Origin of the sequence: Kitasatospora sp. NPDC101176 (assembly GCF_044768035.1) — a bacterium.
Lineage (GTDB): Bacteria > Actinomycetota > Actinomycetes > Streptomycetales > Streptomycetaceae > Kitasatospora.
In genome coordinates, this window is the sequence record NZ_JBIWPA010000005.1 from 1 (window position 1) to 43,557 (window position 43,557).

Here is a 43,557-nt window from a genome sequence, read left to right on the forward strand (position 1 = left end):
ATGATGCGGGACGCGAAGATCACGCAGATCTACGAGGGCACCAACCAGGTCCAGCGCATCGTCATGGCCCGCAACCTGCCGTAACGCACCCCCCCCCGAGGCGCACCGGACGGCCGGTCGGGCTCCGGCCGGCCGTTCGGGGCCGATGCTATGTTCCGGGCATGAGCGAGAAGGAAGAACAGGACCTGCCCATGAACGACGGGCCCGCCAAGCCGGCGATGCGTGAGGCACTCGTCGCCGCGGCCTTCGAGCTCTTCCTGGAACGCGGCTTCGAGCAGACCACCGTGGACGACATCGTCTCGCTCGCCGGGGTCGGCCGCCGCTCCTTCTTCCGCTACTTCCCGGCCAAGGAGGACGTGGTCTTCCCGGACCACGAGCGCAGCCTCGCCGAGATGACGGAGTTCCTGGAGTCCGGCTCCGGCGAGGAGGACCCGGTCAAGCACGCCTGCGACGCCGCCCGCCTCGTCCTGCGGATGTACGCCGAGCAGCCCTCCTTCTCCGTCCAGCGCTACCGCCTCACCCGCAAGGTGCCCGGCCTGCGGGCGTACGAGCTGTCGGTGGTCTGGCGCTACGAGCACACCCTCGCGGCCTACCTGCGGGACCGCTTCGCCGACCGGCCGGACGGGCCGCTGCGCGCCGACGTGATCGCCGCCGCCGTGGTCGCCGCGCACAACCACGCCCTGCGCACCTGGCTGCGCTCGGGCGGGGAGAGCGACTGGGTGGGCGAGGTGGACGCGGCGATGGCCTTCGTCACCGGCACCTGGAACGACCGGCCCGCGGAGGCCGGCCCGGACGGCGCCGCCCGCGACGGTTCCGACGGTTCCGCGGCGGACGACGTGGTGGTGCTGGTCGCCAGCCGCCGGGCGCCGCTGTGGCGGATGGTCCAGGGCATCGAGAGCGCGCTCGGCGACGTCCGCCGGGTCTGAGCGCGGGGCGCTCCGGGGTCGCCCGGGCACCGGTCCTCGTCAAGGTCCCGTGACGGGAAACCCCCTTCGGGGGACGGCAGATGAACAGCTGTCGATTCGGCGGAACCCGGAGCCCGCGGTGCGCGATAACGGGTGCGAGGACCGGAGGGCCGGACGCCCGCCGGGGCCGAGAACCCGAGCCCGAGAACCGAGGACCGCCACCCATGCCGATCCGTGCCTACGGCGTGCTCGCCGCCACCGCCGTCGACCGGCGCCGCGAGGGCGCCACCGACACCCCGCACTACCAGATCCACCTGCGAGACCAGCACGGCACCGACTACCGCGCCGCCGTCAACGTCCTCTCCCAGCAGGCCCCCGCCGACCTGCGCTACCTGGTCTTCGAGGACTTCCGGCACCCCGTCACCGCCCTCCTCCCACCGGCCGGCAGCGGCTGGAACCCGCTCCCGTCCCGCCCCGGCACGGCGAGCCTGGACTACGTCCGCAGCCGCCTCTTCGACCCCGCGACGATGCGCGTCCTGCCGCCCGACCTCCCCGGCCCCGACAACGACCTCGCCGACCTGCTCGACCGCCAGGTCCACCGCGCGATCGCCGACCCAGCGGCCGCGCTCTACGTCTTCGGGCAGCGCTTCGGCCCCGAACCCGCGGTCCCGGACAAGGTGTTCGGCTTCCTGCCCGGCAACGGCGTGCACGACGTGCACATGAACCAGGGCAACGGCGGCCGCTTCAAGGCCGACGACGGCGTCTACCAGGACGGCGCCCTGCTCATCCACCTGCCCGCCGAGCGGCGGTGGTGCGCCGTCTTCCTCGCCTTCCAGTCCCAGTCCTGGCACACCGACGACCACACCGGGCACACCGTCCCGGCATCCGTCCCGCACCCCGGCAGCCACCGCCAGGCCAGCGGCCGGCCGTAGCGCGCGTCCGGCGGACCGCGGGGGCGCCGGGGCGGCGGGCCGCACCGCCGACGCCGCGTTCCCCCGGACCGGACCCCGCATCGGACCCCGGAGCGGCGGTGGACCCGGGCCGGACGACCCGCCCGGCCTCGGACAGGGCCACCCCCGCGCCCGCCGCCCCCGCCGCGCGGCCGGTTCGCCGCCGGCGCCGTGATGACGGGCGTCTTCGCGGCCGGGAACCCCGTCCCGGGCGGCCACGCGGCGCTCCCGGCGCCCTGGTCGCCGTCCCGGCCCGCTGATCCGCCGCACCAACGCGAAATGCGGGCCAGGATTTCTCCTGACCCGCATCTTCGGTGTCCGAGGGGGGACTTGAACCCCCACGCCCGATAAAGGGCACTAGCACCTCAAGCTAGCGCGTCTGCCATTCCGCCACCCGGACCGGGTGTCGCCCTCGCGGCTTCCGATCTCTCGTCCGTCGCGCTGACAGATGTAACTGTAGCAAAGATCGGCTTGAGCTCCCAAAACGGCCCCGGGCGGGGGAGCGGGGCTGGTGGCGGGGGCAAGGGGGTGCCTGTGGCGGGGGCGTGACCAGGGGGTTTCGGGGCCGTGCGGGGGGTGGATCCGGCCGGGGGGCTGGGAGAGGATGGGCGGACGTGCTCGTACGTCCCGGGTGCAGGTCCCGGGGTGGCGCGCTGGTGTGCCGGTGCGGGCCAGAGACGAGGAGTGACCGTGAGCGAGCGGAGCGAGTCGGCGGCGCCGAAGGTGACGGCTGAGTCGGAGGTCGCCGGGATCTGTCGCGATCTGATCCGGATCGACACCAGCAACTACGGGGACGGCTCCGGCCCGGGCGAGCGGAAGGCGGCCGAGTACGTGGCCGAGCAGCTCGCCGAGTTCGGGCTGGAACCGCAGATCTTCGAGTCGGCCAAGGGGCGGGCCTCGACGGTGGTGCGGATCGAGGGCGAGGACCGCTCCCGCCCGGGCCTGCTGATCCACGGCCACACCGACGTGGTGCCGGCCAACGCCGCGGACTGGACGTACGACCCGTTCGGCGGGGAGATCGCGGACGGCTGCGTCTGGGGCCGCGGCGCGGTGGACATGAAGGACATGGACGCGATGACCCTCGCGGTGGTCCGCGACCGGCTGCGCACCGGGCGCAAGCCCCCGCGGGACCTGGTGCTGGCCTTCGTCGCGGACGAGGAGGCCGGTGGCACCTACGGCGCGCGGTTCCTGGTGGACAAGCACCCGGAGCTGTTCGAGGGCGTGACCGAGGGCATCGGCGAGGTCGGCGGCTTCTCCTTCACGGTCAACGACCAGGTGCGGCTCTACCTGGTGGAGACGGCCGAGAAGGGCATGCACTGGATGCGTCTGACGGTCGAGGGCCGGGCCGGGCACGGTTCGATGGAGAACGACGACAACGCGATCACCGAGCTGTGCGAGGCGGTCGCCCGGCTCGGGCGGCACAAGTTCCCGCTGCGGATCACCAAGACCGTGCGGGCCTTCCTGGACGAGCTGTCGGACGCACTCGGGGTCGAGCTGGACCCGGAGAACATGGACGAGACGCTGCGGGTGCTCGGCGGCATCGCCAAGATGATCGGCACCACGCTGCGCAACACCGCCCAGCCGACCATGCTCGGCGCCGGGTACAAGGTGAACGTGATCCCCGGCCAGGCCACCGCGCACGTGGACGGCCGCTTCCTGCCCGGCTACGAGGAGGAGTTCCTGGCCGAGCTGGACAGCGTGCTGGGCCCGCGCGTGAAGCGGGAGAGCCTGCACTCGGACCGGGCGATCGAGACGAGCTTCGACGGCGCGCTGGTGGAGGCGATGCAGACGGCGCTGCGGGCCGAGGACCCGATCGCCCGCGCGGTGCCGTACTGCCTGTCGGGCGGGACGGACGCCAAGTCGTTCCAGGACCTCGGCATCCGCTGCTTCGGTTTCGCGCCGCTGCAGCTGCCGCCGGAGCTGGACTTCGCCGGGATGTTCCACGGCGTGGACGAGCGGGTGCCGGTGGACGGCCTGAAGTTCGGCGTCCGGGTGCTGGACCGGTTCCTCGACGCCTGCTGAGCGGCTGCCCCCGGCCGGCCGGGGGTGGTGGACGGCCCGTTCCCGGGGTGCCGGGGGCGGGCCGTCCGCATTGTCCGAGCTCATGATTGTGGGATGGACGCAGGAGATCGACAGGAACGATTCTGCAAGGGAATTCCGGTCGATTGACTGTGCGAGCATTCACCGTTGCGAGTGAATGGCAAATCTGTTCCGTACCCCGTTTGCCACACCGTCGTTCATCCCTGTGCAGCCCGCCGAACGGGTTGCGTTGTCCACACAGGAGGAATGATGAAGGTCAAGAAGATCGCCGCCGTCGCCGCCGCCACCGGTGGCCTGGTGATCGCCGCCGCCGGTGTCGCGTCCGCTCACGGCGGTGCCGCCGCCGAGGGCGTGGCCGCCGGCTCCCCGGGTGTCGTCGCCGGCAACCAGATCCAGATCCCGGTGCACATCCCGGTCAACCTGTGCGGCAACACCGTCAGCGTGATCGGCGTGCTGAACCCGGCGTTCGGCAACCACTGCGCCAACTTCTAGTCGCGCTCCGAGCCGCCGAGGCTCGTCGAGCACGACCCATCCGGCCCCCGGGGGCGGCGGACGCGCCGCCCCCGGGGGCCGTTCGCGCGCCGGGGCCGGGCGGGTGCGGGTCCGCCCGTTCGGGCGAACCCGTCCGGGTGAACCGGGTTTGGGCGCCGAATGGGGTTCTATCACTCGATCGGGTGAAGCTGGTTCGTTCGGCTCAACCTCGCCGTTCTCCTCTCGTTAACTCCTGTGCAGTCGAAGACCTTGCCGGATATCCGGATATACCGAAATTCCGACTTTCCGACGATGTTTGCGCCAAGGTCATCGCGTCGTTCTCGATACGCTCGATACGTCAGGGGAAAAGATGAGGAATGTAGCCAAGAAGGGGATCCTCACGGCCGTGGCCACCGGCAGTGTCCTGGCCTCGACCGCCGGCTACGCCTACGCGGGCGCCGAGGCCCAGGGGGGTGCCGCCGGCTCTCCCGGCGTCGCCTCCGGCAACTCGGTGCAGGTGCCGGTCGAGGTGCCGATCAACGCCTGCGGAAACACCGTGGACGTGATCGGCGCGCTCAACCCGTCCTACGGCAACCGCTGCGCCAACATCAGCGGCCACCACGACGCCGCCCAGCCCGGCGGCGCCGGCTCTGGCCGGGGCTCCTCCGCCTCGGGCGCGTCCGCCTCCGGGGCCGCCGCCCACTCGCCCGGCGTGGCCTCCGGCAACAGCATCCAGGCCCCCGTGCACGTCCCGGTCAACGCCTGCGGCAACTCCGTCGACGTGGTCGGCGCCGCCAACCCCGCCTTCGGCAACGAGTGCGGCTCGGTCGCGCAGCACTCCCCGGCACCGAAGCCCAAGCCGAAGCCGACCGACGACTGCCCCGAGGAGCACGGCCCGTCCACCCCGCCGAGCACCCCGCCCTCGACTCCGCCGCAGACCGGTGGCGAGACCACCCCGGGCGGCTCGCGCAACGGCGGCCCCTCCGGCGGCACCGTCACCCCGTCGACCCCGGCCGCCGCGCCGGTGGGCAACGGCGCCGGCCCGAGCGGCCAGGCCGTCCCGGCCGCGGACCGCACTGCCTCCCCGGCGGCCGCCGCCCCCGGCACCGCCACGGGCGGCCAGCTGGCCTCCACCGGCGCCGGTGACGTCGAACTGCTCGGTGCCGCCGGGCTCGCCCTGCTGCTCGGCGGCGGCGTGCTCTACCGCCGCGCCCGCGCCGGCGCCCGCTGAGCCACCCGCTCGACCGCCCCGCCGGGCCCGGCGGACCGCACCCGCCGGGCCCGCACGCAGGACACCGCGCGCCCGCGGCCACCGGACCACCGGTGGCCGCGGGCGCGGGCGTTCAGCGTGCGGACGTCACGGCGTCACCAGCTCCGGACCTGCCGGATGATCCGCCGCCGCAGCCGCACCGTCCGGCTGCCGTCGGGGAACAACCGCAACCGGTCGAGTTCCCAGTGCCCGTACTCGGCGTGCTCGGTGAGTAGCTGGCGCGCGGCGTTGCGCGTGGTGCCGCGCGGCATGCGCAGCGACTGGTACTCGTACTCCGGCTGCCGGACCGGCTTCGGTGGGGTCAAGACGCTCCTCCTGGGGATCACCTGCACGCAAGCCTACGACCTGCCCCGGACAGCCGGCGGGGTATTTCCGGCCGACCTCCCGGCCGGGCCGGACCCCGCTCGACTGACAGGGCATCAGTTCCGTTGTTCCTGGGGACGGGATACCCCCGATCCCGGCGCGTGAAGCGGCACTCGAACGGCCTCGCCGGCCCCGCCGCACGCCCTCTGCGCCGCTGGTGCGCGGGGACAGAACCGCCTGGATCGGACATCAGGGGGGAAGTTGCGGTGAAATCGAGGGTGTAGGTGACAACCGCTGTGCGTACCGGCGCCGCGGGGAGATAGCGTCTGCACCATGTCTGATGCCGCGCAGCCCACCATTGCCGAGGTACGCGCCGCCGCCGAGGCGGTCAAGGCCGCCATCGACCGTCATCTGGAAGCGGTGTCAAGCCCCAGCGCAGCGGATGATCCCGCTGTGTCCGCCGCCTACGAGCAGCTCGCGACGGCGGCCATCGCGTACGACCAACTCCTCTACGAGGTCTACGACGAGGTCACCCCCTTCGAGATCCCCGGGGACGAGGGCCCGGGCGGCTACCACGGCCCCGAACAGCCCGAGGCGATCAGCGTGCTGATCCGCCGCGACTACCACATCGCCGACCCCAAGCGGCTGCGCGCCCAGGCCGAGCGGCTCGACGAGTCGCTGACCCCGGGCGGCGGCGGCAGCGGCGGGATGAACGCCGCGATCGGCGTGCTGTTCGGCGAGTACGAGCCGGACGAGATCGCCGCCCGCAGCGAGGAGTTCGGGCTGGAGGAGGCGGACTCGACGCTCTGGGTCGCGGCCGCGGAGCCGACCGAACCGGGGGAGTGGCTGCCGGAGCCCTTCGAGCACGCCGACCCGCAGCTGCTGATCTGCCGGTTCGACGTGAGCGAGGTCTACGACGACGAGGACCTCGACGACTGAGCGGCCGGACAACGGCGGGCGGGCCCACGGTGCGTGGACCCGCCCGCCGCGCGTTCCGGGGGCACCCGGGGGCGGGGCGCCCCGCACTCCGCTGCGCCCACCCCCGGTGCCCCCGGGCCGCTCAGTACTCCGCGGCGGCGTTCTCGGCGAGGATCGCCCGCAGCCGGGTGGTGCGCGGCTGCGCCGGGCGCTCGGCGACGGCCTGCACGAGCGCCGGGCCCGCGGCGTGCACCACGGACAGGTGCCGCTCGCCGCGGCCGAAGGCGGTGTAGACCCACTGCCGGGTGAGCACCGGCGCGGCGTCCTCCGGGATCACCACGACCGCTCCCGGCCAGCGGCGGCCGAGCGCCTGGTGGACGGTCAGTGCCCAGCCGTGCCGCAGCCGGCCGGCCTCGGCGGGCGGCACCGTCCGGTGCGAGCCGTCCGCGTACTCCAGGTGCAGGCCGGTGGCGTCGCCGTCCAGCACCCGGGCCGGGCGGCTGAGGCCGGGGGCGGGCGAGTCGACCACGCGGTCGCCCGGGTCGAAGCCGCCGAACCGGCCGGGGCCCGGGTTGAGCCGGGCCTTGGCGGCGGCGTTCAGCGCCCGGGTGCCGGCCGGCCCGCCGTGGCCGGGGGTGAGCAGCACGACCTGCTCGGCGGGGATGCCGAGGGCGCGCGGGATGGAGTCGGTGAGCAGCTGGACGGCGCGGTGGACGGCCTCGCCGCCGTCCTTGGCGGTCAGGATGACCACCTCCTTGTCCGGCGCCTCGACCGGCTGGAGCTCGCCGATGCCGACGCCGGAGACCAGTTCGCCGATCGGGCCGAAGTCCGGGGTGCGGGAGGCGACCGCCGGGCAGGCCTTGGCGGCCAGCAGGTCCGCGAAGAACCGGCCGGGGCCGGCGGACCACAGCTGGCCCGGGTCGCCGCTGAGCACCAGTCGGGTGCCGTCGGCGAGCGACTCCAGGACGGTGGCGGCCAGTTCGACGTCCAGCAGCGGGGCGTCGAGGACGACCAGGACGTCCAGGGCGAGCGTGCCGTCCGGGGAGCGGCCGGGGCCGGCGGTGCCGGAGAGCAGCTCGCCGAGGGTGACCACGGGCGCGGGCGGTTCGGTGCTCCCGTCGGCGAGCGCGGCGAGGGAGTCCCGGCCCTGGTCGGTCCAGGTGGCGGCCCAGGCCCGCAGGCCGAGCCCGCGGGCGGCGGCCAGCAGGGCGGCGGGTTCGGCCCGGGCGGCCTCGCCGCCGGTGTGCAGCACCAGCGCGCTGTCGGCGACGGCCCGGATCAGTGCGGTCGCGGAGGAGGAGGGCGCGGCCTCGGCGGCGGCGGCCCACGCGGCCGGGCCGGGGGCGGCGGGGGTGACGGCCGGCCCCGCGGTGCCCTCCTCGGCGGTGCCCTCGGAGCCTTCGGAGCCTTCGGAGGTTTCGGAGCCCTCGGAGCCCTCGGGGCCCGCGCCCCCTTCCGCGCCCTCGGCGTCGGCCGCCCCGGCGGCCCCGTCCGCGTCGGCCGGGCCTGCGTCGTCCTCGGCGCCGGGCTTCGCGTCCTCGCCCGGCACGAAGGTGGACATCAGCCGGACCAGCCCGTCCGCGAGGCTCTCCTCGGCCAGCGCCAGCCGCTCCAGGGCGAGCAGCGTCCGGGTCGGCGGCTCCTCGTCCTCGTCGCCGCCCGCCGCGTGCGCCCCGGGGCCGGTCAGCTCCTCCTGGAACGCCATCGCGCGCCCGTCCAGCACGGCGGCCTGGATCGCCTCGGCCGAGTCGGGCAGCCGGTGGCGCTCGAGCCCGGCCGCGACCTCGGCGATCTCCACCGCGGAGTGGCCGCGCAGCGCGGACTGCTCCAGCAGCCAGGGCACCAGCGCCTGGGCGCGGCGAGGGTCCCCGGGGCCGGCAGCCGGGCCGAGCAGGCCGCGGGCGAAGCCGTCCGCGTGCTCGGGGCGGACGCCGGGCAGGGCCAGTACCGACCACGGGTCGCTGCGCAGCTGTTCGGCGGCGCCGTCGCCGAACTCGGCCACGGCGGCGGCCGCGAGGTCGGTCGGGGCGCCGCCGGCGGCCAGCACCCCGGCGGTGTCCTGCAGGGCCTGCGCGCGCTGCCGGTCGGGCTGTGCGGACGGCCCCGCGGGGGCCGGCGACGGTGCGGCGGCGGGCGGGGCGTCCTCGCCCCCGGGTGCGGTGGCCTGCGGCCCGACGCTGCGGATGCGCTGGGCCAGCTCGGCGATCGCGGCGGCCCGGTCCGGGCCCTCCGCGGCCGTCGGGCCGGCCGGGCCGCCCGCGTCGCCCGACCGTCCCGTGGTCTCCTCCGGAGCGCCGTTCTCCGTGTCACTCATCGTCCGCTCCAAAGGTCACTCCACTGCGTGTTCTGCTCGACGAGGGCTAGAGCTCGCTCCACCCCTGGTCCGGGTAGCGGTGCACCGGTGACGAGATGTCGTCCAGCGCACCACGGATCTCACCCGGAAGCGTAAGGGCCTCCACCGACAGCGCCGCCTGCAGCTGTGCCACGGTCCGGGCCCCGATCAGCGCGCTGGCCACCCCGGGACGGTCCCGGACCCAGGCGAGGGCGACCGCGAGCGGGCTGCTGGCGAGCCCGTCCGCGGCGGTGGCGACGGCGTCGACGATCCGCCGCGAGCGCTCGCCGAGGTAGGGCTGGACGAATCCGGACAGGTAGGGCGACGCGCCGCGGGAGTCCTGCGGCACGCCGTGCCGGTACTTGCCGGTGAGCACCCCGCGCCCGAGGGGCGAGGCGGCGAGCAGCCCGACCCCGGCGTCCAGCGCGGCGGGCAGCGCCTCGCGCTCGATGCCGCGCTGCAGCAGCGAGTACTCCAGCTGCGCCCCGGCCAGCGGGGTCCGGCCGTGCCGGGCGTGCTGCCAGGTGGCGGCCTTGGCGAGCTGCCAGCCGCTGAAGTCGCAGACGCCGACGTACCGCGCGCGTCCCGAGGTGACGGCGATGTCGAGGGCGCCGAGGGTCTCCTCGGTGGGGGTCGAGGGATCGAAGGAGTGCACCTGCCAGAGGTCGACGTAGTCGGTGCCGAGCCGGTGCAGCGAGGCGTCCAGCGCGGCGAGCAGGTGCCCGCGGGAGCCGTCGAAGCGGCGGGCGGACTCGGGGACGCTGCCGGCCTTGGTGGCGATGACGAGGTCGGAGCGGGGGACGAGGTTGTCGGTGAGCCGGGAGATCAGGTACTCGGCCCCGCCGTCGGCGTACACGTCGGCGGTGTCGAGCAGGGTGCCGCCGGCGTCGACGAACTCCTTGAGCTGTTCCGCGGCCTCGTGCTCGTCGGTGTCGCGGCCCCAGGTCATGGTGCCGAGGCCGAGCCGGGAGACCCGCAGACCGGTACGGCCGAGGTGACGCTGTTCCATCGGACGGGCCCTCCACTGGCCGTGGCACCGGGAGCGCCGGTAGCCCTGTGAACGCGCAGGTGGGGAGAGCGGTCCCCACGTCGGCTGAGCGTAGCGGCCGGTGCACGGCCTGGGGTGCAGACCCGCAGAACGATCACCGCCGCCGGTGCTCGCGGGGAGGGCCCGCGGTGTGACCCAGACCACCACTACCGGCCAGTAGCATGACCGGCGCGTGCACGGTTACCCTCGCCACCAACCCCTACCGACTGGAAGGTCCGCCACATGCGACTCGGAATCAACCTCGGCTACTGGGGGCTCGGCATGGACGCCGACAACGTCGAGGTGGCCCGGGAGGCGGACCGGCTCGGCTACTCGGTCTGCTGGGCGGCCGAGGCGTACGGCTCGGACGCCGCGACGGTGCTGAGCTTCGTTGCCGCGAAGACCGAGCGGATCGACGTCGGCTCGGCCATCTTCCAGATCCCGGCCCGCACCCCCGCGATGACCGCGATGACCGCCGCGACCCTGGACACCCTGTCCGGCGGCCGGTTCCGGCTCGGTCTCGGCGTCTCCGGCCCGCAGGTCTCCGAGGGCTGGTACGGCGTGAAGTTCGACAAGCCGCTGGCCCGCACCCGCGAGTACGTGGAGATCATCCGCAAGGCGATGTCCCGCGAGCGCCTGGTCCACGAGGGCGAGCACTGGACGCTGCCGCTGCCCGGCGGCCCCGGCAAGCCGATCAAGCTCACCGTGCACCCGGTGCGCGAGCACATCCCGCTGTACATCGCCGCGATCGGCCCGAAGAACCTGGAGCAGACCGGTGAGCTGGCCGACGGCTGGCTCGGCATCTTCTTCTCGCCCGAGCACGCCGCGCTCTCGCTGGACCCGCTGCGGGCCGGCCGCGCCAAGGCCGGGCTGACCCTGGACGGCTTCGACCTCTGCCCGACGGTCAACATCGCGGTCGGCGAGGACATCAAGGCCGGCGTCGACTCCCTGCGCTCCTACGCCGCCCTGTACATCGGCGGCATGGGCAGCAAGGAGAAGAACTTCTACAACCAGCTCGCCCGGCGGATGGGCTACGAGCAGGCCGCCGACGAGGTCCAGGAGAAGTACCTGGCCAGGGACTACGCGGGTGCCGCGGCCGCGGTGCCGCACGACCTGATCGACGCCACATCGCTGATCGGCGACACCGCCCGGATCGCCGACCGGATGCGGGTCTACGCCGACGCCGGCGTCACCACGCTCACCCTGGCCCCGTCCGGGTTCACCCTGGAGGAGCGGATCCTGGCGCTGCGCACCGGAGTCGAGGCGCTGGAGCGCGCCGGCCTGGCGTGACCGGAGCGCGGCCCGGCGGCCGGCGGGCCGGCTGCCGGGCCGCCCCCGGGGGGGCGGCAGGGCGGGTCCCGGACGGGGCCTCCGGCCGAGGGCGCGCCCCCGGGCGGGGCCTACAGCCAGTCGTGCCGCTTGAACACCCGGTGCAGCACCACGCAGACGACCACCATCAGGGCCAGCACCGCCGGGTAGCCCCAGGGCTGGCGGAGCTCGGGCATGTCGTCGAAGTTCATCCCGTAGATGCCGGCGATCATCGTCGGGACGGCGGCCAGCGCCGCCCAGGCCGAGATCTTCCGCATGTCGTTGTTCTGCTGCACGCTGACCTGCGCCAGGTTGGCGTTGAGGATGTCGGACAGCAGCCGGTCCATACCGTCCACCTGGTCGTTCACCCGGGCCAGGTGGTCGGCGACGTCCCGCAGGTAGGGCAGCGTCTCCGGGTGGACGTGGGGCTCGCCGCCGCGGGCCAGTCGCAGCGTCGGTTCCAGCAGCGGCCCGGTGGCGCGGCGGACGGTCATCACCTGCCGCTTGTACCCGTAGATCCGGCCGGCGGTGTCCCGGCCGGTCCGGCCGGGGGAGAAGATGTCCGCCTCCAGCTCGTCCAGGTCGCCCTGCAGCGCGCCGGCGACGTCCACGTAGTCGTCCACCACGGTGTCGCAGACCGAGTGCAGGACGGTGCTCGGCCCCAGTCGCAGCAGGTCGGGCTCCCGCTCCAGCCGCGCCCGCAGGCCGGACAGCGGGGTGTCCTCGCCGTGCCGGACGGTCATCACGAAGTCCGTGCCGAGGAAGACCATCACCTCGCCGCTGGTCACCGCGTGCGCGCCGGGGTGGTAGCCGAGCGTCTTGAGGGTGACGAACAGGGAGCCCTGGTAGGCCTCGACCTTGGGCCGCTGGTGGGCGCTGACCGCGTCCTCGACGGCCAGCGGGTGCAGCGCGAACTCCTTCCCGACGTGGTCGAGTTCCTCGGCGGTGGGCTCGAACAGGCCTATCCAGACGAAACCGCCAGGACCGGCCGCCCGTGCGGCGGCGAGCGCACCCGCGAGGTCGTCGGGGCCCTCGATCCGGCGGCCGTCGTGGTAACTGGCGCAATGGACGATCATGCGGGCCATTGTGACGCGGGGACGGCCGGAGGGCACGGACCAGGACCGGATCGGGCCCACCGGGCGCACCCGGCCGGGGCGGAACGGGCCCGGTCCCACCGGCCACGCCCGGGCCCGGAGGCCGTAGGCTAAGGCCCATGCCCACCCTGCTGCTCGTCCGCCACGGCCGCTCGACCGCGAACACCGCCGGAATCCTGGCCGGTTGGACTCCGGGGGTGGAGCTCGACGACACCGGGCGCGCGCAGGCCGCCGCGCTGGCCGGCCGGCTCGCCGGCGTCCCGCTCGTGCAGGCCGTGAGCAGCCCGCTGGAGCGCTGCCGGCAGACCCTGGAGCCGCTGCTGGCGGCCCGGCCCGAACTGGGCCCGCCCACCGAGGACGAGCGCCTGGGCGAGTGCCACTACGGCGAGTGGACCGGCCGGCCGCTGTCCGAGCTGGCCGAGGAGCCGCTCTGGCGCACCGTGCAGGACCACGCGGCCGCCGCGGCCTTCCCCGGCGGGGAGTCGTTGCGCGAGCTGAGCCACCGCACGGTGAGCGCCGTCCGGGAGTGGAACGGGAAGATCGCCGCCGAGCACGGCGAGGACGCCGTCTGGCTGGCCTGCTCGCACGGGGACGTCATCAAGGCGGTGGTGGCCGACGCGCTCGGTCTGCACCTGGACCACTTCCAGCGGATCAGCGTCGAGCCCTGCTCCGTCACCGCGATCCGCTACACCGCGCACCGGCCCTTCGTGCTGAGGATGGGCGACACCGGCGACCTCGCCTCCCTCGCGCCGAAGCACGGCCCCGGGCCGGCCGCCCCGGCCGGGGACGCGGTGGTCGGCGGCACCGCCTGACGCCGTCAACGACACCGCCGGGGGCGGCGGGTGCCGTCCCGCGTGCGGTCCGACCGGCGCTGCTCCCGCAGGGCGCCCCGGCCCGGCTCGGCTCCCCCGCCGGGCCCCGGAGGTCGTAGGGTGACTTACGGGCCCCACCGCGAGGCGGGTCCCCGGCAGGGCCGCCGAACGGCTGCCCGCCCCGTGACCTCCCACCGGTCCCGGTGACCTCCCGACGATCCCTGTGATCCCCACGACCGACACGATCCGGAGCGAGAGCGTGACCCGTCAGGTCTACTTCTACGACCAGCCCGAACGGTTCGTGGCCGGCACCGTCGGCCAGCCCGGCGCCAGGGCGTTCTACCTGCAGGCCAGCGCCCGGGGCCGGATCACCAGCGTGCTGCTGGAGAAGACCCAGGTGGCGGCGCTCGCCGAGCGGATCGAGGAGGTCCTGGACGAGGCCCTGCGGCGCAGCGGCGGGGACGTCGCCATCCCGGCGACCGCCCCGCAGGACCTGCTCGACACCGCCCCGCTGGACCTCCCGCTGGAGCAGGAGTTCCGGGTCGGCACGATGGCCCTGGCCTGGGACAGCGCGGACGGCTGCCTGGTCGTCGAGGCGCAGGCGCTGATCGACGAGGAGGAGGACGAGGACGGCGCCGAGGCGGTCTTCGAGGACGACGACAACGGCCCGGACATGCTGCGGGTCCGGCTGACCGGCGCGATGGCCCGGGTGTTCGCCAAGCGGGCGCTGGACCTGGTCGCGGCCGGGCGCAAGCCCTGCCCGTTCTGCAACCTGCCGCTCGACCCGGAGGGCCACCTGTGCCCGCGCGCGAACGGCTACCGGCGCTGAACACCGAGACCCCGCCGCAGGCCGACCCGGCGGCCGCCGCCGCCCTCGCCGCCGACGTGCCCACCGCCCTGGAGCTGCTGCGCGAGGGCGGGCTGACGGTGCACGGGCGGCTCACCGAGGCCTCCAACGCCGCCCTGTACTGCACCGTCGCGCTCGGCGCGCTGAGCGCCCAGGCGGTCTACAAGCCGGTGGCCGGCGAGCGCCCGCTCTGGGACTTCCCGGACGGCACGCTGGCCGGCCGCGAGGTCGCCGCCTACGAGGTGTCCGCGGCGACCGGCTGGGCGCTGGTCCCGCCGACCGTCCTGCGCGACGGGCCGCACGGGCCCGGCATGGTGCAGCTGTGGGTCGAGCCGGATCCGCAGGCCGAGCCGCTGCTGGCCCTGCAGGACCCGCGCGGGCCGGAGGAGGGCTGGCTGCCGATCGTGCAGGCCGAGGTCGGCGGGGGCCGCACCGCGCTGCTGGTGCACCACGACGACCGGCGGCTGCGCCGGCTCGCCGTGCTGGACGCGGTGCTCAACAACGCCGACCGCAAGGGCGGCCACCTGATCCCGGCGGCCGACGGCCGGGTCTACGGCATCGACCACGGCGTCACCTTCAACACCGAGGGCAAGCTGCGCACCCTGCTCTGGGGCTGGGCGGGCGACCGGCTGCCCGCCGAGGCGCTGGAGGTGCTGGCCGCCCTGGCCGAGGGGCTGGACGGCGAGCTGGGCGAGCGCCTGGCCCCGCACCTGACCGGGGCCGAACTGGAGGCGACCCGCGCCAGGGTGGCCGGATTGCGCCGCTCCGGCCGCCATCCGCTGCCCTCGGAGGACTGGCCGGCCATCCCCTGGCCGCCCGTGTAGCGGGTCTGCCGGCCCCGCGGAGCGGCCGCCCGGCGGATGGTCTGGACCTGTCCGCGAACCGGCCGCACACTGCTCCGATGGACGCGCGACGGACCACCCCCACCCCCCGTGCCACGCCGGACCTGCCGCTGCACCGCTTACAGGTCCCGCTGCCGCACCTGCTCCCGTTCGCCATCGGCAGTTTCGACACGATCGGCCCGCTCTCCCGGGCGGGCTTCCCGCACCGGCACTCCTTCCACGAGATCGTGCACGTCACCGGTGGCCGCGGCGCCCACGTCCTGGACCTGGTCCACCGGTCGCTGGCGCCGCCGCAGTTGTGCGTGATCACGCCCGGCCAGGTGCACTACTGGGCGGACGCGGACGAACTCACCGGCCGGGTCGTCCTGTTCAACGAGGACTTCCTGCTGGGCAACGCGCAGGACCTCGCCGGGCTGCGCGCGCTGGCCGCCCGCCCGGCGATCGGGCTCGGTGAACAGGCCGGTCCGATCGGCGCGTTGCTCGCCGACATGGAGCAGGAGTACCGGTCCAGGCCGCCGGGCTACCCGGGCGTGCTGCGGGCCAGCCTGCACATCCTGATCGTCCGGGCGCTGCGGGCCGCCGAGCCGGGCGACCGGCCGTCCCCGCCCGGCCGGCCGGCCGAACTGGCCACCGCCTTCACCCGGTTGATCGCCGGGCCGGGCGGGGTGCGGCACTCGGTCGCCTCGATCGCCCAGGAGCTCGGCGTCTCGCCCGGCCACCTGCAGACCCTGGTCAAGCAGGCCACCGGCCGCACCCCGGGCGGGCTGATCCGGCGCCAGCAGACCCTGGAGGCCAAGCGGCTGCTGGCCTGCACGGACCTGACCATCCGGCAGGTGGCCAAGGAGGCCGGCTTCGCGGACCCGGCGTACTTCTGCCGCTTCTTCCGGCGGGAGACCGGGATGACACCGGGGGAGTTCCGGGCCCGGGTCGACGGAAATCACCACGATCCCCGGATCTCGTCCATCGCGGCGTCGCCGGACGGCCCGTAGTTTTTCCCGTGGCCACCGGTGGCCGGTCCGGCGCGCGCGGACGGGCTGCCGGTCAGGCCCTTGTCATGCCCCCACCATGGCAAGGGCCGCCCCCCACCTCCCGTTCCCCCACCCGAAGGAGAGGGCGCATGCCCAGCCCCGACGGCATGATCAGCCGCAAGACCGTACTGAAGGCCGCCGCCGCGCTCGGGGCCGCCCCGCTGCTCGTCGGCGGCGGCGTCGCACTGGCCCGCGAGCAGGCCGGCACCGGCCGGGCCCCCGGCCTCACCCCCGAGTGCCACGACGGCGACGCCCCCACCGTCGAGCAGACCGAGGGGCCCTACTTCAAGCCCAACTCCCCGCTGCGCAGCTCCATGGTCGACGACGGGCCCGGCACCCGCCTGACCGTCAGCGGCTACGTCTTCGGCCGCGCCTGCCGCCCCGTCCCCGGCGTGCTGCTGGACTTCTGGCAGGCGGATGACAACGGTGCCTACGACAACTCCGGCTACACCTTCCGCGGCCACCAGTTCAGCGACGCCAACGGCGCCTTCAAGCTGGAGACGATCGTGCCGGGCCTGTACCCGGGCCGCACCCGGCACATCCACGTCAAGCTCCAGGCGCCCGGCCGCCCGGTGCTCACCACCCAGCTGTACTTCCCGGGCGAGCCGCGCAACAGCACGGACACCATCTACGACGCCCGGCTGCTGATGAACGTCCGTCAGAACGGTCCGGTCCGCGAGGGCAGCTACGACTTCGTCCTCGACGTGCCGCAGACCCCGGGCACGCCGAGCCCGACCCCGACGGCGACGCCCACCGGCACGCCCACCGGAACGCCGACCACGCCGCCGAGCGGCAGCTGGCGGGCCGGGACGGCGTACCGGGCGGGCGACCGCGTCACCTACTCCGGCGTCTCCTACGTCTGCCTCCAGGCGCACACCGCCATGGCCGGCTGGGAGCCGCCGAACGTGCCGGCCCTCTGGCAGCGGTCGTAGCGGCTCCGGCCGCGTCCCCCGGGGTGCCGGGCGCCCGGTCGGCGGCAGGGCCGGCCGGGCGCTCACCCGCGCCCGGAAACCGCCCGGAAACCGTCAGGACCGGTCCCGTACCAGTCGCGAGGCGGTCAGGCAACGAAAGGAAGCGAATCCAGTCGATCTTGCGTACTGGTTAGGCTTTCAAATGTTCGCAAGGTTAAAGTCGATCCCATGCATGCCTGGCCCGCCTCCGAGGTTCCCGCCCTGCCTGGTCAGGGGCTCCCCCTCCGTATCTTCGACACCGCAGCGGGCAAGGTCCGCGAGGTCGTGCCGCAGGACGGCACCGCCCGGATCTACGTCTGCGGCATCACCCCCTACGACGCGACCCACATGGGCCACGCCGCCACCTACAACGCCTTCGACCTGGCGCAGCGCGTGTGGAAGGACGCCGGTCACGACGTCCTCTACGTCCAGAACGTCACCGACGTGGACGACCCGCTGCTGGAGCGCGCCGTCGCCACCGGGCAGGACTGGACCGCACTGGCCGAGCGCGAGACGGCCCTGTTCCGCGAGGACATGACCGCCCTGCGCCTGCTGCCGCCGGCCCACTACATCGGCGCCGTCGAGTCGATCCCGTGGATCGTCCCGCTGGTCCAGAAGCTGCTCGCCGACGGCGCCGCCTACCGCGTGGACGGCGACATCTACTTCTCCGTCGACGCCGACCCGCACTTCGGCGAGGTCTCCGGCCTCGACCGGGACGCCATGCGCCCGGTCTTCGCCGAGCGCGGCGGCGACCCGGACCGCCCCGGCAAGCGCAACCCGCTGGACGCGCTGCTCTGGCTCGCCGCCCGCCCGGGCGAGCCCGCGTGGGACACCGAGCTCGGCCACGGCCGGCCCGGCTGGCACATCGAGTGCGTCGCCATCGCGCTGCAGTACCTCGGCATGTCCTTCGACATCCAGGGCGGCGGCAGCGACCTCTCCTTCCCGCACCACGAGATGGGCGCCTCGCACGCCCACGTCGCCACCGGGGCCCACCCGTACGCCAAGGCGTACGTGCACGCCGGGATGGTCGCCCTCGACGGCCACAAGATGTCCAAGTCCCGCGGCAACCTGGTCTTCGTCTCGGCGCTGCGCCGCGAGGGCGTCGACCCGGCGGCGATCCGCCTGGCCCTGCTCTCGCACCACTACCGCGAGGACTGGGAGTGGACCAAGGCCACCCTGGACGAGGCCGTCGAGCGCCTCGGCCGCTGGCGGGCCGCCGTCTCCCGGCCGGACGGCCCGGCGGCCGAGCAGCTGCTCGCCGAGGTGCGCACGGCGCTCGCCGACGACCTGGACGCGCCCGCCGCCCTGGCGGCCGTCGACCGCTGGGCCGCCGCGCAGGAGGCCGACGGCGGGACGGACACCGGCGCGCCCGGTCTGGTCTCCCGGGCGGTGGACGCGCTGCTCGGCGTCGCGCTCTAGTCGCTCCGGCGCACACGCCGAAGGGGCGTCAGGACACCTGGTCCTGACGCCCCTTCGGCGTGTGCGGGCGGGGGAGGGCCTACTCCTCCTCGGCGCCGTCCTGGCTCTCCCGGGCCGGGCCCGGCGCCTCCGGCTCGGCGGCCGGCCGCTCCGCCGTGGCGTGCCCGGCCACCGGCTTCTCGCCGGTCGGGCCGACGTTCTCCCGGCGGCGCAGGTAACGCTCGAACTCGCGGGCGATCGCGTCGCCGGACGCCTCCGGCAGCTCCGCGGTGTCCTGCGCCTCCTCCAGCTGCTGGACGTACTCGGCCACCTCGCTGTCCTCGGCGGCCAGCTGGTCCACGCCCAGCTGCCAGGCGCGGGCGTCCTCGCCGAGCTCGCCCGGCGGGATGCGCAGGTCCAGCAGGTCCTCCAGCTTGTTGATCAGTGCCAGCGTCGCCTTGGGGTTCGGCGGCTGCGCGACGTAGTGCGGCACCGCCGCCCAGAGCGTCACGGCCGGCACCCCGGCGTGCGTGCAGGCCTCCTGCAGCACCCCGACGATCCCGGTCGGGCCCTCGTAGCGGCTCTCCTCCAGGTCCAGCCGGCGGGCCAGCTCCGGGTCGGAGGTGACCCCGCTGACCGGTACCGGGCGGCTGTGCGGGGTGTCGCCGAGCAGGGCGCCCAGGATCACCACCAGCTCGACGCCCAGCTCGTGCGCGAAGCCGAGCAGCTCGTTGCAGAACGAGCGCCAGCGCATGCTCGGCTCGATGCCGCGGACCAGGACGACGTCCCGGGTGGTCGGCTCGGTGACCCGGACGACCGAGAGCCGGGTGGTGGGCCAGGTGATCCGGCGCACCCCGCCGTCCAGCCAGACCGTGGGCCGGTTGACCTGGAAGTCGTAGTAGTCCTCCGCGTCCAGGGCGGCGAACACCTTGCCGCCCCAGGTCTCGTCGAGATGGGCCAGAGCCGCGGAGGCGGCGTCGCCCGCGTCGTTCCAGCCCTCGAAGGCGCAGACCATCACCGGGTCGATCAACTCGGGAACATCTTCCAGCTCGATCACCCAGCGTCTCCCTCCGGTCGGCGGTCGGACCGGCGCCGCCTCGGCTGGCCTGCCGGGGCGCCGACGGGTCGGCTGCCGACTGTCGAACCTCTCGTCACCCATGGAACGCCTCGCTCCATGGTCCCTACCTGCCCAGCCTACGGGCTTTGATGCGCACCGCGGCCGGGCACCGGGACAGTCTGGGGGAGCGGACCGCCGCGATCCAGCGGATATCCGGACCGCCTCGACTGACGGCCCGTCAGCACTCCGGGGCGGGCGCGGACGGTCGCCGGGCGGCCACCCGGCGCGACGGCGCGCCCCGCGGGCCCGGTGGCGGGATGATGGACGGACGGGGGCTGGCGGACGGGGGCGGGCGGCGCGGGCGGAAGGGGCCGGACCGATGAACCGATGGCTGTGGATCGGTGCGGGCGGCGCGGTGGCGGCCGTCGCGGCCGCGGTGCTGGCGGCGGACCGGGCCGGCCGGCGACTGCCGGTGGAGCACGTCACCGAGGGCGGGCTGGAGCTGGCCCAGCCGCCCGGCGCGGTGTGGCAGGTGCTCACCGACATCGACCTCTACCCGGCCTGGCGCCCCGGCCTCACCCACGTGGAACGGCTGCCCGCCGCGGCCGGCGGCCGGGCCCGCTGGCGCGAGTACGACCGGCACGGGCACACCACGTACGAGGTGGTGGCGAGCGAGGCCCCGCACCGCCTGGTGACCGGCATCGCCGACCCCGACCTGCCCTACGGCGGGACCTGGACGTACGAGCTGACCCCGGCCGGCCGGGGCTGCTCGCTGACCGTCACCGAGCGCGGCGAGGTCCGCCGGCCCGTGGACCGGGCGGTCTCGCACTACCTGACCGGCGAGGACGCCACCGTCCACCGCTACCTGGGCGCCCTCGCCCACCGCCTGGCCGGCTAGGCCACGCCTCAGACCTCGACCCACCCGCGCCGGTAGGCGGCCCAGTGCTCGGGGGTGGCGGCGAAGTCCACGTACAGCGCGACGCCGAAGTTCCGCCGCTCCGGGTCCTCGCGGCTCAGCCCCAGCCGCACCCCGCGGACGGCGGCGGAGACGGTCTCGGCGTCACCCCAGTGGCCCCACTTGTCGTCCCAGAAGAACGGCAGGCCCATCAGCAGGTCGACGTCCGGCGGGGTGGCCTCCAGCGCCAGTTCGGTCTGCAGCGCGGCGTAGCCCCCGAACAGCGGCTCGGTCGGCATCGAGGAGTCGTACGTCATGACGGCGATCTGGTCGACCCGGCGGGCCGTCTCGGCGAAGTACGCGCGGTCCCACCACTTGCCGTGGCCGCTGAGCAGGATGCCCGCGGTGTGCAGCCCCGGCACCGGGTCGATCTGCGGCGCGGCCACGGACAGCCGGGCGCCGAGGGCGGCCGTCACCGGGTGGACCTGGTCGAGCAGCGTCAGCCAGCCGGCCGTACCGGGCCGGATCGGTTCCATGTCGAAGTGCACGCCGTCGAAGCCGAGGTCCAGCACCTGCCGGGCGGACGCGGTGACGCGGTCCCGGGTGGGGGCGTCGTCCAGGTCCAGGGCGTCCTTCTCCGGCTTCACCTCGTCGCCCAGCCAGCCCTGCAGCCGGATCTCCGGCAGCGCGGCGTGCACCGCCCCGGTGAACCAGCGGGCCGCGGGGTGGACGGACGGCGGCAGCGAGCCGTCGTGCTCCAGCGGGCCGGTGTGGACGTACAGGTCGTGCACGCCGGTGCCGGCCAGCTGCCGGACCAGTGCGGCGACGTCCGCGTCGGTCTTGCGGCCGTCCACCCAGGCGTGCCCGAGCCAGACGGCGTCCCGCCCCCGGGTGCGCGCTTCGGGTGCCGGTTCACCCGTGTAGTGCAACCGGATCGCGACGAACAACGAGCCCAGTGCGGCGACCGGTACGGCCGCGGCCAGGGCCAGCACCAGCAGGGTCCGGCGCCACCGGGACCAGGCTCGCCAGCGGTCGCGCAGCGCTCGCCAGGGGGCCGCCAGGGCCCCGCCGACCTGCCGCGCGCGGGTCCGGAATCGGGCCACGCGGTTGCTCCCCCCTTGCGGTCGAACGCTCAGGATACGGAATGCCACCGCAGGCCGGGGCGAGAGGCGGATACCCTGGCCAGGTGCGTGCCCGAGTCAGCGGGACGCAAAGCCGACAGCCGTCGCACCAGGGAGAAGCCCCATGGCCACTGCAGCCGACCCGTCCATCACTCAGCAGAGCCGCGCGAACGCGTTGCGTGAGGCGCTCACCACCCGCGTGGTGGTCGCCGACGGTGCGATGGGCACCATGCTCCAGGCGCAGGACCCGACGCTGGAGGACTTCCAGAACCTGGAGGGCTGCAACGAGGTCCTCAACCTCACCCGGCCCGACATCGTCCGCTCCGTCCACGAGGCCTACTTCGCGGTGGGCGTGGACTGCGTCGAGACCAACACCTTCGGCGCCAACTTCTCCGCGCTCGGCGAGTACGACATCCCGGAGCGCATCTTCGAGCTGTCCGAGGCCGGTGCCCGGATCGCCCGCGAGGTGGCCGACGCCCACTCCGCCGTCGACGGCCGCACCCGCTGGGTGCTCGGCTCGATCGGCCCCGGCACCAAGCTGCCGACCCTCGGCCACGCCCCGTACGGGACGCTGCGCGACGGCTTCCAGCAGAACGCGGCCGGCCTGATCGCCGGCGGCGCCGACGCGCTGCTGGTCGAGACCAGCCAGGACCTGCTGCAGACCAAGGCCGCCATCCTCGGCTCCAAGCGCGCCCTCGCCGAGGCCGGGCTGGACCTGCCGGTGCTGGTCCAGGTGACGGTGGAGACCACCGGCACCATGCTGCTCGGCTCCGAGATCGGCGCCGCGCTGACGGCCCTGGAGCCGCTCGGCGTCGACTACATCGGCCTCAACTGCGCCACCGGCCCGGCCGAGATGAGCGAGCACCTGCGCTACCTGGCCAAGAACGCCCGGATCGGCCTGTCCTGCATGCCGAACGCGGGCCTGCCGGTGCTCGGCAAGGACGGCGCCCACTACCCGCTCTCCCCGGCCGAACTGGCCGACGCGCACGACGTGTTCACCCGGGAGTACGGCCTCTCGCTGGTCGGCGGCTGCTGCGGCACCACGCCCGAGCACCTGCGCCAGGTGGTCGAGCGGGTGCAGGGCCGCCCGATCTCGCCGCGCACCCCGCAGCCGGAGCCCTCGGCGGCCTCGCTGTACCAGGCGGTGCCGTTCCGCCAGGACACCTCCTACCTGGCGATCGGCGAGCGCACCAATGCCAACGGCTCGAAGAAGTTCCGCGAGTCGATGCTGGCCGGCGACTGGCAGGCCTGCGTGGAGATCGCCCGCGAGCAGATCCGGGACGGCTCCCACCTGCTGGACCTGTGCGTCGACTACGTCGGCCGCGACGGCGTCGCCGACATGCGGGAGATCGCCGGCCGGCTGGCCACCGCCTCCACCCTGCCGATCGTGCTGGACTCCACCGAGCCGGACGTGCTGCGGGCCGGCCTGGAGGCGCTCGGCGGCCGCGCGGTGCTCAACTCGGTCAACTACGAGGACGGCAACGCCCCGGACTCCCGCTTCGGCCGGATCGCCTCGCTGGCCCGCGAGCACGGCGCCGGCCTGATCGCGCTGACCATCGACGAGGAGGGCCAGGCCCGCACCGCCGGCACCAAGGTCGAGATCGCCGAGCGGCTGATCGCCGAGCTGACCGCCGACTACGGCGTGGACGAGGGCTCGATCCTGGTCGACTGCCTGACCTTCACCCTGGCCACCGGCCAGGAGGAGTCCCGCCGGGACGGCATCGAGACCATCGAGGCGATCCGCGAGCTCAAGCGCCGCCACCCGGCCGTGCAGACCACCCTGGGCCTGTCCAACATCTCCTTCGGCCTCAACCCGGCCGCGCGCGTGGTGCTGAACTCGGTCTTCCTGCACGAGTGCGTGGAGGCCGGTCTGGACTCGGCGATCGTGCACGCCTCCAAGATCCTGCCGATCTCCCGGATCCCCGAGGACCAGCGCGAGGCCGCCCTCGACCTGGTCTACGACCGCCGCCGGGACGGCTACGACCCGCTGCAGCGGCTGCTGGAGCTGTTCGAGGGGGTCTCCTCGGCCTCGGTCAAGGCCTCCAAGGCGGAGGAGCTGGCCGCGCTGCCGCTGGACGAGCGACTGCAGCGCCGGATCATCGACGGCGAGCGCAACGGCCTGGAGGCCGACCTGGACGAGGCGCTGGCCGGGCGCCCCGCGCTGGAGATCATCAACGAGACCCTCCTGGCCGGCATGAAGGTGGTCGGCGAGCTCTTCGGCTCCGGCCAGATGCAGCTGCCGTTCGTGCTCCAGTCCGCCGAGGTGATGAAGACCGCGGTGGCCCACCTGGAGCCGCACATGGAGAAGTCCGACAGCGAGGGCAAGGGCACCATCGTGCTGGCCACCGTCAAGGGCGACGTCCACGACATCGGCAAGAACCTGGTCGACATCATCCTGTCCAACAACGGCTACAACGTGGTCAACCTGGGCATCAAGCAGCCGGTCTCGGCGATCCTGGACGCCGCGCAGGAGCACAAGGCGGACGTCATCGGGATGTCCGGCCTGCTGGTGAAGTCCACCGTGATCATGAAGGAGAACCTGGAGGAGCTCAACCAGCGCAAGCTGGCCGCGAGCTACCCGGTGATCCTGGGCGGTGCCGCCCTGACCCGCGCCTACGTCGAGCAGGACCTGCACGAGATCTACGAGGGCGAGGTCCGCTACGCCCGGGACGCCTTCGAGGGCCTGCGGCTGATGGACGCGCTGATCGCGGTCAAGCGCGGGGTGCCGGGCGCGACCCTGCCGGAGCTCAAGCAGCGCCGGCACGCCCGCGTCGAGGTGGAGGAGGAGCCGGAGGTCAACCTCGGCCAGGTCCGCTCGGACGTCACCGTCGACAACACCGTGCCCGTCCCGCCGTTCTGGGGCGACCGGATCGTCAAGGGCGTGCCGTTCGCCGACTACGCCTCCTGGCTGGACGAGGACGCGCTGTTCAAGGGCCAGTGGGGCCTGAAGGCGGCCCGCAGCGGCGACGGCCCCTCCTACGAGGAGCTGGTGGAGACCGAGGGCCGGCCGCGGCTGCGGATGTGGCTGGACCGGCTGCAGACCGAGGGCTGGCTGGAGGCGGCCGTGGTCTACGGCTACTACCCGGCGAACTCCAAGGGCGACGACCTGATCGTCTTCCACGAGGACGGCACCGAGCGGACCCGCTTCACCTTCCCCCGCCAGCGGCGCGGGCGCCGGCTCTGCCTGGCGGACTTCTTCCGCCCGGAGGAGTCCGGGGTGCGGGACGTGGTCGGCCTGCAGGTGGTCACCATGGGCAACCGGATCTCGGAGGCGGCCAACGAGCTGTTCGCCGAGAACTCCTACCGCGACTACCTGGAGCTGCACGGCCTGTCCGTGCAGCTGGCCGAGGCGCTGGCCGAGTTCTGGCACGCCCGGGTCCGCTACGAGCTGGGCTTCTCCGGCGAGGACCCGCAGGACGTCAAGGACATGTTCGCCCTCAAGTACCGGGGCGCCCGCTTCTCGCTCGGCTACGGGGCCTGCCCCGAGCTGGAGGACCGCGCCAAGATCGCCGAGCTGCTCAAGCCCGAGCGGATCGGCGTGGTGCTCTCCGAGGAGTTCCAGCTGCACCCGGAGCAGTCCACCGACGCGATCGTGATCCACCACCCGGAGGCGAAGTACTTCAACGCCCGGTAACCCGAACGCCCCGCCGCGTTCGCTCCCTCCGGGCGGACCGGGCGTATCCTTGATGATCCTGAACGGGCCGGTCCGCTCACCAGCGGGCCGGCCCGTGCCATCCCCAGGGGCCGCCCGGCGGCCCCGGGGGACCGACGGAAGGACTCCCACCATGACCACCATCTCCACCGCCGCCCGGGTCCTCGACCACGGGGACGGCCGCGGCCTGCAGGCGGTGCTGCTGGACATGGACGGGACGCTGGTGGACACCGAGGACTTCTGGTGGCAGGCCGAGGTCACGCTCTTCGCCGAGCTGGGCCACGCGCTGACCGAGCAGGACCGGGCCCAGGTGGTCGGCGGGCCGATGACCCGGGTGATCGACTACCTGGTCGGCACCACCGGGGTGGACCTCGCGCCGGCCGACCTCATCGTGCTGATCAACCAGCGCTTCGTCGACCTGCTGGCCGGCGGCGTGCCACTCATGCCGGGCGCCGAGCGGCTCCTCAACACCCTTGCCGCGCACGGGATCCCGGCGGTGCTGGTGACCGCCTCGCACCGGCACGTGGTCGACATCGTGCTGCGCTCGCTCGGGGAGCGGCACTTCGCCTTCACGGTCGCCGGGGACGAGGTGCCGCGCACCAAGCCGCACCCGGACCCGTACCTGGAGGCGGCCCGCCGGCTGGGCGCGGAGCCGGCCCGCTGCGTGGTGGTCGAGGACGCGCCGACCGGGGTGCGGGCGGCCGAGGCGGCCGGCTGCCCGGTGATCGCGGTGCCCTCGGTGGCGCCGATCGAGCCGGCTCCCGGGCGGCTGGTGCTGCCCTCGCTGGAGCAGGTCGATCTTGAACTGCTCCGCTCGCTGGTGGCCTCGCGAGTGTGATTGTCATCTCATTGCAGGGTTGGGCTACTCGCGGGTAAGCGTCCCTGTCCGACTGTCGGCGGCGGTAGCCCGGGGAGAAATCGGGCATTGACTGACAACTCGTCGGGTGCAACGCGCTGCCCTCAACCGCCGTGTCCCAAACGTCATCTGCACGGGTATCGGTCGTGCGTGTTCGATATGGCACGCTACTCGGGTTCGTTCCCCTCCCCACGCGCCCTGCCGCCGCCGACGACGGGCAACCCCGTCCTGCGCGCGGTCGTCCGGGCGCCCGGTCCGCGCACGCGCCCCCGCACCCCGGGGCGTCCTCGGCGCGGGCCACCGGCCCCCGCCGGACCGCACCCAGAAGGACGCGCCCCGTGAGAACTTCAGCTGAACGCCTGGCAGCACTCGGCTGCGCCGGTCTGGTCGCCGTGACGGTGGCCGGCTGTGGATCGGTCACCGACGCCGTCAAGGGGGACAGCGGCAAGTCGGTCACCATGGGCACCAGCCAGCTCACCAGCTCGCTGGACCCGGCCATCGCCTACGACTCCGGCTCCTGGCTGGTGCTGCGCAACACCTTCCAGTCGCTGCTCGCCTTCCCGGCCGCCTCCAGCGCGCCCTCGCCGGACGCCGCCCAGTCCTGCGAGTTCACCAGCGGCGACGCCGCCCAGTACCACTGCACGCTGCGGCCCGGCCTGAAGTTCTCCAACGGCCACCCGCTGACCGCCGCCGACGTGGTGTTCTCGATCGAGCGCACCAAGAAGATCAGCGACGAGAACGGCCCGTCCGACCTGCTCACCTCGATCAAGAGCGTCGAGGCCAAGGGCGACAACGAGGTGATCTTCCACCTCACCGCCCCGGACGCCACCCTGCCGGCCAAGCTGGCCAGCCCGGCCGGCGCCATCGTCGACCACCAGGTGTTCCCCGCCGACAAGGCGCTCTCCAACGACAAGGTGGTCGGCTCCGGCCCGTACCGCGTCGACTCGCTCGCGGCCCTGGGCAGCGGCGACGCCGGCAAGCAGCTGGGCAAGGTCGTCCTGGTGCCCAACGACAAGTACAACGGCGACGCCAAGCTGCGGAACAGCAAGTTCACCGTGCGGTACTACGACAAGGCCGCGGACCTGAAGACCGCGCTCGACAAGGGCGACGTCGACCTCACCGACAACAGCCTCGAGCCGAACACCGCCGCCCAGATCCACGCCGACCAGCAGGGCGGCAAGACCGACCTGCAGGTCGTCGAGGGCGACAGCAACGACACCCGCTCGATGGTCTTCAACACCAAGGACCCGGTCACCGGCAACGTCGCCGTCCGCCAGGCCGCCGCGCAGCTGCTCGACCGCAAGGCGCTCGCCCGCGACGTCTTCGCCCGCACCGTCCAGCCGCTGTACGCGCTGGTCCCGGCCGGCGTCGTCGGCCACACCACCGCCTACTTCGACCGCTACGGCGACCAGGACGTGGCCAAGGCCAAGAAGATCCTCACCGACGCCAAGGTCCAGACCCCGGTCAAGATCAGCCTCACCTGGTCGCGCTCGCGGGCCGAGAGCGCCGAGCCCGAGATGCTCAAGAAGCAGCTGGAGGCCGGCGGCCTCTTCCAGGTGACGGTCCAGCAGGAGGCCGACTGGGACGCCTTCAAGAAGGGCTGGGCGGACGGCAAGTACCAGGCGTACATCGTCGGCTGGTTCGCCGACTACCCGGACGCCGACAACTACATCGCCCCGCTGCTCGTCCAGGGCGGCGCGTACCACACCGGCTGGGACGACCCGCGGATCAGCCAGCGCCTGGTGCCGGACGGCGTGAAGCAGGCCGACCGCAGCGCCGCGGCCTCCGGCTACGCCCAGATCCAGCAGATAGCCGCCGAGAACGTGCCGCTCATCCCGCTGTTCCAGAACAAGGCCTTCTACGCGGCCCGCTCGTACATCACCGGTGTCGAGTCGACCGTCGACACCACCGGCGTGTTCCGCTTCTGGGACATCGGCCGGGTCGGCGGCAAGTAGCCGACAGGGGCGGCACCGGGCGACCGGGACCCCCTCCGCACGACGGTGGCCCGTCCACCTCCTCCCGGACCCGGGGGAGGCGGACGGGCCACCGTCGTACCGGCCTCAGAGGGCGCCCGGACGCACCAGCCCGCTCTCGTAGGCGTACACCGCCGCCTGCACCCGGTCGCGCAGCTGGAGCTTGGTCAGCACGTGGCCCACGTGCGTCTTCACCGTGGTCTCGCTGACGAACAGCTCGGCCGCGATCTCCGCGTTCGACAGCCCGCGGGCCACCAGCTTCAGCACCTCGAGCTCGCGCTCGGTCAGCGCGCTCAGCGCCTGCGGCGGCGCCTCCTCGCCGGAGGGAAGCTTGGTGGCGTACATGTCCAGCAGCCGCCGGGTGATGCTCGGCGCCAGCATCGCCGCGCCGTCCGCCACCACCCGGATCGCCTGGACCAGCTCCTCCGCCGGGACGTCCTTCAGCAGGAAGCCGCTGGCGCCCGCGCGCAGCGCCTCCACCACGTACTCGTCCAGGTCGAAGGTGGTCAGCACCAGGACCTTGGCCGGGCCGTCCCGGCCCGGGCCCGCGATCCGGCGGGTGGCCTCCACGCCGTCCATCCTGGGCATCCGGATGTCCATCAGCACCACGTCGGGCTGCAGCGCGCGGACCTGGTCCAGCGCCTGCTGACCGTCGCCGGCCTCACCGACCACCACCAGGTCGGACTCGGCCTCCAGGATCATCCGGAAACCGGTGCGAAGCAGCGGCTGGTCGTCGACCAGCAACACTCGGATCGTCACCTAGGACTCCTTGCTCATCGGATCCCCCGTGGGATCGTCTTCGTCAGACGTACGGGCCAGCGGCAGCGGGTACGGCGGGGGAGTGCCGCCGAACTCCGGGCAGCTGGCCTGGTGGTCGCACCAGTCGCAGAGGCGGTTGCGGGTCGCGGGGAAGTCCCCGGTCGCCACCGCGAGGGTGATCCGCTCCCAGAGCGCCAGCAGCTTGCGCTCCACCGCGAGCAGGTCGGCCTCGTCCGGGTCGTAGCTGACCACGTCCCCGCCGCCGCCCAGGTAGACCAGCTGGAGGCGCCTGGGGATCACGCCCTTCCAGCGCCACACCACCAGCGCGTAGAACTTCATCTGGAACATCGCCTTGCCCTCGAAGTCCCGCGAGGGCGCCCGGCCGGTCTTGTAGTCCACCAGGCGGACCTCGCCGGTCGGGGCGACGTCCACCCGGTCGATGTAGCCGCGCAGCAGCAGCCCCGACTCCAGTGCCGTCTCCACGTACAGCTCGCGCTCCACCGGGTGCAGCCGGGTCGGGTCCTCCAGCCGGAACCACTGCCCGACCAGCTTCTCGGCGTCCGCCAGCCAGCGGGTGAGCGCCGCGCCGTCCGGATCCCCCGGGAAGAGCGAGGCCAGCTCCGGGCGCTCGCCGAGCAGCCGCTCCCACTGCGGGCGCAGCAGGCCCAGGGCCCGCTCCGGGGTCCGCTCGCCCGCCGGGCTGTCGAACAGCCGCTCCAGCACCGCGTGCACCAGGGTGCCCCGGGTCGCCGCCGCGCTGGGCGGCTCGGGCAGCCGGTCGATCACCCGCAGCCGGTACAGCAGGGGACAGGTGAGGAAGTCCCCCGCACGGGACGGGGACAGGCCGGTCGGGGGCGCCGCCGGGCGCGCCGGTGCCCCGGCGGCGCTGGTGGTGTCGGTCTGCTGCATGCCCCCGACCCTATTGCCCTTCGCTGTCATCCCGCTGCCACCGGGCTGCCACACCGCCCGGCGCAGTGGGTATGAACACCGACAGAGGGGCGCACGGCTCCGGGCGGCCGCGATCACGTAGCGTGGGCGCACCGGGGCACGACGGGGCAGACGACCGAAGGGATCACGGTGAGCGACAGCAGGGGGCAGCAGACCTCCGACCAGCCACCGCACGGCGACGACGACGGCCGCGGGGCCGGGCGCCCGCCCCAGCCGCCCGAGCGCGGCGGCGGCATCCTGATGGGCCGCCCCTTCGGCGTGCCCGTCTACGTCACGCCCTCCTGGTTCGTCATCGCCGCCCTGATCACCTGGGTATTCGGCGGCCAGCTCGGGGACGTCCTGCCGGACCTCGGCGGCGCGCCCCGCTACCTGCTCGCCTTCACCTTCGCGGTGGCGTTCTACGCCTCCGTCCTGGTGCACGAGCTCGCCCACACGCTGGTCGCACTGCGCTACCGCCTCGGTGTGCGCCGGATCCAGCTGCAGTTCTTCGGCGGGGTGTCGGAGATCGAGAACGAGGCCGAGAGCCCCTGGCGGGAGTTCTGGCTGGCCTTCGTCGGGCCGCTGCTCTCCCTGGCGCTCGGCGGCGTCTTCTACCTCGCGCTGCGGGCCGTGGACGCCTCCACCGTGCCGGGGGTGCTGCTCGCCGGCCTGATGGTCTCCAACCTGGTCGTCGCGGCCTTCAACCTGCTGCCGGGCCTGCCGCTGGACGGCGGCCGGATGCTGCGGGCCGTCGTCTGGGCGGTCAGCGGCCGGGCGATGACCGGCACGGTCGCGGCCTCCTGGGTCGGCCGGGGGCTGGCCGTCGCCGTGCTGATCGGGCTGCCGCTGGTCAGCTCCGCCCGCGGGATCGAGCGCAGCACCACCGACACCCTGGTGGACGCGGTGCTGGCCGCCGTCCTCGCCGCGATCATCTGGAACGGCGCCACCGCCAGTCTGCGCAACGCCCGGCTCAAGGAGGTGCTGCCGGGGCTGCGGCTGCGCGACCTCGCCCGCCGCGCCGTCGAGGTCACCGCCGACACCCCGCTCGGCGAGGCGCTGCGCCGCGCCCGGGAGGCCCAGGCCGGTGCGGTGGTCGTGGTGGACGGGCGGGGCGAGCCGATCGCCGTCGTCCGGGAGTCCGCCGTCCGCGCGGTGCCCGAGCACCGCCGCCCGTGGGTCGCCGTCGGCCCGCTCGCCCGCGACCTCGAACCCGGGCTGCGGCTGGACGCCGACCTCGGCGGCGAGGACCTGCTGCGCGCCGTCCAGGCCACCCCGTCCGGCGAGTACCTGGTGGTCGAGGCGGACGGCCGGGTCTACGGGGTCGTCGCGCTCACCGACATCGAGCAGCGCCTGACCGCGGCCGTCACGGGGCGCTGACGGCGCCCGGCGCCACGCCCCGGAGGCCGCCGGTGATCACCCCGGTCGGGCGGGGCCGTCCGCTTCCCTTAGGATTGTCGGCATGTCCGAACCGACCGGTGCCACCCGCCGACGCGGGCCCTTCCAGGTCGGGGACCAGGTCCAGCTGACCGACCCCAAGGGCCGCCACTACACGTTCACGCTCCAGGCCGGGAACCAGTTCCACACCCACAAGGGTGCGTTCCCGCACGACGAGCTGATCGGCGCCCCCGAGGGCACGGTCGTGCGCACCACGGGGAACGTCCCGTACCTCGCGCTGCGCCCCCTGCTCCCCGACTACGTCCTGTCCATGCCCCGCGGCGCCGCCGTGATCTACCCCAAGGACGCGGGGCAGATCCTGGCGATGGCCGACATCTTCGCCGGCGCCCGCGTCGTCGAGGCCGGCGTCGGCTCCGGAGCGCTCTCCAGCTACCTGCTGCGCGCCGTCGGCGACACCGGCATGCTGGCCTCGTACGAGCGCCGCCAGGACTTCGCCGACATCGCCAAGGGCAACGTCGAGCGCTACTTCGGCGGACCGCACCCGGCGTGGAAGCTCACCGTCGGCGACCTCCAGGACAACCTGGTCGAGACCGACGTCGACCGCGTCATCCTCGACATGCTCGCCCCCTGGGAGTGCCTGGACGTCGCGTCCAAGGCGCTCGTCCCCGGCGGCCTCATCTGCTGCTACGTGGCCACCACCACGCAGATGTCCAAGACCGTCGAGGCGCTGCGCGAGCACGGCACCTTCACCGAGCCGCAGGCCTGGGAGACCATGGTCCGCACCTGGCACCTGGAGGGCCTGGCCGTCCGCCCGGACCACCGGATGATCGGCCACACCGGCTTCCTGCTCACCGCCCGCCGGCTTGCCGACGGCGTCGAGCCGCCGCTGCGCCGCCGCCGCCCGGCCAAGGGCGCGTACGGCGAGGACTACGACAACGGCTCCCCCGAGCCGACCCTCCAGGAGCGCGCCGCGGCCCGTGCCGCCGCCCGCGCCGAGGCCGGGCAGCCCGACCTCGGCTGAACCGACGACCGACCCGCGAAGGGGTGGTGCGCGAAACGCGTACCACCCCTTCGCCGTCTCCGTACACCCGAGCCCTCCGCCGGCCCGCCCCGTGTGGGACGATGCTCGCTCACACAGACCACTGGAGGGGACGCCTGGTGGAGACCGCGGTCGGGACGACGGCTGGAGAGCAGACGACACCGCGGGGCGGCAGCCGGCCCGGGCACGCGCGAACCGCCCCCTGGCACTGGGCGCTGGCCCTGGCCGGCTGCGGCGCGGTGGTGGCCGCCGGGCTCGCGGCCGGGCCGGCCTCGGGCAGCCCGGTGCCCCTCCACGGCGCCCCCAGGGCACTCGGTGCGAGCGCCGCCCCCGACCCGGCCGCGGCCCAACTGCCCCTCGACTGCGGCCCCTTCCCGGTGAAGGCGGTGCTCAGCATGCCCGCCGTGCTCGGTGACGGCCGCCCCGGCACCGTCGTCGCCGCGCACTGCGACGCGGCCAACGGCACCCCGCCGGACGCCGTCTACCTGCTCGGCTTCGGCCCGGGCGACCGCCCGGTGGTGGTGAGCACCCTGCTCTCCGAGCGCGAGAACCTCACCGTCGGCCGGCTGGCGTTGCGGTCCGACGGCGCCATCACCGGCCACGCGCAGGGGTATTCGAGCGAGGACGTGCCGCGCTTCCGCCCCGACATCTCACTCGACCTCACCTGGACGCGCAAGGGCGGCGGCTGGGAACGCTCCCAGACCGCCGCCCCGGTGAGTCTGACCTGAGGCGGGCGCGCGCCCGCCCCGGGCGCTACTCCGCGTCCGGCCCGTACACCTCGACCAGGTCGGACGCCCGGCGCACGTGGATGCAGTCGCCGGGGCAGTCCTTCGCCGAGTCCACCACGTCCTGAAGGAGCGTCAGCGGCACCGGGGCGCTGTCCCCGGGCTGCTGGCGGAGCTCGTCGTCCGGCCCCTTCACGTACGCCAGGCCGTCGATGTCGAGCTCGAAGACCTCCGGCGCGTACTGCACGCAGATGCCGTCGCCGGTGCACAGGTCCTGGTCGATCCACACCTCCAGCTGCTCGGCCGCCGCCGTCTGCTCGGTCTCCGACATGGTTCCCTGCCGTTTCTGTCCCGGGTCGCCCTATTTCCGGGCAATCCCGCCATTCGTACAACGATCGGACCCGGTGCCGCGGTCGCGATCGGATATCACTTCGCTCGACGATACATCTGGCCCGCTTTGGGTGGTGCGCGGTGGGTATCTCCTTAGCAGAGGGGAAGCACGCTGGGGCGAAGATCGGACACGCCCGTTCCATCTTTCTTGATCTAGGGGTTTACGGACCCCTGGTCCCAGGTAGGGTCTGGAAGCGTCCAGCTCCCCGGAGGAGGTGAGGACCGTGGCAGCCCACGATGACGACTACAACCGCAGCACCGGCAGGCCCGCTCGTGGTTCCGACGAGACCGCTCAGCTCTCGTACCTCGAGCAGGAAATCGCCGTGTTGCGCCGCAAGCTCGCCGACTCGCCGCGCAATTCGAGGATCCTCGAAGAGCGGATCGTCGAGCTCCAGACCAACCTGGCCGGCGTGACCGCCCAGAACGAACGGCTCGCCTCCACCCTGCGCGAGGCCCGCGACCAGATCGTGGCCCTCAAGGAGGAAGTGGACCGGCTGGCACAGCCCCCGGCCGGGTTCGGCACCTTCCTCGAGGCCAACGAGGACGGCACCGCCGACATCTTCACCGGCGGGCGCAAGCTCCGCGTGAACGTCAGCCCGAACGTCGCCCTCGACGAACTGCGGCGCGGCCAGGAGGTGATGCTCAACGAGGCCCTCAACATCGTGGACGCGATGGCCTTCGAGCGCATCGGCGAGATCGTCACCCTCAAGGAGATCCTCGAGGACGGCGAGCGCGCCCTGGTCATCGGCCACACCGACGAGGAGCGGGTGGTGCGGCTCGCCGAGCCGCTGCGCGAGACCACCATCAGGGCGGGGGACGCCCTCCTGCTGGAGCCCCGCTCCGGCTACGTGTACGAGGTCGTGCCGAAGGCCGAGGTCGAGGAGCTGGTCCTCGAGGAGGTCCCGGACATCGACTACCGCCAGATCGGCGGCCTGAGCAACCAGATCGAGCTGATCCGCGACGCGGTCGAGCTGCCGTACCTGCACGCCGACCTCTTCAAGGAGTACGAGCTGCGCCCGCCCAAGGGCGTGCTGCTCTACGGCCCGCCCGGCTGCGGCAAGACGCTGATCGCCAAGGCGGTGGCCAACTCGCTGGCCAAGAAGGTCGCCGAGGTCACCGGGCGCCCCCAGGGGAAGAGCTACTTCCTCAACATCAAGGGCCCGGAGCTGCTCAACAAGTACGTGGGCGAGACCGAGCGGCAGATCCGCCTGGTCTTCCAGCGGGCCCGGGAGAAGGCGAGCGAGGGCACGCCCGTCATCGTCTTCTTCGACGAGATGGAGTCGCTGTTCCGCACCCGCGGTTCCGGCGTCAGCTCGGACGTGGAGAACACCATCGTCCCGCAGCTGCTCGCCGAGATCGACGGCGTGGAGGGGCTCGAGAACGTCATCGTCATCGGCGCCTCGAACCGCGAGGACATGATCGACCCGGCGATCCTGCGGCCCGGCCGCCTGGACGTCAAGATCAAGATCGAGCGCCCGGACGCCGAGGCCGCCAAGGACATCTTCTCCAAGTACCTCAAGGAGTCGCTGCCGTTCCACCCGGACGACGTCAAGGAGCACGACGGCTCCCTGGGGGCGACGGTGGCCGCGATGATCCAGTCGGTCGTGGAGCGGATGTACTCCGAGACCGAGGAGAACCGGTTCCTGGAGGTCACCTACGCCAACGGTGACAAGGAGGTCCTGTACTTCAAGGACTTCAACTCCGGCGCGATGATCCAGAACATCGTCGACCGCGCGAAGAAGATGGCCATCAAGGACTTCCTCGACCACGGTCAGCGCGGTCTGCGCGTCTCCCACCTGCTCGCCGCCTGCGTGGACGAGTTCAAGGAGAACGAGGACCTGCCGAACACCACCAACCCGGACGACTGGGCCCGCATCTCCGGCAAGAAGGGCGAGCGGATCGTCTTCATCCGCACGCTGGTCACCGGGAAGCAGGGCGCCGAGTCCGGCCGCTCGATCGACACCGTCGCCAACACGGGCCAGTACCTGTAGGCGCGCGGTGACCGGGCCGCCCCGGCGGTCCCCGGTACAGCACGCACCCGTCCGGCTGTGGCGCCTCGCGGCCCCGCAGCCGGACGGCGCGTCTCGGGGCCCGCCCGTCGGTGCCGGGTTCTAGGCTCGACCCACCGTTCGCGGGCAGAACGCCGGCGCCGGTGTTGTTTCAGCGGTACGTCGGCGTGCGCCGCCCGTGGGGGGCGGGGCACCGGGCAAGGAGGGCCGCATGACCGTACGGCGCGTGATGGGCATCGAGACCGAGTACGGGATCTCCGTGCCCGGGCACCCCAACGCCAACGCCATGCTCACCTCGTCCCAGATCGTCAACGCGTACGCGGCGGCGATGCACCGGGCGCGGCGGGCCCGCTGGGACTTCGAGGAGGAGAACCCGCTGCGCGACGCCCGGGGCTTCGACCTCGCGCGCGAGGTGGCGGACGCCAGCCAGCTGACCGACGAGGACATCGGTCTCGCCAACGTCATCCTCACCAACGGGGCCCGGTTCTACGTGGACCACGCGCACCCCGAGTACAGCTCGCCCGAGGTCACCAACCCGCGCGACGCCGTGCTCTGGGACAAGGCGGGCGAGCGGATCATGGCCGCCGCCGCGCAGCGCGCGCTGGAGCTGCCCAACGGGCAGAACATCCACCTGTACAAGAACAACACCGACAACAAGGGCGCCTCCTACGGCACCCACGAGAACTACCTGATGAAGCGGGCGACGCCGTTCGCCGACATCGTCCGCCACCTCACCCCGTTCTTCGTCTCCCGCCAGGTGGTCACCGGCGCCGGCCGGGTGGGCCTCCACCAGGACGGCTCGGCGCACGGCTTCCAGATCAGCCAGCGGGCCGACTACTTCGAGGTCGAGGTCGGGCTGGAGACCACCCTCAAGCGCCCGATCATCAACACCCGCGACGAGCCGCACGCCGACGCCGAGAAGTACCGCCGGCTGCACGTGATCATCGGGGACGCCAACCTCTCGGAGATCTCCACCTACCTCAAGCTGGGCACCACCTCACTGGTCCTCTCGATGATCGAGGACTCCTTCATCGCCTCCGACCTCGCCGTCGACCAGCCGGTGCGCACCCTGCACAGGGTCTCCCACGACCCCACGCTCAAGCACCTGATCACCCTGCGCAACGGGCGCAAACTCACCGCCGTCCAGCTCCAGCTCGAGTACTTCGAGCTGGCCCGCAAGTACGTCGAGGACCGCTTCGGCACCGACGCCGACGAGCAGACCGTGGACGTGCTGGCCCGCTGGGAGGACGTCCTGGGCCGGCTGGAGCGCGACCCGATGTCGTTGTCCAGGCAGCTGGACTGGATCGCCAAACGGGAGATCCTGGAGGGCTACCGCAGCCGCGACGCCCTGGAGTGGGACAACCCGCGGCTGCACCTGGTCGACCTCCAGTACAGCGACGTGCGGGCCGAGAAGGGCCTCTACAACCGTCTGGTGGCCCGCGGCCGGTTCGAGCGGCTGCTCACCGAGGACGAGGTCGAGCGGGCCGTCTCCAAGCCCCCGGAGGACACCAGGGCGTACTTCCGCGGCCGCTGCCTCGAGCAGTACGCGGACCACGTCGCGGCCGCCTCCTGGGACTCGGTGATCTTCGACCTGCCCGGCCGGGACTCGCTGCAGCGGGTGCCCACCCTGGAGCCGCTGCGGGGCACCCGCAACCACGTCAAGGAGCTGCTCGACCGCTGCCGGACCGCGGAGGACCTGCTCCGCGTCCTGGCCGGCGGGTAACTTTTCGATCACCACGGGTGAACGCCCGCCGAATGGGAATCATCCGGGGTGACAGCGGGTGTCGGACAGGAAGCGCCACCGGCAAACCGGGAGCGGTTGTCGCACCTTGTGTATAGGGTCGGTGCAGCAAGCACCGACCGAACCGTGCCAGACGAATCGAGCGGGGTGAGGGAAATGGCGACCAAGGACACCGGCGGCGGCCAGCAGCGGGCGAACCGCTCTTCCGAGGAGGTCGAGGAGCAGGCCGCGGAAACCCAGAATTCCGACGACCTCAAGGAGCGCCAGGAAAAGCTGAGCGACGACGTCGACGCGGTGCTGGACGAAATCGACGAGGTCCTCGAATCCAATGCCGAGGATTTCGTCCGGGGATTCGTCCAGAAGGGCGGGCAATAGCCCGTCCCCCCGGTCATCGGGAATTCACGGTCGCGACCGTCGAGGGCGGCCGGGCGGCGATGTCCGCCCGGCCGCCCGGCACCGGCCCCCGGCCCGCCTGGACAGTGATCGTCGGGCGGGTAGGGTGCGGGCAGCGCGCGCTTCAACCCACCTGGAAGGAATCGTGTGGAAGCCAACACTCGTGGCACCGGGCGTCTACCGGCTGCCTTCCTGACCCCGGGGTCGTCGTCGTTCCTCGACTTCCTCTCCGAGCACCGGCCGGAGCTGCTCCCCGGCCACCGCGGGCTCCCCGAGGGCTCCGTCGTCGAGGCCCCGCACGGGACGACGATCGTGGCCGCGATCTTCGACGGCGGCGTGGTGATCGCCGGTGACCGCCGCGCCACCATGGGCAACGTGATCGCCCAGCGCGACATCGAGAAGGTGTTCCCCGCCGACGAGTACAGCGCGGTCGGCATCGCCGGCACCGCCGGCCTCGCGGTCGAGATGGTCCGGCTGTTCCAGCTGGAGCTGGAGCACTACGAGAAGATCGAGGGCGCCACGCTCTCCCTGGAGGGCAAGGCCAACCGGCTGACCACCATGATCCGGGGCAACCTGGGCATGGCGATGCAGGGCCTCGCCGTCGTCCCGATGTTCGCCGGCTACGACCTGGACCTCCGCCGCGGCCGGATCTTCGGCTACGACGTCACCGGCGGGCGCTCCGAGGAGCGCGGCTTCGCGGCCACCGGCTCCGGCTCGGTGTTCGCCCGGGGCGCGATGAAGAAGCTGTACCGGGAGGGCCTGACGGCCGACCAGGCCTCGACGCTGGTCGTCCAGGCGCTCTACGACGCGGCCGACGACGACTCCGCCACCGGCGGCCCCGACCTGGCCCGCAAGATCTTCCCGATCGTCTCGCTGATCACCGAGGACGGCTTCCGCCGCCTCACCGAGCCGGAGGTCGCCGCGATCGCCGTCTCGATCACCGACCAGCGCCTCTCGCACCCCAACGGCCCGCAGGCCCCGCTGCTCTAGCCACCTCTCAGGAAAGGGACGACCGCCGGTGTCGACACCGTTCTACGTCTCGCCCCAGCAGGCCATGGCGGACCGCGCGGAGTACGCCCGCAAGGGCATCGCGCGCGGCCGCAGCGTGGTCGTGCTCACCTACGCCGACGGCATCGTCTTCGTCGCCGAGAACACCTCCAGGGCGCTCCACAAGGTCTCCGAGATCTACGACAAGATCGCCTTCGCGGCGGTCGGCCGCTACAACGAGTTCGAGAACCTGCGCATCGGCGGCGTCCGCTACGCCGACCTGCGTGGCTACTCCTACGACCGGGCCGACGTCACCGCCCGGGGCCTGGCCAACGTCTACGCCCAGACCCTCGGCACCATCTTCTCCTCGGTCGGCGAGAAGCCGTACGAGGTCGAACTGATCGTGGCCGAGGTCGGCCGCACCCCGGACGAGGACCAGATCTACCGCCTCACCCCGGACGGCTCGATCGTCGACGAGAAGAACTACGTCGTGGTCGGCGGCAACGCCGACTCGATCGGCAACTACCTGGGCCAGCGCCACCGCGCCGGGATGAGCCTCACCGAGGTGGTCCGGGCGGCCGTGGACTCGCTCGCCCGCGACCCCAACGGCGGCAGCCCGCGCACCCTGACCCCGGAACAGCTGGAGGTCGCGGTCCTCGACCGCCAGCGGTTCCAGCAGCGCAAGTTCAAGCGCATCCTGGGCGGCCAGCTCGGCCGGCTGCTCGAAGGGGACCAGTCCGCGGAGTCGGACGACGAGGACGACCCGGCGGAGACCGCGCCGGAGTAGCAGTGCCTGCGGAGTCCCGTACGGCGGCCGGACGGAGGCCGTACGGGGCTCCGGTGCCCCTGCGGCGGCCCGGCCGCCGTGGAGGCGGTTTCGGACAGCTCCGACACAGAATGGAGTGCTCATGGACCGCCGGATCTTCGGGCTGGAGAACGAGTACGGCGTGACCTGCACGTTCCGCGGGCAGCGACGGCTGTCGCCGGACGAGGTGGCGAGGTACCTGTTCCGCCGGGTCGTCTCCTGGGGGCGCAGCAGCAACGTCTTCCTGCGCAACGGCGCCCGGCTGTACCTGGACGTCGGTTCCCACCCCGAGTACGCCACCCCCGAGTGCGACGACGTGACCGAGCTGGTGACGCACGACAAGGCGGGCGAGCGGATCCTCGAGGGCCTGCTCGTCGACGCCGAGCGCCGGCTGCACGAGGAGGGCATCGCGGGGGACGTCTACCTCTTCAAGAACAACACCGACTCGGCCGGCAACTCCTACGGCTGCCACGAGAACTACCTGGTGGCCCGGCACGGCGAGTTCTCCCGGCTGGCCGACGTGCTCATCCCGTTCCTGGTGACCCGCCAGCTGATCTGCGGCGCGGGCAAGGTGCTGCAGACCCCGCGCGGCGCGGTCTACTGCGTCAGCCAGCGGGCCGAGCACATCTGGGAGGGGGTCAGCTCCGCCACCACCCGCTCCCGCCCCATCATCAACACCCGCGACGAGCCGCACGCGGACGCCGAGCGCTACCGCCGGCTGCACGTGATCGTCGGCGACTCCAACATGTCCGAGACCACGACGCTGCTCAAGGTCGGCGCCACCGACCTGGTGCTCCGGCTGATCGAGGCGGGCGTGGTGATGCGCGACCTCACCCTGGAGAACCCGATCCGGGCGATCCGCGAGGTCAGCCACGACCTCACCGGCACCCACCAGGTGCGGCTCGCCAACGGCCGGGAGGCCAGCGCGCTGGACATCCAGGAGGAGTACTACAGCAAGGCGCTGGAGTTCGCCGACCGCAAGGGCATCAACACCGGCACCATCGCGCGCGTCCTCGACCTGTGGGGCCGCACCCTGGAGGCCGTCCGGACGGAGAACCTGGACGGGGTGGCCACCGAGATCGACTGGATCATGAAGTACAAGCTCATCGAGCGCTACCGCGAGAAGCACCAGATGAGCATGTCCAACCCGCGGGTGGCCCAGATCGACCTCGCCTACCACGACATCCACCGCCGTCGCGGCCTCTTCTACCTGCTCCAGGGCAAGGGCCAGGCGCAGCGGGTGACCACCGACCTCAAGACCTTCGAGGCCAAGTCGATCCCGCCGCAGACCACCCGGGCCCGGCTGCGCGGGGACTTCATCCGCCGGGCGCAGGAGCAGCGCCGGGACTTCACGGTGGACTGGGTGCACCTGAAGCTGAACGACCAGGCGCAGCGCACGGTGCTCTGCAAGGACCCGTTCCGCTCGGTGGACGAGCGCGTCGAGAAGCTGATCGCCGGGATGTAGCCCCCGGGTCGTGATCAGGGCGGTGTCCGGCCCCGGTGGTGGTGTCTACCGGGGCCGGACACCGTCCGGGCATACGCTGTCCGTCGAGTCAGGGCCGACCTCGATCGACAGTAAGGACCACCGTGCGCCGCACCGCCGGTTTGCTTCTCACCCTGCCGCTGCTGCTGGCCGTCGCCTGCAGCAGCTCGCCCAAGGCGGCCGGCCCGGCGTCGCCGTCCGCGGCCAGTGCGCCGCCCACCGTGCCGGCGCCGGTGACCGAGGCCTCCCCGATGCCCACCCTGTCCGGCGGCGGGTTCGGCAGCAAGGCCACCATCACCATCCCCGAGGGGCAGCAGCCCAGCGGCCAGTTCGTGGTGAACACGGTCAGCGAGGGCGAGCGGTCGACGGTCAACAAGGGCGACTGGGTGACGGTCAACTACACGGCCAAGGACTGGACGACCGGCAAGGACCTGCCCAGTTCCTACGACCCGGGCGGCAAGCCGCAGCTGTACCAGGCGGGCAGCGGGCAGCTGGTGCCGGCGTTCGACCAGAGCGTGATCGGCAAGAAGGTCGGCAGCAGGCTGCTGGTGGTGGCCCCGCCGGCGGCGGCCTTCGGCGACCAGGGCAGCACCCAGCTCGGCGTCGACAAGAACGACACCGTGGTGTTCGTGCTGGACATCATGGAGAGCCTGCCGCAGGACTCCACGCTGTCCGGCGCCATGACCCAGCCGCCGGCGACCCTCCCGCAGGTCAAGGACAACGGCAAGGCCCCGGTGACGATCACCGTCCCGGCCGGGCAGGCGCCGCCCACCGACCTGCAGCAGGCGGTGCTGATCAAGGGTGAGGGCAAGCAGGTCAAGAGCGGGCAGACGCTGGTGGTGCAGTACACCGGGGTGCTCTGGAGCAACGGCCAGCAGTTCGACTCCTCCTGGACCCACGGCGGCGCCCAGGCCGTGCAGATCGGCACCGGCAGCGTCATCGAGGGCTGGGACAAGGGGCTGGTCGGCCAGACCGTCGGCAGCCGGGTCGAACTCGTGGTGCCGCCCGCGCTCGGCTACAAGGACCAGGCGCAGGGCTCGGTGCCGGCGAACTCCACGCTGGTCTTCGTGATCGACATTCTGGAAGCGGTTTAGGGCGTGTCTGAACCATTCGCGTCGCACGCCCGGCGGGAATTGTCAGAGACGCGCTAGGAAGTCCCCCGCAGGATTCCGTACGCTTGGGCGGACGCTCGTACACCGAAGCGTCCGCCCTCATCCTGAGCTGTCATACTGCCCTCGCACTGTGGCAGGTGCCGCCCGGCGCCGAGGTCCGGGGCGGACGGTGCGGCGGCACACCGGCGCTCACGACGCCGGGAGCAGACCTGGAAGACCTCGTGGCGAGATGGATGGGGAGTCATGACTGAGAAGACGCCGAGCCCGGGCGGGGCCGGCACCGCGGCGAACGACAGCTCTGCGGGTGACCCGGCCGCCTCGCGCCCCGGCGGCCCGCTTCCGGGGGACGGCGAGTCGATCGTCGTCCCGCCGTCGATCCTGAAGCAGCAGGCCGGCTGGGCGCAGCCCGGCGACAGGCCGCGTGCCACGGGCGGGACGAAGACCGACGACACCCCGCAGATCTTCGCCTCCACGGTGCGCCGGGGTGACACCTCGGAGGCCGGGTACGACGAGAACCCGCCCGGCGTGGGCCGCCTGGGCGTGATCCTCGGCACCGTGCTGGCCGTGCTGCTGGCCGGCAGCGCGGTGACGCTCTACATGGTGAACAAGGACGGCGGCTCCAAGTCGGACACCGCGGCCAAGCCGGACGCGGCCCAGAGCGCGCCTCCCACGCCGACCGCCGACCCGGTGCCGCCGATCAAGGACAGCGCCAAGGTGCTGCCGACGATCACCGGTGACTTCGGCAAGAAGGCCGACATCCAGGTGCCCGGCGAGGCCTCCGACGGCTCCTTCGTGGTCAAGGTGCTGTCCGAGGGCACCGGCGCCAAGGTGGACAAGAACTCCTGGACCTCGGTGGACTACACCGCCAAGGACTGGAACACGGGCAAGGACATCCCGAGCTCGTACGACAACAACGGCAAGCAGCAGATCTTCCAGGCCGGCACCGACGCGCTGATCCCGGCGCTGGACCAGGCCGTGCTCGGGAAGAAGGCCGGCAGCCGGATCCTCGTGGTGGCCCCGCCGGCCGCCGCGTTCGGCTCCCAGGGCAAGTCCGACATGTCGATCGGGCCCAAGGACGACCTGATCTTCGTGATCGACATCCGCAACGCCAACGCGCCGGACGCCGTGGTGAGCGGCACCGTGACGCCGCCGCCGGCGGACTTCCCGCAGGTCAAGGACAACGGCAAGAAGCCCGCGGACATCACTCCGGTGGCCGGCGCGGCCGACCCGACCGAGCTGAAGACGCACGTGCTGATCAAGGGCACCGGGCCGAAGGTGGAGAAGGGCGAGAAGGTCGTCGTCCAGTACACCGGCGCGCTGTTCAAGGACGGCAAGATGTTCGACTCCTCGCTCAGCAAGGGCCAGGCGTTCTCCTTCCCGGTCGGTGGCGGACAGGTCATCCAGGGATGGGACCAGGGCCTGGTCGGCCAGACCGTCGGCAGCCGGGTCGAGCTGGTGATCCCGGCCGCGCTGGCCTACGGCGACAAGGGCCAGGGCGACATCCCGGCCAACGCGCCGCTGGTCTTCGTGGTCGACATCCTCGACGCGGGTCAGGGCTGATCCACTTTCGGGTGACAATGGTGTGCGTGTGACCTTCGGGTCCGGCCGCGTGGCCGGACCCGGACGGGGGGGGGGGGGGCCGGCCCGGGGGGGGGGGCCGGCCCGGGGGGGGGGGCCCCCCCCCGGGGGGGGGGGCCCCCCCAAAACCCAAAAGGGGCGCGGGGCCCCAACACGAAACCCCCC

The 43,557-nt window shown here is 73.0% G+C and carries 38 protein-coding genes and 1 tRNA gene; 29 read left to right on the forward strand and 10 right to left on the reverse strand.

All coding sequences use genetic code 11. The features are described 5' to 3' along the window. The 3 genes from ACIRS1_RS09695 to ACIRS1_RS09705 form a co-directional block, all read left to right on the forward strand. A partial coding sequence (locus tag ACIRS1_RS09695) for an acyl-CoA dehydrogenase family protein (protein WP_094743042.1) occupies positions 1-84 on the forward strand: 84 nt, incomplete at its 5' end. A 134-nt stretch (positions 85-218) separates the two neighbouring features. Then, a complete protein-coding gene (locus ACIRS1_RS09700) occupies positions 219-926 on the forward strand; it encodes a TetR family transcriptional regulator (RefSeq protein ID WP_360223011.1) in 708 nt (235 codons plus the stop codon). A 203-nt stretch (positions 927-1,129) separates the two neighbouring features. Next, on the forward strand, positions 1,130-1,837 hold the full coding sequence (locus tag ACIRS1_RS09705; RefSeq protein WP_402838215.1) for a DUF2278 family protein: 708 nt from the start codon (positions 1,130-1,132) through the stop codon (positions 1,835-1,837). A 333-nt stretch (positions 1,838-2,170) separates the two neighbouring features. Here the strand turns inward: ACIRS1_RS09705 and ACIRS1_RS09710 are convergent. After that, positions 2,171-2,255 (reverse strand) — tRNA-Leu (locus ACIRS1_RS09710). 290 nt (positions 2,256-2,545) lie between these two features. On the opposite strand from ACIRS1_RS09710, the gene ACIRS1_RS09715 reads away from it, so the two are divergent. The 3 genes from ACIRS1_RS09715 to ACIRS1_RS09725 all read left to right on the forward strand — a co-directional run bounded on the left by ACIRS1_RS09715 (position 2,546) and on the right by ACIRS1_RS09725 (position 5,597). Continuing rightward, a complete protein-coding gene (locus ACIRS1_RS09715) occupies positions 2,546-3,877 on the forward strand; it encodes a M20/M25/M40 family metallo-hydrolase (protein WP_360223005.1) in 1,332 nt (443 codons plus the stop codon). Between the two features lie 267 nt (positions 3,878-4,144). Beyond that, complete coding sequence (locus ACIRS1_RS09720) at positions 4,145-4,387, forward strand: chaplin (RefSeq protein WP_387907810.1); 243 nt, start codon at positions 4,145-4,147, stop codon at positions 4,385-4,387. 349 nt (positions 4,388-4,736) lie between these two features. Continuing rightward, positions 4,737-5,597 carry a chaplin gene (locus ACIRS1_RS09725; protein WP_402838218.1) on the forward strand — a complete coding sequence of 287 codons (861 nt, stop codon included), beginning with the start codon at positions 4,737-4,739 and terminating at the stop codon, positions 5,595-5,597. 134 nt (positions 5,598-5,731) lie between these two features. Here ACIRS1_RS09725 and ACIRS1_RS09730 read toward each other — a convergent pair whose 3' ends face one another. Further along, a complete protein-coding gene (locus tag ACIRS1_RS09730) occupies positions 5,732-5,941 on the reverse strand; it encodes a DUF5703 family protein (RefSeq protein ID WP_280681853.1) in 210 nt (69 codons plus the stop codon). A gap of 331 nt (positions 5,942-6,272) precedes the next feature. On the opposite strand from ACIRS1_RS09730, the gene ACIRS1_RS09735 reads away from it, so the two are divergent. Next, entirely contained in the window at positions 6,273-6,878 is a 606-nt protein-coding gene (locus ACIRS1_RS09735) for a hypothetical protein (RefSeq protein ID WP_360222996.1), read from the forward strand. A gap of 121 nt (positions 6,879-6,999) precedes the next feature. On the opposite strand, the gene ACIRS1_RS09740 is transcribed toward ACIRS1_RS09735, so the two are convergent. Then, positions 7,000-9,171 carry a helix-hairpin-helix domain-containing protein gene (locus ACIRS1_RS09740; protein ID WP_402838221.1) on the reverse strand — a complete coding sequence of 724 codons (2,172 nt, stop codon included), beginning with the start codon at positions 9,169-9,171 and terminating at the stop codon, positions 7,000-7,002. A gap of 46 nt (positions 9,172-9,217) precedes the next feature. Beyond that, the gene (locus ACIRS1_RS09745) at positions 9,218-10,198 is read right to left on the reverse strand and encodes an aldo/keto reductase (RefSeq protein ID WP_360222990.1); all 981 of its coding nucleotides are present in this window, start codon (positions 10,196-10,198) and stop codon (positions 9,218-9,220) included. Between the two features lie 261 nt (positions 10,199-10,459). Between ACIRS1_RS09745 and ACIRS1_RS09750 the strand changes: the two genes are divergently transcribed. Then, positions 10,460-11,506: an LLM class F420-dependent oxidoreductase gene (locus ACIRS1_RS09750; RefSeq protein WP_360222987.1), complete on the forward strand. Its 1,047-nt coding sequence runs from the start codon at positions 10,460-10,462 to the stop codon at positions 11,504-11,506. Between the two features lie 110 nt (positions 11,507-11,616). On the opposite strand, the gene ACIRS1_RS09755 is transcribed toward ACIRS1_RS09750, so the two are convergent. Next, entirely contained in the window at positions 11,617-12,609 is a 993-nt protein-coding gene (locus tag ACIRS1_RS09755; protein ID WP_360223240.1) for a magnesium and cobalt transport protein CorA, read from the reverse strand. A gap of 128 nt (positions 12,610-12,737) precedes the next feature. Between ACIRS1_RS09755 and ACIRS1_RS09760 the strand changes: the two genes are divergently transcribed. The 6 genes from ACIRS1_RS09760 to mshC all read left to right on the forward strand — a co-directional run bounded on the left by ACIRS1_RS09760 (position 12,738) and on the right by mshC (position 18,516). Next, entirely contained in the window at positions 12,738-13,430 is a 693-nt protein-coding gene (locus tag ACIRS1_RS09760; protein ID WP_360223237.1) for an MSMEG_4193 family putative phosphomutase, read from the forward strand. Positions 13,431-13,689: 259 nt separating this feature from the next. Continuing rightward, positions 13,690-14,259, forward strand: a complete 570-nt coding sequence (locus ACIRS1_RS09765; RefSeq protein WP_360223234.1) for a DUF3090 domain-containing protein — start codon at positions 13,690-13,692, stop codon at positions 14,257-14,259. A gap of 68 nt (positions 14,260-14,327) precedes the next feature. Further along, positions 14,328-15,101, forward strand: coding sequence for an SCO1664 family protein (locus ACIRS1_RS09770; RefSeq protein WP_387907808.1), 774 nt, complete (start codon positions 14,328-14,330; stop codon positions 15,099-15,101). Between the two features lie 77 nt (positions 15,102-15,178). Beyond that, entirely contained in the window at positions 15,179-16,108 is a 930-nt protein-coding gene (locus tag ACIRS1_RS09775) for an AraC family transcriptional regulator (RefSeq protein ID WP_360223231.1), read from the forward strand. A 65-nt stretch (positions 16,109-16,173) separates the two neighbouring features. Beyond that, on the forward strand, positions 16,174-17,079 hold the full coding sequence (locus ACIRS1_RS09780; RefSeq protein WP_402838224.1) for a carbohydrate-binding protein: 906 nt from the start codon (positions 16,174-16,176) through the stop codon (positions 17,077-17,079). 207 nt (positions 17,080-17,286) lie between these two features. Next, on the forward strand, positions 17,287-18,516 hold the full coding sequence (gene mshC / locus ACIRS1_RS09785) for a cysteine--1-D-myo-inosityl 2-amino-2-deoxy-alpha-D-glucopyranoside ligase (RefSeq protein ID WP_360223225.1): 1,230 nt from the start codon (positions 17,287-17,289) through the stop codon (positions 18,514-18,516). A 79-nt stretch (positions 18,517-18,595) separates the two neighbouring features. Here the strand turns inward: mshC and ACIRS1_RS09790 are convergent, their stop codons facing one another. Beyond that, on the reverse strand, positions 18,596-19,552 hold the full coding sequence (locus tag ACIRS1_RS09790) for a PAC2 family protein (RefSeq protein WP_360223435.1): 957 nt from the start codon (positions 19,550-19,552) through the stop codon (positions 18,596-18,598). 379 nt (positions 19,553-19,931) lie between these two features. On the opposite strand from ACIRS1_RS09790, the gene ACIRS1_RS09795 reads away from it, so the two are divergent. Beyond that, complete coding sequence (locus tag ACIRS1_RS09795) at positions 19,932-20,450, forward strand: SRPBCC domain-containing protein (RefSeq protein ID WP_402838226.1); 519 nt, start codon at positions 19,932-19,934, stop codon at positions 20,448-20,450. A gap of 8 nt (positions 20,451-20,458) precedes the next feature. Here ACIRS1_RS09795 and ACIRS1_RS09800 read toward each other — a convergent pair whose 3' ends face one another. Beyond that, positions 20,459-21,550: a hypothetical protein gene (locus tag ACIRS1_RS09800; RefSeq protein ID WP_402838228.1), complete on the reverse strand. Its 1,092-nt coding sequence runs from the start codon at positions 21,548-21,550 to the stop codon at positions 20,459-20,461. Positions 21,551-21,692: 142 nt separating this feature from the next. Here ACIRS1_RS09800 and metH point away from each other — a divergent pair, with 142 nt between their 5' ends. From metH to ACIRS1_RS09815, 3 genes are all read left to right on the forward strand, one after another. Continuing rightward, positions 21,693-25,202, forward strand: a complete 3,510-nt coding sequence (gene metH / locus ACIRS1_RS09805) for a methionine synthase (protein ID WP_402838230.1) — start codon at positions 21,693-21,695, stop codon at positions 25,200-25,202. 151 nt (positions 25,203-25,353) lie between these two features. Beyond that, a complete protein-coding gene (locus tag ACIRS1_RS09810) occupies positions 25,354-26,058 on the forward strand; it encodes an HAD family hydrolase (protein WP_402838232.1) in 705 nt (234 codons plus the stop codon). Between the two features lie 356 nt (positions 26,059-26,414). Next, entirely contained in the window at positions 26,415-28,031 is a 1,617-nt protein-coding gene (locus ACIRS1_RS09815; RefSeq protein WP_360208574.1) for an ABC transporter substrate-binding protein, read from the forward strand. Positions 28,032-28,136: 105 nt separating this feature from the next. Here the strand turns inward: ACIRS1_RS09815 and ACIRS1_RS09820 are convergent, their stop codons facing one another. Together ACIRS1_RS09820 and ACIRS1_RS09825 are read right to left on the reverse strand one after the other, a co-directional pair. Next, on the reverse strand, positions 28,137-28,808 hold the full coding sequence (locus tag ACIRS1_RS09820; RefSeq protein ID WP_063346919.1) for a response regulator transcription factor: 672 nt from the start codon (positions 28,806-28,808) through the stop codon (positions 28,137-28,139). Beyond that, positions 28,809-29,717 carry a RecB family exonuclease gene (locus ACIRS1_RS09825; protein WP_360208578.1) on the reverse strand — a complete coding sequence of 303 codons (909 nt, stop codon included), beginning with the start codon at positions 29,715-29,717 and terminating at the stop codon, positions 28,809-28,811. Positions 29,718-29,879: 162 nt separating this feature from the next. Here ACIRS1_RS09825 and ACIRS1_RS09830 point away from each other — a divergent pair, with 162 nt between their 5' ends. From ACIRS1_RS09830 to ACIRS1_RS09840, 3 genes are all read left to right on the forward strand, one after another. Continuing rightward, positions 29,880-31,112 (forward strand): site-2 protease family protein, encoded by a 1,233-nt coding sequence (locus tag ACIRS1_RS09830; RefSeq protein WP_402838626.1) that lies wholly within the window; start codon positions 29,880-29,882, stop codon positions 31,110-31,112. A gap of 82 nt (positions 31,113-31,194) precedes the next feature. After that, positions 31,195-32,151 carry a tRNA (adenine-N1)-methyltransferase gene (locus ACIRS1_RS09835; protein ID WP_360208583.1) on the forward strand — a complete coding sequence of 319 codons (957 nt, stop codon included), beginning with the start codon at positions 31,195-31,197 and terminating at the stop codon, positions 32,149-32,151. 137 nt (positions 32,152-32,288) lie between these two features. Continuing rightward, entirely contained in the window at positions 32,289-32,897 is a 609-nt protein-coding gene (locus tag ACIRS1_RS09840; RefSeq protein ID WP_360208585.1) for a hypothetical protein, read from the forward strand. Between the two features lie 25 nt (positions 32,898-32,922). Here the strand turns inward: ACIRS1_RS09840 and ACIRS1_RS09845 are convergent, their stop codons facing one another. Continuing rightward, positions 32,923-33,225, reverse strand: a complete 303-nt coding sequence (locus ACIRS1_RS09845) for a ferredoxin (protein WP_360208588.1) — start codon at positions 33,223-33,225, stop codon at positions 32,923-32,925. A 283-nt stretch (positions 33,226-33,508) separates the two neighbouring features. On the opposite strand from ACIRS1_RS09845, the gene arc reads away from it, so the two are divergent. From arc to ACIRS1_RS09885, 8 genes are all read left to right on the forward strand, one after another. Continuing rightward, the gene (arc, locus tag ACIRS1_RS09850; protein ID WP_360208591.1) at positions 33,509-35,275 is read left to right on the forward strand and encodes a proteasome ATPase; all 1,767 of its coding nucleotides are present in this window, start codon (positions 33,509-33,511) and stop codon (positions 35,273-35,275) included. Between the two features lie 229 nt (positions 35,276-35,504). Beyond that, entirely contained in the window at positions 35,505-37,016 is a 1,512-nt protein-coding gene (dop, locus tag ACIRS1_RS09855; protein WP_360208594.1) for a depupylase/deamidase Dop, read from the forward strand. A gap of 174 nt (positions 37,017-37,190) precedes the next feature. Next, positions 37,191-37,409, forward strand: a complete 219-nt coding sequence (locus ACIRS1_RS09860; RefSeq protein ID WP_360208597.1) for a ubiquitin-like protein Pup — start codon at positions 37,191-37,193, stop codon at positions 37,407-37,409. 165 nt (positions 37,410-37,574) lie between these two features. Beyond that, positions 37,575-38,417, forward strand: coding sequence for a proteasome subunit beta (prcB, locus tag ACIRS1_RS09865; protein WP_402838236.1), 843 nt, complete (start codon positions 37,575-37,577; stop codon positions 38,415-38,417). Positions 38,418-38,445: 28 nt separating this feature from the next. After that, the gene (gene prcA, locus ACIRS1_RS09870; RefSeq protein WP_402838238.1) at positions 38,446-39,201 is read left to right on the forward strand and encodes a proteasome subunit alpha; all 756 of its coding nucleotides are present in this window, start codon (positions 38,446-38,448) and stop codon (positions 39,199-39,201) included. Between the two features lie 121 nt (positions 39,202-39,322). Then, the gene (gene pafA, locus ACIRS1_RS09875) at positions 39,323-40,684 is read left to right on the forward strand and encodes a Pup--protein ligase (RefSeq protein ID WP_360208606.1); all 1,362 of its coding nucleotides are present in this window, start codon (positions 39,323-39,325) and stop codon (positions 40,682-40,684) included. A 122-nt stretch (positions 40,685-40,806) separates the two neighbouring features. After that, complete coding sequence (locus ACIRS1_RS09880) at positions 40,807-41,796, forward strand: FKBP-type peptidyl-prolyl cis-trans isomerase (protein ID WP_360208609.1); 990 nt, start codon at positions 40,807-40,809, stop codon at positions 41,794-41,796. 261 nt (positions 41,797-42,057) lie between these two features. Next, positions 42,058-43,374, forward strand: coding sequence for an FKBP-type peptidyl-prolyl cis-trans isomerase (locus ACIRS1_RS09885; protein WP_360208611.1), 1,317 nt, complete (start codon positions 42,058-42,060; stop codon positions 43,372-43,374). Positions 43,375-43,557 lie beyond the last annotated feature (183 nt).

What these genes read in the sequence shown, in the direction of transcription:
- ACIRS1_RS09750 (WP_360222987.1), top strand. Translation starts at nt 10,460, where the DNA reads ATGCGACTCGGAATCAACCTCGGCTACTGGGGGCTCGGCATGGACGCC.
- ACIRS1_RS09885 (WP_360208611.1), top strand. Translation starts at nt 42,058, where the DNA reads ATGACTGAGAAGACGCCGAGCCCGGGCGGGGCCGGCACCGCGGCGAAC.
- ACIRS1_RS09845 (WP_360208588.1), bottom strand. Translation starts at nt 33,225, where the DNA reads ATGTCGGAGACCGAGCAGACGGCGGCGGCCGAGCAGCTGGAGGTGTGG.
- ACIRS1_RS09795 (WP_402838226.1), top strand. Translation starts at nt 19,932, where the DNA reads ATGAACCGATGGCTGTGGATCGGTGCGGGCGGCGCGGTGGCGGCCGTC.
- ACIRS1_RS09760 (WP_360223237.1), top strand. Translation starts at nt 12,738, where the DNA reads ATGCCCACCCTGCTGCTCGTCCGCCACGGCCGCTCGACCGCGAACACC.
- dop (WP_360208594.1), top strand. Translation starts at nt 35,505, where the DNA reads ATGACCGTACGGCGCGTGATGGGCATCGAGACCGAGTACGGGATCTCC.
- ACIRS1_RS09745 (WP_360222990.1), bottom strand. Translation starts at nt 10,198, where the DNA reads ATGGAACAGCGTCACCTCGGCCGTACCGGTCTGCGGGTCTCCCGGCTC.
- ACIRS1_RS09835 (WP_360208583.1), top strand. Translation starts at nt 31,195, where the DNA reads ATGTCCGAACCGACCGGTGCCACCCGCCGACGCGGGCCCTTCCAGGTC.
- pafA (WP_360208606.1), top strand. Translation starts at nt 39,323, where the DNA reads ATGGACCGCCGGATCTTCGGGCTGGAGAACGAGTACGGCGTGACCTGC.
- ACIRS1_RS09755 (WP_360223240.1), bottom strand. Translation starts at nt 12,609, where the DNA reads ATGGCCCGCATGATCGTCCATTGCGCCAGTTACCACGACGGCCGCCGG.
- ACIRS1_RS09705 (WP_402838215.1), top strand. Translation starts at nt 1,130, where the DNA reads ATGCCGATCCGTGCCTACGGCGTGCTCGCCGCCACCGCCGTCGACCGG.
- ACIRS1_RS09720 (WP_387907810.1), top strand. Translation starts at nt 4,145, where the DNA reads ATGAAGGTCAAGAAGATCGCCGCCGTCGCCGCCGCCACCGGTGGCCTG.
- metH (WP_402838230.1), top strand. Translation starts at nt 21,693, where the DNA reads ATGGCCACTGCAGCCGACCCGTCCATCACTCAGCAGAGCCGCGCGAAC.
- ACIRS1_RS09775 (WP_360223231.1), top strand. Translation starts at nt 15,179, where the DNA reads ATGGACGCGCGACGGACCACCCCCACCCCCCGTGCCACGCCGGACCTG.
- ACIRS1_RS09700 (WP_360223011.1), top strand. Translation starts at nt 219, where the DNA reads ATGCGTGAGGCACTCGTCGCCGCGGCCTTCGAGCTCTTCCTGGAACGC.
- ACIRS1_RS09725 (WP_402838218.1), top strand. Translation starts at nt 4,737, where the DNA reads ATGAGGAATGTAGCCAAGAAGGGGATCCTCACGGCCGTGGCCACCGGC.
- ACIRS1_RS09740 (WP_402838221.1), bottom strand. Translation starts at nt 9,171, where the DNA reads ATGAGTGACACGGAGAACGGCGCTCCGGAGGAGACCACGGGACGGTCG.
- ACIRS1_RS09780 (WP_402838224.1), top strand. Translation starts at nt 16,174, where the DNA reads ATGCCCCCACCATGGCAAGGGCCGCCCCCCACCTCCCGTTCCCCCACC.
- ACIRS1_RS09810 (WP_402838232.1), top strand. Translation starts at nt 25,354, where the DNA reads ATGACCACCATCTCCACCGCCGCCCGGGTCCTCGACCACGGGGACGGC.
- ACIRS1_RS09735 (WP_360222996.1), top strand. Translation starts at nt 6,273, where the DNA reads ATGTCTGATGCCGCGCAGCCCACCATTGCCGAGGTACGCGCCGCCGCC.
- mshC (WP_360223225.1), top strand. Translation starts at nt 17,287, where the DNA reads ATGCATGCCTGGCCCGCCTCCGAGGTTCCCGCCCTGCCTGGTCAGGGG.
- ACIRS1_RS09825 (WP_360208578.1), bottom strand. Translation starts at nt 29,717, where the DNA reads ATGCAGCAGACCGACACCACCAGCGCCGCCGGGGCACCGGCGCGCCCG.
- ACIRS1_RS09860 (WP_360208597.1), top strand. Translation starts at nt 37,191, where the DNA reads ATGGCGACCAAGGACACCGGCGGCGGCCAGCAGCGGGCGAACCGCTCT.